Raw genomic sequence first — 56,085 nt, 5'->3', positions numbered from 1 at the left:
CGCCACGCGTTAGTGACTTTGCCATTACTCAAAGGAAATCACATGCAGACAAACACAAAATGGGCTTCTCTACTCGGTGGCTTGGCCATGCTAGGCGGTGCCATCTCACCGGTCATGGCCGACGAGTCATTCAACCTGTGGCAGGAGTGCGCCACCCGCTGCACTCTGGATCTGGCCCAAGGGGTACGCGCCAGCCAGCTCGATGTCGCCGGCCTGCTGGGTGAACAGGCCGGAGCAGGGGTGCTGCACTACTCCATGGTATTGGAAGAAGGGGGAGACAGCCTCAAGCTGGCCATCGGCAATGCGCTGACCTTGCGCACGGATGGCACCACCATCACCCTGACCAGCGCCACCGCGGGCAAGGGCCCGCGCACCTACAGCTATACCCGCCAGGGACACGGCAACTGGTCGCTGCACTGGCTGGTTCCCGTCGGCGACGATGCGCCCGCCAGCATCAAGGTCTTCTTCCACGAGCTGGATGCTGGAGCCGAGGTGAGCCATATCTCCCCCATCTACAGCATCGAAGTGAGCGACGACCTGCTGCGCAGCATGGCCAGCAACTCGACACTCTTCGTCAGGCACGTGGAAAACAATCAGATCAATCGCAGCCTCACCCTCAGTGCGGCCGGTGTCGGCTTCGTGGCGGCGCCCACCCAGCACAGCCGTCAGAAGCGCTGGAGCGAGTGGCACACCGGCAAGGTGTTGTGCCTGCTGGATCCGCTGGATGCGGTCTACAACTACCTGTCGCAGCGCACCTGCAACCTGGGTGATACCTGGGAAGGCAAGGTCTACCGGGTATTGGCCGGCGCACCCGCCTCTCACGATACCCATATCGTGCCGACCGCCATCAGTCATCGTCTGCACTTTGCCAAGGGAGACGGTCTGGCGGCCCTCACCACTCATCAGGTTTGCGCCATACCGCTTGAATCCCTGGCCAGAAGCCGTCAACCCAGAGGCTGGGAAGAGCTCAGCCAGTGCGGTTATCCGGTCCACAATCTCATCACCCTCTATCTGCTGACCCGCCTGCCATGGTCCCAGCTTGATACCGTGATCACCCAGGCGCTGGCCAACACCACGCCAGAGGATGGCTCAACGCCACGAGGGCAGCTGGCACAAGCCATTCGGGAGAACCCGGCCCAGGCACGGCTGGCCCTGAGCATGGCGGCCGCCCAGAGCGACGCCTTCAGCCACCAGCAGGCGGGCAATAGCCAAGAACAGGCCGCCAGCGCCGACGTGGTCAATCTCACCTGCCCTGCCGCCGATCTCAACTGCCTGGCGCCAGCCGACAGTGCCGATGCCCTGCAGGAGCGGGACTATCCGAACGGTGCCAGCTTCCTGGGTGACGGGGACGAAGTCAGCTTCAGCACGGCCGGTACTCGCAACTGGCCGGTGACCCGCCTGGAGCAAGCCCATCGCCAACTGCTGGCGCGCGGTTATCTCTTCGTCGGTTATCACGGCACCTTCCTCGAAGCCGCCCACAGCATAGTGTTTGAAGGGGTGCATGAACGGGATCAATCCTCCATCGCCCCTTGGCAAGGCTTCTATGTCGCTGGCGATCCGGCCCTCGCCTACGGTTACGCCCAGGATCAGGAAGCGGATGCCCGTGGCCGCATCCGCAATGGCGTGCTGCTGCGGGTGTATGTGCCGCGCGCCGCACTGCCCCACCTCTACGCGACCCAGCAGACCCTGGCCGATCCCGGCGCCGTCGATGAGGTCGGCCGCCTGATTGGTCACCCCCTGCCGCTGCAGCTGGAGGCCATCACAGGACCGGAAGAGGAAGGTGGACGCCTGGAAACCATTCTGGGTTGGCGGCTGGCGGAGCAGGCGGTGGTGATCCCCTCCACCATACCGACGGATCCGCGCAACGTCGGCGGCGATCTTGACCTTGCCAGCGTGCCGCAGGAAGAGAGCGCCATCAGCGCCTTGCCTGATTACACCACCCAGCCCCGCGAAGACCTCTGAATCGCGGTTCATCGATACAAAAACACCGGCCTGTGGCCGGTGTTTTTCATTGTCAACGCGGGGAGTGAGAGGGGGTTTAGCGCCCCTTCTTCTGCCGCCCACCCTGACCGGCGCGCGGTTTGCCGGCGGCCGGTTTAGCCCCCTTGTTCGGGGCGCCTTTGCCTGCGCTACCTTTGGCCGCGCCGCCTTTGCCGGCAGCACCCTTGCCGACCGAGCTCTTGCTTTCGAATGCCGACGGCCCCGGCACGTTGGGACGCCCGCCAATCTCGTGGTCATCATCCCGGCGCGGTTTTTTGCCCGGTGCCGGCTTGCCGGCTTGTGCGGCGGGCGCCTTGGGTTTACCGCCCTGCCCGGCGGCAGCTTGCCCGCCTTTGGCCGGTTTCACCTCGGAGGAGGAGTCCTCAATCAGCTTGAACAGCTCGATCAGCTCGTCGTCGGTGAGATCGCGCCACTCGCCCACCGGCAGCCCCTTGAGGCTGACGTTCATGATGCGGATGCGCTCGAGCTTGGTCACCTCGAAGCCGAAGTGCTCGCACATGCGGCGGATCTGGCGGTTCAGCCCCTGCACCAGGGTGATGCGAAACACGAACGGCGCCTCTTTCTTCACCTTGCACTTCTTGGTGACGGCACCGAGGATCGGCACGCCGGCGCCCATGCCCCGGATAAACTCGTCGGTGACCGGCTTGTCCACGGTCACCAGATACTCTTTCTCGTGATCGTTGCCCGCCCGCAGGATCTTGTTGACCAGATCACCGTGATTGGTCAGGAAGATGAGTCCCTGGGAGTCTTTGTCCAGTCGGCCGATGGGGAAGATGCGGGTACTGTGGTTGACGAAGTCGACGATGTTGTCCTTCTCGCCCGCCTCGGTGGTGGAGACGATACCCACCGGCTTGTTCAACACGATGAACACCAGGCTGTCCGCCTCGCGCGGCTCGATCACCTGACCGTTGACCTTGACCAGATCCCCGGCAAACACCTGATCCCCCACCCCGGCCCGCTTGCCGTTGATGAAGACGTTGCCCTGCTCGATAAAGCGGTCGGCCTCGCGGCGCGAGCAGATGCCGCTCTCGCTGATGTATTTGTTCAGGCGCATGGATTCATCAGCCAGCATGGGTCACCTGCCACTGGCCTGCGGCCTGGATCCGGGTCATCAGGGCGGCACGCTGCCGGTTCACTAACTCAAAATTGTGCATATCATTCCATCTTCAAAAAAGGCCGCTACCGACCTGTCCGGCAAAAAGCGCCGACACATTAACATATTGCCCCCTGACACACGCCGGATAGTTGCACTCGGCCCGCCCCCTTCTCGCAAAATGCGCCCCCTGTCACGCGGCCATCCCCCAAAATTGCATGACCATTCGATTGCCGCCAGCACCGCCGAAGTCAGCATGGCAATGGCCACTTCCGCCGTTGTGCGGGGTTCTCTCGCTACGCTATAAAGATGCATGAAATATGCAATAAACAATAACCCAAGCCAAATTACAGCAACATTTTCTTGCTATTTATTAATCAAAAATGCATAAAAAGATTTTGATTCGCGCGAATTATCTGCCCCTTCCGGCGCTCTTTTCTGCTGTTTTCGGCGATTCGCACAACAATTTTCGCCCAATTGCGAAAAACACCAAATATTCACCTGCATCCAGGCCTGACAAAAACCATAAATTTGGCTGCAGGGTGTGCACTTTTCTCTGGCAAGAGGCCACTTTTACCCTTCACTACAGGAGTTACAGATGAGTCATTCCCTCTCCCAGGCGGATTTTCTGGCCCAGGTCGCCAGCCGCAATCCCCACCAACCGGAGTTCATTCAGGCCGTGAGCGAGGTGATCGCCTCCATCTGGCCTTATGTGACGCGCCACCCCCGCTACCTGCAGCACGGCCTGCTGGAGCGGCTGGTGGAGCCGGAGCGGCTGATCCAGTTTCGGGTGAGCTGGGTGGATGATCGAGGCCAGGTGCAGGTGAACCGGGGCTACCGGGTGCAGCACAGCTCTGCCATCGGTCCCTTCAAGGGGGGGATGCGCTTTCACCCCTCGGTGGATACCTCGGTGCTCAAGTTCCTCGCCTTCGAGCAGACCTTCAAGAATGCCCTCACCACCTTGCCCATGGGCGGTGGCAAGGGGGGCAGCGATTTTGATCCCAAGGGCAAGAGCGAGGGAGAGGTGATGCGCTTTTGCCAGGCGCTGATGCTGGAGCTGCATCGCCACCTTGGTGCCGACACCGACGTACCGGCCGGTGACATCGGGGTGGGCGGGCGCGAGGTGAGCTACATGGCGGGCATGATGAAGAAGCTCACCAACAGCGCCGAGTGCGTCTTTACCGGCAAGGGGCTCTCCTTTGGCGGCAGCCTGATCCGCCCGGAAGCCACCGGTTACGGCCTGCTCTATTTCGTTGAGGCCATGCTGGCCAACCGGGGGCAATCCCTGGACGGCATGACAGTCTCTGTGTCGGGTTCAGGCAACGTGGCCCAGTACGCCATCGAGAAGGCGATGGCCCTCGGCGCCCGGGTCATCACCGCCTCCGACTCCGGCGGCACCGTCTACGATCCGGCAGGCTTTACCCCCGAGAAACTGGCGCGGCTGATGGCGCTCAAAAACGAGCAGCGCAAGCGCATCGCCGATTATGCCCACGAAGAGGGGCTGGAATTTTTCAGCGGCCGCACTCCCTGGCACCTGCCGACGGACGTCGCGCTGCCCTGCGCCACCCAGAACGAGCTGGATGAGTCGGACGCCGCCACCTTGATTGCCAATGGCGTGCAACTGGTGGCCGAGGGGGCCAACATGCCGAGCAGCGCCGCCGCCATCCGCCGCCTGCACGAGGCCAAGGTGCTGTTTGCCCCGGGCAAGGCCGCCAACGCCGGCGGGGTCGCCACCTCGGGCCTCGAGATGAGCCAGAATGCCCAGCGTCTCTGCTGGAGCCGGGAGGAGGTGGATGCCCGCCTCAAGGGGATCATGACCAGCATCCACGCCACCTGCGTGCACTATGGCCAGGATGAGACGGGTCACGTGAACTACGAAAGCGGCGCCAACATCGCCGGCTTCGTCAAGGTGGCCGACGCCATGCTGGCCCAGGGGGTCTGCTGACGCCGCCAGCGACCGCACAGACGGATCCCCGTACCACAGAGGGCAGCCCCGGGGCTGCCCTCTGTTTGAGTGGATGAGCCGCTCACTGTCTGTACTTATCACCTTGTTTCCCTTAGGCTTTAAGCCAGCTTTCGACCCTTAGTACGGCCGCCGTGGACGCGGGGCCGCCCCTCTTTTATCAGTGCCAAGGACTCTCCCATGCTGGCTCGCACCCGCCGCCTCGTTCGCCGCCTTCTTCTCAGCCTGCTGGGCTTGCTGCTGCTCGGCTGGGCCCTGGTAGCCTACTTCGCCTGGCAGGCAGCGCCGCTGCAGCCCTGGCACACCCTGGTGCCGCCCGAGCTCAGCGCCGAGCAGCTCGATAACAGCGACTGGCCGGCCTATCTGGCCCACGAGCAGCAGCTGTTCGAGCTGGTGACCAAGGAGGTGATCGCCAGAACGCCGCCGGAGCAGCAGCTCGACAGCAATCGCTACTATCAGGATGCCCCCATCAATCCGGCTCATTTTGCAACCGACTGGAACCGCTCCTATCTGCTGCGGCCAAGCGGCGAGGTGAAAGGGGTGGCGGTGTTCCTGCATGGTTTGACCGACTCCCCCTACAGCCTGCGCCACCTGGCCCAGCGCTACCGCGAGCAGGGCTTCATCGCCCTGGGGCTGCGCATTCCGGGCCACGGTACCGTGCCGGCCGGGCTGGTCGACATCGACTGGGAGACCTGGCTGGCCGCCACCCGGCTGGCGGTGCGCGAGGCCAGGGTACTGGCGCCAAGCCCGCTGCCGCTGCATCTGGTGGGGTTTTCCAACGGCGGCGCGCTGGCGGTGAAATATGCGCTCGATGCGGAAGGTGACAAGACGGGCACGCTGGCAAGGCCGGATCGGCTGGTGCTTATCTCCCCCATGATCGGGGTGACCCGCTTTGCCCGCTTCGCTGGCCTCAAGGCGGTGCCCGCCCTGCTGCCCGCCTTTGCCAGCGCCGCCTGGCTCGATACCATGCCGGAGTTCAACCCCTTCAAGTACAACTCGTTTCCGGTCAACGGCGCGCGCCAGTCCTACCGGCTGACCCACGCCATCCAGCAGCAGGTGCGTGAGCAGGCCGCCAGCGGCGAGTTGGCGGCCTTCCCGCCCACCCTCACCTTCCAGTCGGTGATGGACTACACCGTCAGTACCCGCTCCATCATCGCCGATCTCTACCACTTCCTCCCTGCCAACGGCAGCGAGCTGGTGTTGTTCGACATCAACCGCGGCACCCTGTTCGGCCCGCTGCTGAGCAGCGCCTCCGAACTGGCGCTGAGCCACCTGCTGCCGCGCCCGCCGCTCTCCTACCGGCTGACGGTGGTGGGCAACCAGGCCCCCGCCAGCACCCGTACCCAGGCCAGCAGTTTGCCGGCCGGCGGCGGGCCTGAGCAGATCCAGCCCCTCGACATCGACTACCCCAGGGAGATCTACTCCCTCTCCCACGTGGCCCTGCCCTTCCCGATGGATGACCCCCTCTACGGCATGGCGCCACGGCCCGAGCAGCGCGAGCAATACGGCATCAACCTGGGGGGTCTGGCCCTGCGCGGTGAGCGCGGGGTGCTGATCGTCAACCCCGGCGCCCTCACCCGCACCTCCTCCAACCCCTTCTTCCCCTATCTGCAGCAGAAGGTGATAGAGACGCTGACGGCGCCAGCCCAACCGCTGGCCGGCAAGCAGCCAACCCCGGTCTGGGACAGCGAAGACGAGGCCGCCTATCAGGCGGAGCGGGAACAGTTTCTACAAGATGCGCAGGAGAGCGAGGCTCCCTTCTAGAGCCCTTATCAGGACCCGTTGCGGCTGTGTGTCAGGATGGGGCCAGCACGGAGCCTCTCACCACTTGCCCCGATCGTCCCGGCAGAGCGGCATCCACCGACCGTCACCCGATGCCAAGCGCCATCAGGGATAACGGCTGATCTCAATCAGGTTCTGGTCCGGATCCAGGCAGTAGACCGACTCGATGGGGCCGCAGGCTCCGCTCTTGGTCACCGGCCCCTCGACTATCTCCACCCCGTGGCAATGGAGCTGGGCGATGACCTGTTCCAGCGGCCAGCGGGTGATGAGGCAGAGATCCCCCGAGCCCACCTGCGCCCGGTTGCGCGGCTCCTGCCCCAGCAGTTGCAGATTGATCTTCTGGTTGCCAAAGCGCAGGGCCCGGCGCCCAGCCCCGAAGGTGATGGCTTCCATGTTGAGCACTGAGCTGTAAAACGCGACGGCCCGCTCGATATCGCTGACCGTCAATACCAGATGGTCGATATGGCTGATCATGTCCCCTCCTGGCTGATGTGTGTCGATAGTGCTGGCCCGACAAACGGGTCTGTGGGCACCCTCATCATACCCAATTGCCCACCTGGCAACTGTGCCGAATGGCGCAAAGATGGCCGAGCAAAGCCGCGAGCTGAGTGAAGGTGGCGTTGACCTTCACTGTTGGTTACCACACGCCTGATCACGCTGGGCCAGCAGGGTTTCATCATCACTGTCCATCGCGGCCAGAATGGCTTGATTGCAAGCGCGTTCGGCCTGCCGGGCAGCATCCGGTTTACTCTCGCGAATGTCGGCGATCATGGGGCGGTAGTTAACTGAAGCTGCGCAATACATGGCGCGATACTGAGGCTGCTGCGAGTGGCTGTCATCCTGGCGCGACAACTGATCGCACAGCTTGCTAAATAGCGCTGCCGCCTTGACGGTGCATTGGCTGAAGCGCCTTGCATCCTGCTCGTAGCTGCGGCAGACGCTTTTCGGCTGCAGCTGCCAAAACTGGAAGGCAAAGGGGATTTGTTCCCCCTCATACTCCACCACCAGCGACTTGAGCTCAGTGCCATAAATATCCGCTACCTGCTGCTGTACCAGATTGAGATAAGCCGAGAAAAGATAAGAAACCGGATCCATCACCACCTCCTTGTGGTTGACCTGGGTGAACTGACGTTTGTGACTCCCCTGCGCTAAGCCCCTAATGAAAGGGCCCACTCTAGCCTACCGCTTACTATCAGCTAATTGCTTGATGATGCACACATTATTGTACCGATACAGCTGAAATAAGGTGTCGATTGGATTAAGATGCACGCCATATCAGGTAACTCGAATGGGGCCACCCCGATCAAGTCGGGGCTCTAGGCGACCGAGAAACAGTGCTGAGGAGCCAGTTTTGCGCGGGACATGGACAGAAGAGGAACTAAGGGCGACGGTCAGCGTCTACCTGGCGATGCGCACCATGGAACAAAATGGCATCCCCTTCGTCAAAAAGCGCTATTACACCGAACTCGCTAACCAGTTTGGCCGCACCGAGAAGGCATTCGAGTATCGAATGCAGAACATCTCCTATATCTGCGCCCTGCTAGGACGAACCTGGGTATCTGGGCTCAAGCCGGCTAAAAACGTGGGCCCCCACAATGCCCCCATCATAGAGCGCCTGCTCTGTGAGCTCGATGGCCAACCCTATACCGGCCAGGCTGCCTTTGAGCATCAAGTGAGCCGCTACAAGATCAAGCCAACACTCCCCATGCCCACAGGCATCCAAGAACCACAGCAGCGTTATGGAGCCAACCCTAGTTATGGGCGAGATCCAAAGGTGAAGGCTTGGGTATTGATGACGGCGGCAGGCCACTGCGAAAGCTGCGCACAACCGGCCCCTTTTCATGCCACCACCGGAGACGCCTTCTTAGAGGTGCATCATCTGCGCACACTCGCCGAAGGGGGTTCGGATACCATCAGCAACACAGTGGCGCTCTGCCCTAATTGCCACCGTGAGCTGCACTATGGCGTCAACCAGGCACAAAAACGTGAGGCCCTTTACCAGACGCTGCCCAGGCTGGTGCGAGAATAACGCGCCCTCTTCGCTCATAAAAAAACGGCTCGCCAATGGCGAGCCGTTTTGGTCTGGGTCAGCAGGGGATCCGCTCGATGCGGCCACCGCTCAGTTTGAAGAAGGCATCTTGCGGCAACTCCTGCAGCCAGGTGGTGGTGTAGTCCAGATCCGCATAGGCACCGCGCAACATGGCGCCAAACAGGCCGTGAGAGACTACGATGGCGCACTCAGCGATACGCTCATCCTGCAGCCAGCTCAGGGCCCGGCCTTGAATGCTCTGAAAACTCTCCCCCGCGGGGGCTTGCAGATACCAGTCTGGCTGTTCCAGATCGAGCTCGGGGTGGGCCGCCAGCAACTCGGGCACCCGGCGACTCTCCCACTCCCCCATCCCCAGCTCCACCAGCCGCTCGTCCCAGACGATACGCGCTTGGTCCAGGCCAAGTTGCTGGCATACCCGCTCCGCGGTCTGGCGCGCCCGGCCGAGGGGGCTGGCGTAAAGGGTCCAGTCGGCAGGCTCGGCCAGTAGCTTGGCCAGACGGGCCCCCATGGCGAGGGCCTGGGCTTCACCCTTGGCGGTCAGTTCGGAGTTGCAGCGCCCCTGCAGCCGCAGTTCGGCGTTGTAACGGGTCTGGCCGTGGCGCAGCAGATAGAGGGTACGGGACATGGTTTCTCCAGCAGGTTCAATGAGATAACAAAAACTGAAGAGGCATGATAACAGATGTGTCGGGGCAGCCAAGGCGCAGGCGGGGGCGTAAAAAAACAAAACGGGTCAATGCTGACCCGTTAATGCTGGCTGGCGCCGTGCTCAGCCCTTCTTGATCTCCCGCAGATAGCGGTAGATGGAGTGAACCGAGATGCCGAGCTGGCGGGCCGCTATCTGGGCGCTGTCTTTGAGCTCGAAGATGCCGAGCTCGTGCAGCTGGTTGACCATGACCCGGGTCTTCTGGGACGGGGGCACCGCCTCGTTGCCGCGCACCTCGGCACTGACGGTGTCGATGGTGCTGTTGAGGGCCTCGTCGATGTTGCGGGCAAACACCTCAGGGGTGGCATGACCATCGTGGCCGTGCAGGCACTCCGGCATCATGGTGCGCAGCACGGATTGCAGCGGGGCATCCATGTCGGTGTTGATGCAGAGCAAGCCGATGGCCTGTCCTTCACCATTGCGAATAACGGTGGTGAGCGAGCGCAGCGTCTTGCCGGTGGCACACTTGGTCATGTAGGGGCTGGAGATATCCTGCCCGCTCTTGAGTTTCATCATCGCCAGGTTGGTGATGGGAGCACCGACGCTGCGCCCCGTGATGTGGCCGTTGGCAATCTTGATGATCGACGGATTGCGCGCATCCAGGCTGTGCAACAGCACCTCGGTGTGCTGACCATACATGGCGGCGATGCCGTCCACGATGATCTCCATCGCCTTGAGGATCTCGAAATCGGTCTGACTCAGCTCTTGCAGCTTCACATTGAAACCTTATAAAAGGGCCGCCGACCCGGGCAAGGGCGGCAGCCGACAGGGACACTCAGGCGGACATGATATCAATAATGGTGCTGTCTGTGGCAGACATGCCGTCTTTGACCATCTGGCCCACGTTGCGAATGGTCTGCTCCACGTTGCCCGCCACGATCCCCTGCCCCGACACTGCATGGCTGTTGAGCGCCATCAGAAAGCCGCGTACCGCCGCCCCGGAGGAGGTGCTCACCTTCATGGCGCAGGAGGCCTTGGCGCCATCGCACACCATGCCGGCGCTGTCGCTCAGCACGTTCTGAATGGCGTGGCAGGATTGCTCGAAACTGCCGCCCGCCAGATAGACCATGGCCATGGCGGCCGCCGCGCTGGTGACCGTGTTGCCGCAGAAGGCCGACAACGGCGGATAGTGGGACTTGATGTAGATGGCCCCCAGGTGGCTCATGATGAGGGCGCGGGCCAGTTGTTCTTCGCTGGCACCGAAGCGCTCGGCGATCACCACCACCGGGATGGTGGCGGCGATGCCCTGGTTGCCGCTGCCAAAGTTGCTCATGGCCGGCAGGCTGGCCCCCCCCATGCGGGCATCGGAGGCCGCCGCGGTGCGCATCACGATGCGGTTCATCACGTCCTCGCCGATGAGGCCGGCCTGGATGTTCTGCTGCATGGTGCGGCCAATTTCGAGGCCGTAGGGGTTGTTCATCCCCTCGTCGGAGAGTTTGCCGTTGAGCTCGGAGGCCTGCAGGATAAAGCGGATCTGCTCGAACTCCACCTGGGTGGCGAACTCATAAATGGCGGCGATGCTGATGTCGACCCCATCGCAAATGGCACCGGTGGCGCCACCCTGGCCCTGCTCGGCCGTGAAGGTCACTTCATCATTGCGGCGCTGCTCGACGATGCGGGTATGGCCACCGCACAGGGTCACCTCGGCGCTGTGCTCGGTGCCCTCTGCATCAAGGCCCAGCAGCCGGACCCGACAATAGATGAACTCGGGGGCCGAGGTGCGGCTCACCTGCACCTGGCCTGCATCGATCAGCACCTGCGCCTCTGCGACCTGGGCCGGCGTGATAGCGGCCAGCACCTCCAGCCCGGCCTCGGCGTTACCGCCGATGGCGCCGGCGGCAGCGGCAATGGCGAGCCCAATCTTGCCGGTGCCCGGCACATAAACCCCCATGGAGTTCTTGTAGAGGTTGTCCGACACCACCACCTCCAGCCGGACGGGCTTGCAGCCCAGTTGCCGAGCGGCGACGGCGGCGGCATAAGCGGCGGCGATGGGCTCGGTACAACCCAGCGCCGGTTTGACAACCTGTTGAATAATCTGCAGATACTGCTGCCACGCTTGCTTCATCAGAACACCCTTTCTATCAACATTAACCAGCGATGTGAGCGATCGCTTCCACTTCCACCCTGACACCCATCGGCAGATCCTTCACCGCAAAGCAGCTGCGGGCCGGACAATCTTTCAGGAAATAGCGTTTATAAACCTCGTTGAACGCGGCAAAATCACTGATCTCGGCGAGATAGCAGGTGGTCTTGAGCACGGTATCCAGGTTGCCGCCGGCGGCTTCCAAGACATGCTTGAGGTTCTCCAGCGCCTGACGGCTCTGGGCTTCGATGCCCCCTTCCACCACGCCACCCTGCTGTTTGCACACCGGCAGCTGGCCGGAGGTAAAGATGAGGTCGCCATAGGCTGTGCCATGGCTGTAGGGACCGATGGCATCGGGTGCGGCATCCGCCACGATGATCTTTTTCATATCGCCACTCCTTAAAATGCAATTATTTTTGCAATCAACAGTCTCGTCTTGTTCAACATTATTTGCTTATTAGGCATTCCATTCAACTAAAACCTGCAAAAGCAGCGATAAATTCGGTAACTGGCGCAAATTGAAAGCGTGATCTGTCTCCCTCTTTAGGTAGAAGAGCGATAAAAAGCATTGTTTTGCCGCTTTTTATTCAACTATATTTGCGCCTGATTTTTACCCCTACAAAAACAAGGTATTTTATGGACGCGCACAGTACGACACTCACCCGGCCCGTGATGGGTACGCTGGAATGGAAAGAAGCGGTTCGTTTTGACAGCACCGACTGGGGCTGGGTCATCATGAGCATCGGCATGGCCATCGGGGCGGGGATCGTCTTCCTGCCGGTGCAGGTGGGACTGATGGGGCTGTGGGTGTTTCTGTTGTCGGCGGTGATCGGCTACCCGGCCATGTACATGTTCCAACGCCTCTTCATCAATACCCTGGCCACCTCGCCCGAGTGCAAGGACTACCCCAGCGTCATCAGCGGCTACCTCGGCAAGAACTGGGGCGTGCTGCTCGGCGCCCTCTACTTCGTGATGCTGGTGATCTGGGTATTCGTCTACTCCACCGCCATCACCAATGACAGCGCCTCCTTCCTGCAAAGCTTCGGGGTCACCCAGCAACTGCTCTCCGAGAATCCCTTCTACGGGCTGGTGCTGATCTGCGCCCTGGTGGCGCTGGCCTCGCGCGGCGAGAACCTGCTGTTCAAGATCTCCACCTTCATGGTGCTGACCAAGATCAGCGTGGTGGCGGTGCTCGGTCTGATGATGGTGAGCAAGTGGGATGCCACCAACATCACCGCCATGCCGGCCACCGGTGACTGGCTGAAGGATGCCATCGTCATGCTCCCCTTCACCCTCACCTCCATTCTCTTCATCCAGAGTCTGAGCCCCATGGTGATCTCCTACCGCTCGCGGGAAAAGTCCCTGGAAGTGGCCCGCTTCAAGGCGATGCGCGCCATGAACATCGCCTTCGGCATCCTGTTCGTGGTGGTGTTCTTCTACGCCGTCTCCTTCACCCTGGCCATGGGCCACGAGCAGGCGGTCAAGGCCTCCGAGGAGAACATCTCGGCGCTGGCCATGGTGGCCCAGGGCATGCCGGGCCAGACCCTCAAGCTGCTCAGCCTCACCCTCAACATCTTCGCGGTGATGACCGCCTACTTCGGCGTCTATCTGGGCTTTCGCGAGGCCTGTCAGGGGCTGGCGATGAACCTGCTGCGCCGGGTGATGCCGGAAGATCGCATCAACAAGGGGCTGGTGGGCAAGGGCATCATGCTGTTCACCGTGCTGCTCTCCTGGGGGGCCATCGTGCTCAACGCCCCGGTGCTGAGCTTCACCTCCATCTGCAGCCCCATCTTCGGCATGGTGGGGTGCCTCATCCCGGCCTACCTGGTCTATCAGGTGCCGGCGCTGCACAAGTACAAGGGAGTCTCCCTCTACATCATCATCGTCACCGGCCTGCTGCTCTGCGTCTCGCCCTTCCTGGCGTTCAACTGAGCCGCGACCTTCTCCCATCGGCAACGGGCCACCCTGAGGGTGGCCCGTTTTTCTGACCCATTCAGCCCCCCTCGCCACGGGAAAAAGCCAAGGGGATCACAACTTCCACCCCGCCCTCAGCCGAGCCCCCCGGCGAGGAGTAATATCCAGCCATCCCGCTACACGCCCCGTCGGGGCCCGAGGCTTCATATGAAATGGATATTCACGCCCGCCATCCGGCTCGGCAATCAGCTCTCCTTCAAGTACAAGTTTTTGCTCTGGTCCTGCCTGATGCTGCTGCCGCTCGCCTACAGCATGACCAACCTGCTGGGTCGGCTGCAGGATGACAACGCCCAGGCCCGCAAGGAGCTGGCCGGTGTGGTCAAGCTGACACCGCTGCCCGCCATCGAGCAGGCCCTGCTGACCCATCGCAACCTGGTCACCCGGCACGGCTATGAGCAGAACCCGGTCGGCGAAGAGGAGGTCAAGGCCGCGGCCCGGGCCGTCGATGCAAGCCTGGCTGCATTTGCCGCCACCAAACAGCAAAACCCCGTGTTCGATACCCTTGCCCAGGAGTGGTCAAGCCTGCAAAACGAGGCGCTGGGGCTCGAGGTGGATCAGAGCAACCTGCGCCACGACAAGCTGCTGACCGAGGTACGCCACCTCTACAAGAGCATCACCGCCGCCAGCAGTCTGGTGCAGGATCCCGCGCTCGGCACCTACTACATGGTGGTGCTCGCCAGCGAGCGGCTGCCGCAGCTGCGCGATCTGCTGGCCCAGGTGCGGGACAGAGCCGCCACCATCGCCGACTTCGGCCTGTTTCAGGCCCAGGGCTATAGCGCCCTGCGCTTTCGCCTCGACCTCATCAACGCCACCCTGCAGGAGCTGGAGGCCGACCTGACCCTGCTCTATGAGATGGCGCCCGCCTATCGCAACGAACTGGGCCAGCAGACCGACGCCCTGCTGCAGCAGGCCCATCAGGGGGTCGACACCCTGGAGAACAAGATGATGAAGGACCAGCAGGTGCAGCTCTCCAGCAAGGAGGTGCTGGCGCTGGGGGATGGGCTGGATGCCGCCATCACGGCGCTGGCCGGTCAGGTGCGCCAGCGGCTGGAGGCGGATCTGCACCAGCGCATGACCGCCAACCAGCGCCACTTCTGGTGGGTGACCGGGCCGCTGACCGCCATCCTGCTGGTCTATCTCTACCTGATGATCGGCGCCTATCTCTCCTTGCGCGGCACCGTGGGCCGGGTGCGGGAGATCGCCGCCCGGGTCAACGCCCAGGATCTCAGCCAGCAGATCGAGATCGTCGGCCAGGATGAGCTGGCCGCCATCAGCCGGGATTACAACGTGACCCTGCAGACCCTGCGCACCCTGATGCTGCGGGTGCGGGAGAACGGCGTCAGCGTGGTAGATAGTGCCACCGAAATCGAAGCGCGGACCTGCCGCTCCCAGGAAGTGATCGCCGATCAGCAAGGGGAGACCCATCAGGTGGCCACCGCCATCAAGGAGCTGGCCGCCACCTCCCACGACATGGCAGGCAACGCCCAGCAGGCAGCCCGCATGACCCAGGAGGCGCAAGCCGTGGTGGGTCAGGGCGAGGCGGTGGTCGAGCGTACCATCAAGGCCATCGACCACATCAACCGCGAGGTGCTGCGCACCGCCGAGACCATCGGCCAGCTGGAGCAGCAGTGCAGCCAGATTGGTGGCGTCATCGGGGTGATCCGCGGCATCGCCGAGCAGACCAACCTGCTGGCGCTCAACGCCGCCATCGAGGCGGCCCGCGCCGGCGAGCAGGGGCGCGGCTTCGCGGTGGTGGCCGACGAGGTGCGCTCGCTGGCCAACCGCACCCAGGGGGCCACGATCGAGATCCAGCAGATGATCGAGCAGTTGCAAACCGGCGCCCGCGCCTCGGTCAACGCCATGTCCGCCGCCAGCCGCGAGGCGCAAGAGGGGGTCGGCCTCGCCCAGGAGGCCCAGCAGGCCTTTGGCGCCATCACCGAGCGGGTGGGCAGCATGGTCGACACCAACTCGGTGATCGCCAGCGCCATCGAGCAGCAGGGGGCCGTGGTCAACGAAATAGAGCGCAACGTAGTACGCATCTCCGATGGCAGCGACGAGGCGCTGCAGGTGGCCAACGCAGCCCGCGACGCCGCCCGCCAGATCCACCAGCTCACCGAGCAGCTGCGAGCCATGGTGCAAAGCTTCGTGCTCTGAGCCGGCGCCAATTACCCACGCCAGCCCCTTGCCGGGGCTGGTTTTTTTGCCAATTCAGACCGTCAGGCAGCATTGTTTTTCTTGGCGAAAAAAGTATCAACTGCCCATTGTGCGATGAGGATAAAGCGGGGTAATCTTCAGCCACAACAAGATTCGAACGTTACCTTTATTGCCTGCCACAGGCCCGGGGAGCAGTTCGACGCCCGAGAGGCAGTTCGACAAGAGTTCGGCGAGAGGAAGCTCGCATCACGACACACAAGTTCAGGCGAGGTATCGCAAATGGCGAAGTACCAGTTTTTCTCTATCCCGGCCTCCAACCGGCAGCAGTACACCTTTATCGACATGGCCTCCCCCACCTTCCTGCCCGAGAAAGAGGCGCTGCTGGCGCAGGGGTTCGAGCTGGAAGAGGATTTCATCGACGCGGCCAACCCGCGCGAGGCGGTGGAGAAGTATCGCTCCAACTTCCTCTACGTGGCCGATGAGATAGGCAAGTCGGACGCCGGTTATGCCGCGGCCATCGCCGTGCAGGCGCTCGGCAAGACACTGCTGGGGCAAAACCGAGACAATTGAGCAGATAAATGAAGCGCGGCCAGCGGCAGGCTGCCGATGGCCGCAGGCAATGCTGGCAATGTAGTTCAGCAGCGGGCGAGCTGGCGGAGCATCTCGATAAGCTCCTCTTCGCTGCTGGGCTCATAGGCCAGCTGCAGGCTCGGCGCAGCGCCCCCCATCAACATGTAGACGTGGGTGCTGCAGTGATCGTAGTGATACCACTTACCGTCGATACAGACGTCGGTATAGCATCTCGGGTCCCTTTCAAGTTCCATACGCACATCCTTTTGTTACATCCCTTCAACATCACTCTGACCGTAAGATAACCCGGCCGCTGTAAACTTGATGCAGATCAAGGGAAGCGACGGCCGACCCGGATATCTGCCGGATCTGCGGCCCATGGGGCCCAACACCGACATCTATCAACCGCACTCAACCCAAGATTCACCCCGCCGGCGCATACTGCTGCGGATCGTGCGCAACAAAAACGGCGCTCGCAGGCGCCGTTTTTTTATGCCCGCGCCACGTGGTCTCGCGGTGCGGGTGAACAAGCCTTGGGCTTATTCGTCTTCCAGGTAGGCGTAGCCTTGCAGACCCAGCTCCAGCTCGTCGAGCAGGGCCTTGCGGGTCGCGTCGTCCAGCGCCGGGTGGGAGACGATGCGCTGGTAGTTCTCGCGGATGACGGACGGGTCGATGTTGACGTAACGCAGCAGCTGGTCGACGGTGTCGCCGCGCACCACGTTGCGAATGTCCATCTTGCCTTCGTCATCGAGCCACACTTCCGCGCAGTGGGTGTCACCGAACAAGTTGTGCAGATCCCCCAGGATCTCCTGGTAGGCACCAACCAGGAAGAAGCCGACGTGGCACTCTTCGTTCTCGCCGTAGACCGGCATCGGCAGGGTGCTCTCGACCCCCAGACCGTCGACGTAGTGCTCGACCTGGCCGTCGGAGTCACAGGTGATGTCCATCAGGATGCCGCGGCGGGTGAGCGGACGCTCGAGGCCGGCCAGCGGCATCACCGGGAACACCTGACCGATACCCCAGGCATCCGGCAGGGACTGGAACAGGGAGAAGTTGGCAAAGCACTTGTCAGCCAGTTTCTCGGAGAGCTCGTCAGCCAGCGCGCGGTGGTTGCGGTTGACCGGGTTGAGCAGCTCTTTGAGCGCCAGACAGGTGTTCTGGTGCAGCATCTCGGCCCAGGCGCGTTGCTCCAGGTTCAACAGACCCATGGTGTACTGGGTATTGACGTCGCCCAAGTCAGCCACCGAGTCGTGGAAGATCTCCAGCAGGGAGGGATCTTCGCTGCGCAGGTCCAGCCAGCCTTTCCACATGTTCTGCAGAATGGTGGGCGCATCGTCGTCCGGTGCGCTGATGTCGTTCATCTCCACCCCTTCGGCACCAATGATGTTGGTAACCAGCACGGCGTGGTGAGCGGTCAGGGCACGGCCGGACTCGCTGATGATGGTCGGGTGCGGCAGGTCGAACTCGCGGCAGACATCGCCGATGCCCCACACCACGTTGTTGGCGTACTCGGAGAGGCTGTAGTTGGCGGAGCAGTGGCTCTGGGAACGGGTTCCCTCGTAGTCCACACCCAGGCCGCCACCGACGTCAACGACTTCGATGTTGGCACCGAGGCGACGCAGTTCGGCGTAGAAACGGCCGCACTCGCGGATGCCGCCCTGGATGTCGCGGATGTTGGCGATCTGGGAACCCAGGTGGAAGTGCAGCAGTTGCAGGCAGTCCAGCTTGCCCAGCCCACGCAGACGCTCGATCAGCGCCAGGATCTGGGAGGCGGACAGACCGAATTTGGACATGGAGCCGCCGCTCGATTCCCACATGCCGGAGCCGGTGGAAGCGAGCTTGGCACGCACCCCGATGTTGGGCTTGATGTTGAGACGAGCTGACTCGTCCAGCACCATTTCCAGCTCGGAGGGCTTCTCCACCACGATGTAGACCTTGTGGCCCATCAGGTTGCCCAAGAGGGCGTGGCGGATATATTCGCGGTCTTTGTAACCGTTGCAGACGATCACCGAGCCTTGCTCATGGTGATGGGACAGCACGGCCAGCAGTTCCGGTTTGGAACCAGCTTCCAGGCCAAGCCGGGGCTTGTCGCTGTAGGACTGGCTGATGGTCTCGATGACGCGACGCTGCTGGTTTACCTTGATCGGGTAAACGCACAGGTAGTCCCCTTCATAGCCTGACTTCTCGATGGCCTGACCGAAGGCGTTGAACAACGCATCGACCCGACTCTTGAGGATGTCAGGGAAACGCAGCAGTACCGGAGTGGTCAGCCCGGATTGACGCAACTGTTCGATGGCGTCGGAGAGCACGATCTGTGCATCAGGGCGTGATTTGTCGGGAGCGACGGTCACATGACCGGCGTCATTGATGTTGAAAAAACCCGCACCCCAGTAGGGAACGTTGTAGACCTTCAAGGAGTCCTTGCTGGACCAGTTAGTCATGGGCTATGCCTCGCAAATGAGCGGCCGGTGGCCGCCTTCGTTACCCTCAATCACATCCAGACCATCGATGACAAGGTGCGGCGCGCCGAGGCGGCCTGCCGGCTCTGGAAGGGCGACTCCTGCAACCTGCGCGCACTACGCGGCGGGTTGACCCGGGCCCTTCCGTCACATCCCTTGCACATCGCGGCAAGCCTAGGCTGCCTGGTGGATCTTGGGGAAGTAACGAGTCTTGATGTGGGGCTGGTGGCTTTACATCAAGCTCAACGGTATGCGGTGCTGCGCTAACAGCGCCGCGGTACTTTGATGACGGACAGCATCAGCCACGCGGTCCGTTCATCATTCGGCAGCCATCACGACAGCAAGGGAAGGTTTCAAGGAAGAGAAGCGAAGGCGTCAGCACGCGTGCGTGTTGATAGACGACAACAACCACAGCCAGCTCAGCACCAGTGACCGCCCATGACAAGGGAAGATGATGAGCCGTTGGCTCACTCGGTCAGCTGGACATTGAGTGTCCGTTGTTCTCCCTGATACCGGAGCCTAACCGGTATTAAAGAAACCATACCCTAGCAGTGTCTGTCGTTGCTGCGTGCCTCGCCCTATAGGCGTCTGATCTTCCGGGAGTCTGGCGGCCTCTGCCTGCTCAGGGTTACCCTTGGATCGGCGCGGAGTGTACACACTTACCGCCAGCGGTGACAATAAAAAATAGTGTTCAAAAACTGCTTTTAATAAGGCGATCAAATCTTGCTGCCAGCAGGCCTGGCACGCGGGGGAAGAAGTCCGTCCACCCCCTCTTTTCCACCCTGAAAATAACGCCGGTTTGCGCCATCCGTTGTCGCCCCCGACACCATAAGTAATGAGCTCCTGCCGAGCTACATCACAAGCCGCTTAAAAATGTCAGCAATTGGATATTTTATGCTGCGCTTGATATCAACAACCACAGCCTGAACCACCTTACACGTTTACAGCCAGATCTTCGCCAAAAAATGCGGCAAAAACTGCGCTGACGCAAAAAGCCGCGCCGCCAGATTGGCCACAATGGCCCTTCCCCACCGGTACGAGGCTTGCCAATGGATACCTTGCTTGAGCGTTTTCTGCGTTACGTGACTTTTCATACCCGCTCCGATGCGACCAATCCCGCCTGTCCCAGCAGCGAAGGGCAGCTCGTCTTCGCCCGCGCCCTGTGCGACGAGATGCAGCAGATGGGGCTGAGCCGGGTCACCCTGGACCAATACGGCTACCTCACCGCCTGCCTGCCGGGCAACCAGCCGGACGCGCCGGCCATCGGCCTCATCGCCCACATGGATACCGCCGACTACGAGGCGGCGCACGTGGTGCCCCAGATCATCGAAAACTATCAGGGCGGCGACATCTGTCTGGGCAAGGGGGACGAGGTGCTGGCCATTCGCGATTACCGCTTCCTGAAAAACTACCTGGGGCAGGATCTCATCACCACCGACGGCAGCACCCTGCTGGGGGCCGATGACAAGGCGGGCATCGCCGAGATCCTCACCGCCATCGACCACCTGCTGGCCCACCCCGAGATCCCCCGCGGCGATGTCTGGATCGGTTTTACCCCGGACGAGGAGATAGGCCGCGGCGCCGACCGCTTCCCGCTGGACCGCTTCCCGGCCAAATGGGCCTATACGGTAGACGGTGGCGAGCTGGGCGAGCTCGAATACGAGAACTTCAACGCGGCCAGCGCCACCGTGCGTTTTATCGGCAACAACGTGCACCCCGGCACCGCCAAGGGCAGCATGATCAACAGCCAGACCCTGGCCGCCCGCTTCCACGCCGCCATGCCCGCCGAGCAGACCCCGGAGGCGACCGACGGCTATCAGGGCTTCTTCCACCTGGCCCAGATGAACGGCACAGTGGAAGAGACCAGCCTGCACTACATCATCCGCGACTTCGACGACGAGGGCTTCGCCGCCCGCAAAGCCCAGCTCAAGGAGCGGGTCGCCTCGCTGCAGCTGGAGGCGCCCAGGGCACGCATCGAGCTCACCCTGACCGACAGCTATCGCAACATGCGCAGCCAGATCGAGCCGCACATGCACATCGTCGAGCTGGCCAAGGCAGCCATGCTGGCCGCCGACGTCACCCCGAGGATCAAGCCCATTCGTGGCGGTACCGACGGGGCGCGGCTCTCCTTTATGGGGCTGCCCTGCCCCAACCTGTTTACCGGCGGCCACAACTTCCACGGCAAGCACGAGTTCATCCCGCTGCAATCCATGGAGAAAGCGGTCACTACCCTGGTGGAGCTGGTGCGCCTGACTTCGGCCTGGCGCGGCTAGACCGGCCATCGTCACCGCCATGACCAAAGAGGGGAGCCGGTTAACCGGCGCCCCTCTTTGCCATCAAACTGTCACCCCGCTGCCATGGGGCGGGAACAGAAGAGCGTCACGCTAGGGCAACGACTCATCGGAGCCCTGCCCATGTTCAGTGTCGATGCCCTGCTACAACAACACCTGCCCCGCCTCTCGGCCCACGGCCTGCTGCGCCTCCTGCTCCGGCAGGGGCTGCGCTGGCTGCTGCACGAAGAGGCGTTTCAACGCTTCGCCACGAGCCATCCCCACCTGCGCGGACTCGACTTCGTCGAGCAGGCGCTGACCGAGCTCGACTTCGACTACCGGGTGAGCGAGGCCCAGCTCGAGCACATTCCGGCCAGCGGCCGGGTCATCATCGTCGCCAACCACCCCATCGGCTCCCTCGACGGGCTGGCCCTGCTGCGCCTGCTCGGCCGCATCCGGCCGGACGTCAAGATAGTGGCCAATCAGCTGCTGGCTCAGCTGATGCCGCTGCGCCCCCTGCTGCTGCCGGTGGACAACCTGGGCGGCAAGACCGACCGGCGTGCCATTCTGGCGATGGGGGAGCACCTGGCGAGCGAAGGGGCGCTGGTGATCTTTCCCGCCGGCGAGGTGTCGCGCCTCGGCCCCAAGGGGGTCAAGGATGGCCCCTGGCAGGCGGGCTTCATCAAGCTGGCCCAGCGCACCCGCACCCCGCTGGTGCCCATCCACCTGGACGGGCGCAACGGTCTCTCCTTCTATCTCGCCGCCTGGCTCCACAACGACTGGGCGGGGCTGTTGCTGGTCAAGCAGCTATTTCGCCAGCAAGGGAAACGCATCGGCGTCACCATCGGTGCCCGCATTCCGGTGAGCGGGGTGCAGGAGCTGCCCGCCAAGAGCGCGGCCCGGCTGGTGCGCAGCCACCTCTACCGGATCGGACGCGGCAAGCGGGGTTTGCTGGCCACCGAGGCCCCCATCGCCCTGCCGGAGGAGCGCCGTCAGCTCAAACAGGCCATCGACGCCTGCGAGGCGCTCGGCCATACCCCGGATGGCCAGGGGATCTACCTCTACCGGCGCCACGAGCTGAGCCATTCGGTGATCCTGCGCGAACTGGGGCGCCTGCGGGAAATCGCCTTTCGAGCGGTGGGGGAAGGCTCCGGCAGGCGGCGGGATCTCGACGCCTTCGACGATGACTACCACCACCTCATTCTCTGGGATCCGGCCCGGCTCGAGATCATCGGCGCCTACCGTTTCGCGCCGGTGGCCGAACTGCTGACCAGCAAGGGGCTTGGCGGCCTCTACAGCCACACCCTGTTCGGCTTTGAAGAGAAATTGCTGCCCAGGCTGGAACTTGCCATCGAGCTTGGCCGCAGCTTCATCCAGCCCGCCTACTGGGGCAAGCGGGGGCTCGATTACCTCTGGTTCGGCATCGGCGCCTATCTGGCGCGCTATCCCCGCTACCGCTACCTGTTCGGCCCGGTGTCGCTCTCCGGCAGCCTGCCGGCGGCGGCCAAGGATCTGCTGGTGAGCTTCTATCGCCAGCACTTTGCCCCCGAGCTCGCGCTCGCCCCGTCGCGCCGCCCCTACCCCGCCACGCCGCCGCTGTTTGCCGGGCTGGATTACGGCGCCGATCTGCGGGAGCTCAAGGCCCGCCTCGACAACCTGGGTTGTGCCATTCCCACCCTCTACAAGCAATACTCCGAGCTGTGCGAGCCGGGCGGCGTGCAGTTCATGGATTTTGGCATCGACCCCGACTTCAACCACTGCATCGACGGCCTGGTGTGGGTGGATGTGAGCCGCCTCAAGCCCCACAAGCGGGCTCGCTATATCGGCCTTCCCGCAGAGGAGGAGTCGGGCACAACTGCCGACCGTTGAACGGGCGCCACAACGAGAGAGGGAGGCCTGCGCCTCCCTCTCTTTGTCATTGATGCTGTGGCCTACTCGGCGGCCGGCTTGCGATCGGCGTGGCCGAGGTCACGCTCGGGGGCGATGACATCGCGTACCCGCTGCTTGATCTCCTTGGCCTCGGGGAAGCCATCGTCGGCCACCCGATCCCACACCAGCACCCCGTCCACCAGGATGCGAAACTCCCCCTTGCTGGCCGGCACCAGCGCCACCTCGCCGAGATCGCTGTCGAAGGTGGAGAGCAGCTCCTGGGCCAGCCAGGCGGCGCGCAACATCCAGCGACAGAGGGTGCAGTAGCGGATCTCGATGCGGGGTTTGGGGGTGGGCAGCGTCGTGTCGCTCATGTCGTCACTCCATCAATGGCGGCTAAGAAAAAGGCACTCACTGGGCGACCCCGTGGAAGTCGGCCAGCCAGTGGCGGGCAATGGTGCGCATGGTCGACTGCGGCAGGTCGAACAGACCGGGGGCCAGCGGCTGCAACGCCAGCTGACGCACCCCTTCGATGATCTCCGCCAGCACCAGATAGACATATTCGCCGATGACGGCACCGTGGACGAAGTTGACCGCCTCGCCCCGGTTGAGCAGGAAGATGGTGCTGCCGTCGGGGCGGGTCAGTGCCAGCACGTGGGGGCACACCTCCTCGCTCGGCCAGGGCAGCTGGGCGAGGCAGAACGCAAACTCGTCGTCCGCCGAGGTGACCGAGGCGACCATGGTGCCGGGGCGCAACTGCTGCAGATCCGCCAAATCCAGCGCGCCGTTGCCGGTGGAGCAGATCACCAGCTCGGCCCGACCGAGGGCTTCGGCCTTGCCCACCAGCTTGAAGCCGTGGGAGAGCGCCTCCACCTGGCGCAGTACGTCGGTCTCCACCAGCTCCAGGTGCAGGTTGCGGCACCTGAGTTCACGGGCGATGCTGCGGCCCACCTTGCCGTAGCCGAACAGGGCGGCCTGGCAGACATTGAAGGTGCGGTTGAGGGTGCGGGCCAGGGATTCGGCGGAGTAGACCACGCTCAGACCAATCTGGATATCCTCGGCCTGCTTGAGGGGGCTGCGCGCCACCGAGATGACCGGGGTGGCCAGCACCTCCTGCTCGTAGCGCTGATGGCCGTTTTCGGTCATCTCCACCACCCCGAGGAAGCGGGGGCCGAAATACTCGCTGAGGGTGACCTGGGTTCTGGCGAAATAGCCCCCGATATCGAGGATGATCAGCCGCTCATGGGGAGCTACCAGCGGGGCTATGTGCTCGATCACCCCCTGCGGGGTGTTGGTCCACTGGCGATTGAGGGGCAGTACCGGATAGTGTTGCTGGGCCCAGGTCAGGGTCGGTCCATGCACTGACTTGGGTTTGGGCAGGATGGCGCCGATCCGCCCGATCTGATCGAGGGCCTGGATAAACTGGGGGCGATCGGGAAGCAGATGGGTAACCAGCAGGATGCAGAGCCCGTCGAGACGTCCCTGCTCGGTGAAATGGCGAAAAAACAGATGCTCAGATCCTTGACTGCGCAACTGTGGCCTCCTTAGCGCGCCGCAAACAAGCAGGCAAACAGAACCCGGTCAGACCGGGTTCTGTGTGTATCCAGATAATTGAAAAACCTTTTTATCTGAAACCACTATGGGGCTCAATCTTTATCTGTGCAGACTATGACATAGCCGTCAACTTTCGGGTTAATTGACTGTTTTTTATGCTAAAAATCAGTACAACGAGGCTTCCGGCCACACCTTCCAGAGGCTGAGTCCGGCTCCTGCGCCCGCCAGCAGGATCAGCAGGGCCCAGCGCTGGATCCAGGGCTTGCTGCGCAAGGTCCACTCCAGCAGCGGCAACAGCCAGACCGGCAGCAGCACCAGCAGCGGCACTTCCACGTATTGCCAGGCGAGCATCTGCACAAAGGCCAGCGCCAATCCGAGCGCCGCGGGCGCCACCTGGCAGCCGGCAAAGGCTCCGAGCAGGGCACGGAAACCGGCGAACGCCGCCAGCGCGCCGGCCAGCTGGGCAATCAGCAGGCTGCCGTCGATGCCGATCACCAGCGCCAGCCAGATGAAGCCGAGGGCAAAGCCGAGCCCCTCACGGCTGTCACCGCGCAGCCCGGTCCATCCCAGCCAGGCGATGGCAGGCAGCAACGCCAGCCAGATAGAGGGTTCGCTTGCCAGTACCGAGGCCAGCCCCTGCCACCACACCAGCGCCCCCAGGGCGGCAAACAGCGCAAGCGCGGCCCGCTGGTCGGCCAGTTGCGCCGCCAGGGCGGGCACCAGCAGAGTCAGCGGCAGCCACTGCCACGCCTTGACCGGCAGCCCGTAGGCACCGCCCAGCAGACAGCCCACCAACCAGAGCGCCAATGCGCCCCACAGATACCCCAGCCGCGGCCAGCGCCACGACAGCAAAGCGGCTCCCAAAGGAGCCGCCAGGGTTTGCAGCAGGAGTGCCGCGCCCATTACTTGCGCACGCCTTCGACGAACAGATTGATGCTCATCTCGTCAGGGATGTTCGGCACCATGTAGTTCACGCCAAAGTCGCTGCGCTTGATGGTGGTGGTGGCGTTGAAGCCGCTGCGGTAGCCACCCCAGGGATCCTTGCCTTCACCGATGTGGACCAGATCGAAGGCCACTTCCTTGGAGACACCGTGCAGGGTCAGGGTGCCTTTCAGTACGCCCTTATCCTTGGTGCCCTCATAGCCGGAGCTGACGAAGGTCATCTTGGGGAACTGCTTCACGTCGAGAAAATCGGGGCTGCGCAGGTGTTTGTCGCGCGGCTCGTGGTTGGAGTCCACGCTGGCGGCATCGATCTCGAAGCTCGCCTTGGCCGCCGCCGGGTTGGCGTCGTCCATGCTGAAGGTGCCGCTGAAGGTATTGAAACGGCCCACCAGTTCGGAGAAGCCGAGGTGACCCACCTTGAACTGCACCGTGGTGTGCGCCGCATCGACGTCGTAATCGGCTGCCATCAGGGGAGCCGCCATAAACAGGCAGGAGGCCAGCAGGGCCTTGGTCATTTTCATCCGTTCGTTCCTTCATATTGGGGGTTCACAACAACAGCCAAGATGCTAACCTCCATATCGGAATAGATAATCAGCGATTTATTAAAATAATTATCAACTGAGAGTGAAAGATGGACCAGATAGCCGCCATGCGCACCTTCATCAAGGTGGTGGAGTGTCAAAGTTTTACCAAGGCCGCCAACCAGCTCGGCATCTCGGTCGCCATGACCTCCAAGCTGATGCAGCAGCTGGAGGAGTCGCTCTCCACCCGGTTGCTGTCGCGCACCACCCGCCAGGTCAACCCCACCGAGGCCGGCCAGTTCTACTACCAGCGCTCCCAGGCGCTGCTGGCGGAGCTCGAAGAGACCCACAGCCAGCTGACCCGCAACAACCAGCAGCCCCAGGGCACCCTCAAGCTGTCGGTGCCGATGGATTTCGGCTACCTGCACCTCTCCCCCGCCCTGCCGCTGTTTCGTGAACGCTACCCGGATCTGAAGCTGGAAATAGAGTACAGCGACCGACGGGTGGCGCTGGTGGAAGAGGGGTTCGATCTGGCGCTGCGCATCGGCAACCTGCCAGACTCCTCCCTGGTGGCCAAACCGCTGGCCATGATGCGGCTGGAGGTGTGCGCCAGCCCGGCCTATCTGGCCCGTCGAGGCACACCGAACACCCCGGAGGATCTCAAGCAGCACGACTGCCTGCTCTACACCCTGACCCAGCCGGACTGGGTGTTCAAACGGGATGGCGAGCAGCTGAGCGTGCGCCCGCAGGGGCCGCTGCGGGCCAACAACGGGGTAGCCCTGACCCGGGCGGCCTGCGACCATCAGGGCATCATACTGCAGCCCACCTTCATCGTCGGCGATGCGCTGCGCTCCGGCGCCCTGGTGTCACTGCTGCCGGAGTGGGAGAAGGGGCAGGTGGGGCTCTATGCCCTCTATCCGCACCGCCGTTTCGTTTCGGCCAAGGTGCGCTGCTTCATCGAATTCGTGCAGGAGCGCTATCTCGCCCCCCACTACTGGGATCGCAAGGCTTAAGTCTTGCCGCGGCCGAGGTGACGGGATGGCTATGAGGCGACGCTATCGGCAGGCAGCGGCAGCTCGGCCACCAGCAGCAAGTCGCGCAGGCTCAGCTGCCAGCGCGGCAGGCGCTGGCGCAGGGTCGCCAGCTGCGCCTCGTCAAAGGCATAGGGCAAGGTGATGTGCAGGCAGTGGCAGTCGAGCATGCCGGCCAGCTGCAGGGTCAGGATGAGATTGGCCTCGTCGGTCTTGTGCTTGTTGATGCGCTTGCCCAGTTCGTGGCGAAAGTGGGTCTCGGGATCCTGGGTCATCGCCTGCCAGCCATAACCAAACAGCGGAATGAAGGCGCTGACGACCCCCAGCGCGGTCAACGGCTGTTTGGGCGGGTGATAGAGGGCGTTGAGATCCAGCTCGATGGGCGTTAGATGCAGCTCACGATTGCCGAACAAAATATTATTACTCATTGGATAATCCTGTTGATTCCACTAGACTGCGCCGCATATTTGACCTGACATGCCAACGAGGTGCTGATGCTAAGCGATATCGAGATCTCCCGCCAGTCCCCCCGTCTTCCCATTCACGCGCTGGCCGAACGCCTCGCCATCCCTTCGCACCAGCTCCATCCTTACGGTCACTACAAGGGCAAACTCAGCCTCGAGCTGCTCAAGTCTCTCCCCAAACTGGCGGGCAAGCTGGTGCTGGTGAGCGCCATCACCCCCACCCCACTTGGCGAGGGCAAGACGGTGACCACCCTCGGCCTCTCCATGGGGCTCAACCATATCGGCCAGCCCAGCATCGCTACCATCCGCCAGCCGAGCCTGGGCCCGGTGTTCGGGGTCAAGGGGGGCGCCGCCGGTGGCGGTCACGCCCAGGTGGTACCGATGGAGGAGATGAACCTCCACCTCACCGGTGACTTTCACGCCCTCACCGCTGCCCACAACCTGGCGGCGGCGGCCCTCGATGCCCGCCTGTTCCACGAGCGCAAACTCGGTGACCAGTTCAGCGCCAGAACCGGTTTGCAGCGCCTCGATATCGATGCAGACAACATTCTCTGGCCGCGCACCCTCGACATGAACGACCGCGCCCTGCGCCACCTCACGATTGGACAGGGGGGCGCCGCCGATGGCATCGAGCGGCAGGATCGCTTCGTCATCACCGCCGCCTCCGAGCTGATGGCCATTCTGGCGCTGGCGAGCGATCTGAAAGACCTGCGCCAGCGCATCGGCCGCATCCAGCTGGCCCGCGACCTGCGCGGCCAGCCCATCACCGCCGAGCAGCTGGAAGTGGCGGGTGCCATGACAGTGCTGCTCAAAGAGGCCCTGCAGCCGACCCTGATGCAGACCACCGAGCAGACCCCGGTGCTGGTGCACGCCGGCCCCTTTGCCAACATCGCCCACGGCAACTCCTCGGTGATCGCCGATCGCATGGCCCTCGGCCTCACCGATTACGTGGTGACCGAGGCGGGCTTTGGCTCCGACATGGGGCTGGAGAAGTTCTTCAACATCAAGCACCGCCAGTCAGGCATCGCACCGGCCTGCGTGGTGCTGGTGGCCACGGTGCGCGGCCTCAAGGCCAACAGCGGCCTGCTCGACATTCGACCGGGTCAGCCGCTGCCGGAAAGCCTGCTGCGCGAGGATCTGCCGACTCTCGAGCAGGGCTGCGCCAACCTCGGCTGGCACATCGCCAATGCCCGCCGCTACGGGGTGCCGGTGGTGGTCGCCATCAACCGCTTCCCCACCGACAGCGAGGCCGAGCTGGCCTTGCTGGCCCGTGAGGCGATGCAGGCCGGCGCTTGTGGCAGCGCCATCTCCAGCGCCTTTGCCCAGGGCGGGGCCGGTGCCAGCGAGCTGGCCCAGGCGGTGGTGGCCGCCTGTGAGCAACCGGGCATGGTCAAACTGCTCTACCCCGACGAAATGAGCCTGGACGCCAAGCTGGCGACGCTGGTGGAGTGCGGTTATGGCGGGCGCGGCGTGCAGCTTTCCGATAAAGCGCGCCGGCAGCTGGCACAACTCTCTGCCGAGGGGTGGGATCACTTGCCAGTCTGCGTGGCCAAGACGCCGCTCTCCATCAGCCATGACCCCGCCCTCAAGGGGGTGCCGACCGATTTCGAGGTGCCCATCGAGGAGGTGAAGCTGTGCGCCGGTGCTGGCTTCGTCTATGCCCTCGCGGGCCCCATCATGACTATGCCGGGCCTTGGCAGCCTGCCGGCCTACCGTCATATCGATATCGATGAAGATGGCGATATCGTCGGCCTGAGCTGATGGTTGATGGTGAGTGGCAGTTGCAGGCCAAGCCACCGCCTCGACAGCCTGCCACCGGTTACCGTCATATCGATATCGACGATAACGGCGATATCGTCGGGCTGAGCTAAATGGCCGGATAAAGGGTCTGGCGCCGGCCGATGGCGCTGCGCTCATCGACCCTGCGATCAGCAAGCCTGCCAGAAACAACAAGGCCCCGCCGATTGGCGGGGCCTTCTGTTATATGTAACCAAGGATCAGCCTTAGAGGGTGAAGCGCTGGGTCATATGGTGCAGGGTATTGGCCAGCTTGCTCAGCTCCACGCAGGCCTGGGCGGTCTGCTGGGCCCCCAGGGCGTTCTCGTCGGCCGCATTGTGGATGTTGACGATGCTGCGGTTGAGCTCCTCGGTCACCGCGTTCTGCTCCTCGGTGGCGGTGGCGATCAGGGTGTTCATGTCGGTGATCTGGGTGACGGCACCGTTGATGGTATCGATGCTGCTACCCGCTTCCCGGGCCAGCCCCACGCTCTCCTGCATCTGCTGGCGACTCAGCTGCATGGCGCTGCCCGCCTCGGCGGTACGCTCCTGCAACACCTCGATCATCTTGCTGATCTCGGCGGTGGAGTTCTGGGTGCGCTGGGCCAGGGAGCGCACCTCGTCGGCAACGACCGCGAAGCCGCGACCCTGCTCGCCGGCACGGGCCGCCTCGATGGCCGCGTTGAGCGCCAGCAGGTTGGTCTGCTCGGCGATACCGCGAATGACGTCCAGCACCATGCTGATGTTGTTGCTGTCCTGCTCCAGCTGCTGTACCACGGCGCCCGCCTGCTCAATCTTGACCGACACCTCCTCGATGCTGCTGATGGCGCTGCGCACCACCTGATTGCCCTGGGTCGAGGTGCGGGAGGCATCCTTGGCGGCGCTCATGGCATCCGTGGTGTTGCGGGCCACCTCGTTGACGGTGGACTGCATTTCGTTCATGGCGGTGGCGACCTGGGAAACCTCGCTCTGCTGGCGAGCCATGCCGGTGGCGGATTGCTCGGAGATGGCGCTCACCTCCTCCACCGCGCTGCTGAGCTGGCTCACCGAGCCGGCGATCTCGCTCACCAGATCCGCAAGCGAACCCTGCATGCGATCGATGGCGGCGCCGAGCTGACCCAGCTCGTCACGCTTGAAGCGACTGCCGCGGATCCACTCCTGCAGTTCGCCCTTGCCCAGATCACCGCTCGCGATGCGCTGCGCCTGACGGGCCAGCATCACCAGGGGATCGCGGATCTGGCGGGTCAGCACGGTGGAGAGCACGGCCGCCAGCCCCAGACCCAGCAGCAGGGCGATGATGATGCTCAGCTTGGCGCTGTCAAACGCCTCCACCACCTGGGCACGGGAGCCCACGGAGTAGCCGTGGTTGATGCGGATCAGGTCCGCCACCGACTTGGCCAGGTTGGTATAGAGGGTGATCCCCTCGCTCATGAACAACTGCTGGGCCTCGGCCAGCTGGCCGCCATCCTGCATCAGCCGCACCCGCTGGTGCAGGGCGACGTACTTGTCCCAATCCTGCTTGACGATATCGAAGGTGCGACGCTCCTCCACATCCTCTGCCCAGATGGTGGCGTCGTGGGCTTTGACCTGCCGGGCAACCTCTTGCAGGCTCTGCTCGCTGAGATCCCGATAGTGGGCTCTTTGCTGCGGGTCGGCTGCCACCAGAAACACATCCAGTTCATAGCGGCGCAGGGTGTTGATGGTCTCACCCAGGGTGCTGGTGCGCACCACGGCGGGCAATATGCTGTCGGTAAAGCCGATGGCCGCCCGGTTCATGTTGCCGAACTGCAGCAACGAGAAGCCGCCGATGAAGGCCATCATCAGGCCGAGCACGGCAAAGCCGGCGGTGAGTTTCTTGCCAATGGTCATGGTACTGGTATTCATGGCATGTCCTGGATATGAGTGAACAGATAACGCTCGTCTGGACCGTAGCGATACGATCCGCAGTCACCGCCTCCATGGCGGCTCATCCAGCCTTGATGAATCTATGTCCTTGCATGAACGAGGCGAACAGTGTTGCCAAAGTGCCGATCTGCCCAAGCACCGAGCCCAAGCCGCGATGGCGCATGGCAGGGAAACGGCAGCAAGACCCCGGTCGAGAGAGCCGCCGGAACAGGCACCTTGCCGGCTTGTCTGCGCTCCCAAAGAGCGCACCCAAGCCATGAAAAGATATATCGACCGGGCCTGCCAATCCCTTGAGAAAAATTGTCGGGGCAATCGGCGGGCAGACAGGAGAAGGAAAAAGGAGGGGAAAGCGAGGAGACATGCCGCAGCAGCGGCACGTCTCCGGGCAGATCAGCGCTTCAGGCCGGCCAGAAATTCGGCACGGGTATCGGGCTGGGTCTTGAACACCCCACCGAGGGAGGTGGTGGTGGTGTAGGAGGTGGAGTCCATCACGCCGCGGGCCTTCACGCAGAAGTGGGTCGCCTTGATGCTGATGGCCACATCCTTGGTGCCGAGCAGGGTCTGCAACGCCAGCAGGATCTGCTGGGTCAGCCGCTCCTGCACCTGGGGGCGGCGGGCAAAGAACTGCACGATGCGGTTGATCTTGGAGAGCCCGATCACCTTGCCACGGGGGATGTAAGCCACATGGGCCAGCCCGTCGATGGTGACGAAGTGGTGCTCGCAGGTGCTGGTGAGGCTGATGTCCCGCACCATGATCATCTCGTCCACCTTCATCTTGTTCTCGATCACCGTCACCTTGGGGAAGGTGGCGTAATCGAGGCCGGAGAAGATCTCGTTGACGTACATCTTGGCGATGCGATGCGGCGTCTCCGCCAGACTGTCATCGGCCAGATCCAGCCCCAGCGTCTCCATGATGGCGCGCATGTGGCCTTCGATCTTCTCCCGCTTCTGCTGACCGTCCAGTGCATTGGCCACCAGAGGTGTTTCGAGGCCCTCGGCCTCGAGGGCGGCCCTGACCAACAGGGCTTCCCGACTTAAGCTCGTCATCTTGTTCCTCTCCCACGCTCAGGGACTGTGATGGCCGCCTTGTCTATGACGGCATTCTGTTTTGGCGCAATAGTAAACGGCGATTATTGTCATAATTCAAGCTAACTCAAGCCCGTTCCCTGACTTTATGCCAATCCGGTGAATTTTACCCCGTCGGCGCTCCCCATACGGGGTACCCTTTCGCTCCGGTCGCAGCCTATCTGTGCAGCCAGTCGGTTTTATCCCGCGGCAACCTGCCCATCCAGCTGGATTTTTGGGATAATCCGCCTTCTACTCCCCCTCCATCACACAATGAGGTCATGACATGGGATTTGATACCAGCGGACTACTCCCCCTGAGCGACGCCCTGCAGGGCATGCTGGCACAGCTTGATGGCTGCTGCGACAGCGAACAACTGCCCCTGCCAGAGGCCCTTGGCCGGGTACTCGCCATGGATATCGCCTCCCCTCTCTCCGTGCCCCCGTTCGACAACTCCGCCATGGATGGTTATGCGGTGCGGCTGGCCGATCTCGCCGGCGGCGCCCCCCTCATCATGGCGGGCAAAGCTTTTGCCGGTCAGCCCTATCAGGGTGAGTGGCCCGCCGGCCACTGCGTGCGCATCATGACCGGCGCCCCGGTGCCGGCCGGGACGGATGCGGTGGTGATGCAGGAAGAAACGCAAGCCGACGGCGACAGGATCACCTTTTTGACCACGCCGGTGCCCGGCCAGAACATTCGCCGCCGCGGCGAAGACATCCGCGAGGGCGCCAGCGTGCTCGCTGCCGGTACTCGCCTCACCGCCCGGGAGATGCCGCTGCTGGCCTCCCTCGGCATTGCCAGCGTGTCGGTACGTCGGCAGCTCAAAGTGGCCATCTTCAGTACCGGTGACGAGCTCCAGCCAATCGGCACCCCCCTCGCCCACGGCGACATCTACGATTCCAACCGCTACGGCGTGCGGGCCATGCTGGATCGCATGGGCTGCGATTGCCTCGATCTTGGCATCATCCCGGACGATCCGGCCCAGCTGCGCGACGCCTTTCTGAAGGCCGACCGCGAAGCTGACGCCCTCATCACCACCGGTGGTGTCTCGGTGGGGGAAGCGGACTTCACCAAACAGCTGCTGGAGGAGCTAGGCGAAATCGGCTTCTGGAAGCTCGCCATCAAGCCGGGCAAGCCGTTTGCCTTCGGTCGTCTGCCCCACGCCTGGTTCTTCGGCCTGCCGGGCAACCCGGTCTCCGCCATGGTCACCTTCGATCAGCTGGTGCAACCGGCGCTGGCCAAGCTGGCCGGCCAACGCTTCGAGCGCCCGCTCCAACTGCCAGCCATTGCCGCCGAGCCGCTCAAGAAGGCACCGGGCCGGCTCGACTTCCAGCGCGGCATCCTGATTCAAGGGCAAAACGGTCTGGAAGTACGCAGCACCGGCTCGCAGGACTCCGCCGTGTTCAGCTCCCTGTCGCGGGCCAACTGTTACATCGTCCTTGAGCGCGAGCGGGGCCGCGTTGCGGCAGGCGAGACGGTCACCGTCGAACCGTTCGGGGGATTGCTGCTGTGAGGGAGATCCTGAGCGATGCCGAGCTCTTGCGCTACAACCGTCAGATCATCCTCAAGTCCTTCGACTTCGAGGGGCAGGAGGCGCTCAAGCAGGCTCATGTGCTGGTGATAGGTGCGGGCGGCCTGGGCTGCGCCGCCAGCCAGTATCTGGCGGTGGCCGGGGTCGGCCAGCTCACCCTGGTCGATTTCGATCGGGTGGAGCTCTCCAACCTGCAGCGCCAGGTGCTGCACACCGATGAGCGCATCGGCCACTACAAGGTGGACTCCGCCGCCCAGTCCCTGCGCGCCCTGAACCCCTGGCTCAACGTGGAGACCCACGCCGCCGTGGCCGACGAGGCGCTGCTCGATGCCCTGTTGCCACAGCACCAGCTGGTATTGGATTGCACCGACAACCTGGCCATTCGCAACCTGCTCAACCAAAAGGCCCGCCAGCACGGCGTGCCACTGGTCAGCGGCGCCGCCATCCGGCTGGAGGGACAAGTCTGCAGCTTCACCTGGCAGGAGGGGGAACCCTGCTACGCCTGCCTCAGCGCCCTGTTTGGCGAGCAGGCGCTCACCTGCGTCGAAGCGGGGGTGCTGGCACCTGTGGTGGGACTGGTGGGCAGCCTGCAGGCGCTCGAAGCCATCAAGCTCTTGGCGGGAATGGGCCGCAGTTACAGCGGCCGTCTGCTGATGATCGACGGCCTTGGCGGCACCTTTCGCGAAATGAAGCTGCCCAAGCGTCCAGACTGTCCGGTCTGCTCGCACGGGTGAATCACCCCAGCGAGTCTTTGCACCAACAAAAAAGCCGACCCATGAGGTCGGCTTTTTTTATCTGTCACTGTTCTCCACCACTTCATCAATGGGTAGAGAGGATCCGCTGCAACAGATGATTGAAACCGGAGGGATCTTCCGCCGGCCAGGCGTGGTGGCCGTTGGGGGTGTGGATGGTGGCGTTGGGCAGGGAGGCGAACTGCTCCACCCGTTTGGCGAGCGGCAGATAGTCGTAACTGGTAGAGATGATGGCCACCGGCTGCCAGATGTTGCCGAGCCGGGCACGCACCGACCAGCCGGGCAGCGCCTCCAGCAGCGCCTTGTAGGTTTTCTTCTTGTTGCGCACGAAACGCAGCCGGAAGGTGTGACGCACCTGAGCAAGGTCGGGGCCGGGAAAGAGCTCGCGGCCAAGCCACCAGGCGAGCGGCCGCAGGCCGAACCAGCGCAGCAACTTGAGGCGCTGGGCAAAGCGCTCCTGCTCTTTTGGCGTCTCCAGCAGAAATTCGCTGAAGCCGTTGACCAGCACCAGCCCCTGCACCTTGTGCGGCAATTGCAGCGCCAGCTCCAGCGCCACCATGGCCCCGAGCGACAACCCCACCACCCAGGCGGGCTCAGGCTGTTCATCGAGCCAGTTCACCACGTCCGCCGCCAGGGTCGTCACGTCGAACGGCCCCTCCTGCATGCTCTGGCCGTGGCCGCGCAGATCCAGCGCCACTACCCGGTAGTGCTCGGAAAAGCGTTCGATCTGCGCCTGCCAGTCGAGGCTGGAGGAGCCCAGCCCGTGCAACAACAACAACAAGGGGCCCTCCCCCGCGCTGCGCAGGGCAAGACCGTTGGATTTCATCACCTGATTGCGGCGCATCAGTTCATTGCCTCTCGACTCATCCGCTGAACCATCCTGATTTTCTGCCTCTTCTGCAACCCGCTCAACCCTCGCTGACCAGACTCACCGCCTTGATGTAGGCGTAGATCTGCTGGTTCGGGGCGAGTGCCAGCCGTCTGGCGGAGCGGCTGGTGATCCGGGCCAGCAGTATCTGCTGACCCAGCGCCAACTGCAACAGGGTCTGACCGGGGCGCACTTCACGTTCGGCCAGCAATCGGGTGGTGAGGCAGTTGGAGAGGCTGGAGTGTTCGATGGGGGCGGTGGCGATCACCACGTCCCGCCCGGCCACCTTGATCTGCAAGGGGCCGCCATCGTCCGGCACCTGGGTCATGGTGACCCGCAACTGCTGCTCGCCGAGCTGCAGGGTTGCCATCTGCTCGTCGTCATCGTAGTGAGAGAGGGTCGCCGCCAGCATCACCCCGGCATCGTCGCGACTGGCAAGCGACAAGTCGGTGCGGGCGAAGATCTCGCTCGGCCGGCCTTGCGCCTCCACCCGGCCATCCGCCAGCAGCACCAGCTGATCGCACAGCAGGCTCACCTCCTCCATGGCGTGGCTGACGAAGATCATCGGGATGCCGCTCTCCTGCTGCAAGCCCTTGAGCACGTGGGCCTGATGGATGCGGCTGCGCCTGTCCAGTGCAGAAAAAGGTTCATCCAGCAGCAGCAGATCGGGCTCGGCCAACAGGGCCCGGGCCAGTGCCACCCGCTGACGCTGGCCGCCGGAGAGGCCGTGGGCCGGCTGGGGCAGCAGTTCGGCAAAGCCGAGCCGCGCCGCCAGCGCCTCGGGCTGCCAGCGCCCTCGCCCCTTGCGGGCCGCCAGTTGCAGGTTGCCGAGCACGCTCAGATGGGGGAAGAGGCGCGAATCCTGAAACACCAGCCCGATGCGGCGCGCCTCGGGCAGCAGCTCGCTCAGCACCCGGCCCTGCCAGTTCAATTTGTCACCCGGCGCCCTGTCCAGCCCGGCGATGATGCGCAGCAGGCTGCTCTTGCCGCAGCCGGAGGGGCCGAACAGACCGAGAATGCCCCCCAGCTCCAGCGCCAGTTCACAGTCGAGGGTAAAGGCGCCAAACGCCCGCTTCGCCTTAAGCAGCAACGGTTGCGCCTTGCGGGTGTCGCTCATCCGAACAGCCTCCGTTGCCGGCGCTGCAGCACCCCGTACACCAGCACCAGCATCACCAGCGAGAAGCCCATCAGGCCGCCCGCCAGCAGGTGGGCATTTTGATAGTCCATCGTCTCAACGTGATCAAACAGGGCGATGGAGAGCACCTGGGTTTCGCCGGGGATGTTGCCGCCAATCATCAGCACCACCCCGAACTCCCCCAGGGTGTGGGCAAAACCGAGCGCCGCCGCCATCACGAAGCTGGGCAACGTCATCGGCAAGATGATGTGAAAGAAGCGCTCCACCGGCCCGAGCCCCAGAGTGGCGGCGGCCTCCAGCTCCTTATTGCCCATGTTGACGAAGGCGGAGGTGAGCGGCTGCACCACGAAAGGAAGCGAGTAGAGGATGGAAGCGAGCAGCAGGCCGGTAAAGCTGAACGCGAGCGGCGCCCCGAAGGTGTCGCGCCACCAGGCGCCCAATCCGTAGGAGGGAGAGAAGGCCAGCAGCAGATAGAAACCGAGCACCGTTGGCGGCAGCACCAGCGGCAGCGCCACCAGGGCCTCCACCACGGGTCTGAGCCTGTGCTGGCTACGCGACAGCCACCAAGCCAACGGGGGCGAGAGCAGCAGCAGGATGGCGGTGGTGCTGGCTGCCAGTCTCAGGGTGAGCCAGACCGCCAGCAGATCCCCTTCACTCATCGGACTCACTCCCAACGCCAGCTCCAGCACCAGACACGGCGAATGAGCCGCACTCCCGGTAGCGCTGATCCCGAGTTAGACGAGTCATTGCCAGCAGATCTCTTTCAATACTCATCGCCCACCTCCCGGGTGAATTCAGGCAACGGCATGGTGCGCATCCTTATCGCAAAAGTGGGCCGACCCGAGGGTCGGCCACTCAACAGGCAGGTGTGTGGTTGCGCCATCAGTGGGGCAGCGCATAACCCGCCGCCTTGATCTGTGCCTGACCCGGCCCCTTGAGCCAGGCCACCAGCGCCTCGACCGCCGCCCCTTTCTTCAATACCAGCCCCTGCTGTTCGATGGGCGGATAGAAGTCGGCCGGCACGGCCCAGGCTTCGCCGGTCTTGCCCGCTTCCACCAGGTTGGCCCAGGCGACGAAGCCCAGCTCGGCGTTGCCGGTGTCGACGAACTGCCAGGTCTGGCCGATGTTGGTGCCGGTCAGCAGGCGGTACTGCTTGGGATCGATCTTGAGATGGTCGAGGGTCGCCATGGCGGCGGTGCCGTAGGGAGCGGTTTTCGGGTTGGCGATGGCGAGGTTGCCCTTCCAGCTGCGCAGGGTTGCCTCGTCAGGAGCCGGCCCGCCCTTCTGCCACAGGCCCAGCTGGCCGATGGCGTAGGTGAAACGCTCGCTGCCCTTGCCTTCCTGCTCCAGCTTCTGCGGGGTTTTCACGTCGGCGGAGAGGAAGAGATCGAACGGAGCGCCGTGGCTGATCTGGGTGTAGAGCACCCCGGTCGCGGCGGAGGAGATGGCCAGAGTGTGGCCGGTCTTGGCGGTGAACTCCTTGCCGATGCGCTCTATGGTGCCCTTGAAGTTGGCAGCCACGGCCACCTTGACCTCGTCGGCCTGCACGGCACCTGCCTGCAGCGCACTGGCGCAGACCCCGGCGATGACAACGGATAACAGCGGTTTCATTCCTTTACCTCCTGACTGGGGCCACTTTTATCGGTCCCCAGCCAAGGGGGCGGCCCCGAAAACAGGGGCCGCGGCTCCCGATGAGCCAGCCCCCTTGAACAGGTCAAGCTTGCCAGCGGGCGGCGGCAGTGTTGTCGCTCTCCTTGGCCTCGACCCAGCGTTGTACCCCTTCGGCGGTCAGCTCTTTTTTCCAGAACGGCGCCCGGGTTTTCAAGAAATCCATGATGAAGTGACAAGCTTCGAAGGCCGCCTCGCGGTGGGCACTGCTCACCACCACCAGCACGATCTGATCGCCGAGCAGCAGCTCGCCGATGCGGTGGATCAGGGTGCACTCCTGCAGGGGCCAGCGGCTGCGGGCCTCGGCCACTATGTCCGTCAGCGCCTTCTCGGTCATGCCGGGGTAGTGCTCGAGGGCCAGCCCTTTCACCTGCGCCCCCTGATTGAAGTCGCGTACCTTGCCGACAAAGCTGACCACGGCGCCGGTATCCTGCCGGGCGGCGAGGCGGGCATATTCGTCGGCCAGCGAGAAGTCATCCCGCTGCACCAGAATGCGATCGGTCATGGTTGCCTCGCTCATCCTTAACCTCCGGTCACCGGCGGGAAGAAGGCGACCTCATCGCCATCATGAAGGGGCGTATCCAGCGGCACCAGGGTCTGGTTGACCGCCACCAGCAGCTTGCCCGCTTCCAGCGCCAGCGCCCACTTGTCGCCGCGCTCGCTCAAGGCGCTGCGCAGCTGCTCGGCACTCGCGTAGTCGCACGGCAGGCTCAGCTCGTCGCAGGCCACCAGCTCTCTTACTTGCGCAAAAAAGAGTACCTTGATCATGCTTGCTCTCCATCAGTCACACCCAGCTGAAAATGGCCAGACTTGCCGCCCTTTTTCTCCACCAGCCGCACCTGTTCGATAACCATGTCCTTTTGTACCGCCTTGCACATGTCGTAGATGGTCAGCGCCGCCACCGAGGCGGCGGTCAGTGCCTCCATCTCGACCCCGGTCTTGCCGGCAAGCTTGCAGAGGGTGCGAATGTGGACCCTATTTTGCTCCGCCTGAGGTTCTATCTCTACCTCCACCCGGGTAAGGGCCAGTGGATGGCAGAGGGGAATGAGATCCGAGGTCTTCTTGGCCGCCATGATGCCAGCAATGCGGGCGGTAGCGAACACGTCCCCCTTGTGGTGCTGACCGTTCAGGATCAGGGCCAGGGTCGCAGGGGCCATGGTGACAAACGCCTCGGCGCGAGCCTCACGCTCGGTCACCTGCTTGTCGGTCACATCCACCATGTGGGCTTCGCCGCTCTGGTTGAGATGGGTCAGGTTGGGCTGAGTCTGCTTGGGTTCAGTCGGGTTCATCACAGGCCCTCAAAGATGGGAGACAAAGTTGCACGGCTTGGTGCGGGCATCGAGCTGGTCCTGGACAAGCTTCTCCCAACCCAGCTGGCAAGCGCCGGGGGAGCCAGGCAGGCAGCAAATCAGGGTGCGATTGGCGAGCCCCGCCAGCGCGCGGCTCTGCATGGCGGAGCCCTTGATTTCGGCAAAGGAGAGCTGGCGGAACAGTTCGCCAAAGCCCTGTACGGTGCGCTCGAACAGCACGCCGACCGCCTCCGGCACCCGGTTTTGTTCGTTGAAGCCGGTGCCGCCGTTGATGAGCACCACCTGCACCCCTTCATCGGCGATCCAGTCGCTCACCTGAGCGCGAATACGAAACAGATTGTCGGGGCAGAGCGCCCGGTCGGCCAGCACGTGGCCGGCATCGGTCAGGGCAGAAACCAGATAGTCGCCCGCACTGTCATCGGCGGCGGTACGGCTGTCGGAGACCGTCAGCACGGCGATCTTGAGGGGAATGAATGCGTTGTTTTTCTGTCCCATGGGCAGCTCCTGATGGCAAAGGACCGTGAGCAAAGAGAAGAAAAGTGGCCAGGATCCCGGCTGGCAGCGCTCGATTGCGAGGAGAGGCTCGTGTCCGTCAGGACCAAACCTTGACCAGTCGGTCACGCGCTGCGACTCACGGCGGGCCGATTCTACCAAAACTCGCGCCAGAGGGGGGATTAAAAGGGCGCACGGCGGCGCTTTTGCCCTGACCGGGCGGAATATAAACAGGCCGGGCGAACCCGGCCTGCATCAGGTGGGCTTAGAAGCCCTTCACGCCCGTCATATCGGGCAGCTGGTGAGCGATACCCTTGTGACAGTCGATACAGGTGCTCTCGCCGCTGGCCAGACTGGTGGAGTGCATCTGGGCACCCCGTTTGCCTTGCAGGGAGAAGTCCATGTATTCGAAGTTATGGCAGTTGCGACACTCCCTCGAATCCGTGTCCTTCATCCGCTTCCACTCCCGCTCGGCCATCTCGCGCCGGTGCGATTCGAACTTCTCGCGGGTATCCACCTTGCCGGTCAGCATGCCCCACAGCTCCTTGGACGCCTGCACCTTGCGAATGATCTTGTAGGTCCATTCATGCGGCACGTGGCAATCCGGGCAGCTGGCGCGCACGCCGGAACGGTTGGCGTAGTGGATGGTGTCGCGGTACTCCACGAACACGTTGTCCTTCATCTCGTGGCAACCGGTACAGAACTTCTCGGTGTTGGAGGCTTCCATGGCGGTGTTGAAACCGCCCCAGAAGATGACCCCGCCGAAGAATCCCATCAACAGCAGCACCCAGAGGGCGGCCTTCGAGGGAGACTTGAAGGTGGTCCACAGACGCTGCACAAAACCGGGTAATTTCATCTATGGGCTCCTCAGTTCAGCGCTTCAACTGGTTTAAACGTGTTTTCCACCAGCGGCTTGGCATCCGCTTGCGGCACGTGGCACTGCAGGCAGAAGTAGCGACGCGGCGAGACCTCGCCCAGGGTCATGCCGTCACGGGTCTCGAAGTGAGTCGGGCTGATCTTGGGGGCCTTCATGGCGCTGGCGTTCTTGAAGCTGTGACAGGCCAGGCACTTGTTGACCTTGTTGTCCACTTCATAGTTGCGGGTGTCGTGGGGGATCAGCGGGGGCTGATGCATGTACTGGCGATCGTAGAGGTCACCATCCTTGCGAAAGTTCTTCATGGGGGCCGCATCGGCATCCGTCACCAGATCCGTGCTCCCCCGCTCCGATTTGATGCCCCCCGTGCTGTTGGTGATCTCGGGGACTGCCGCCATCAAGGAACCTGCCATCAGACAGGCCAGCATTGCTCCAATCAGCTTCTTCATTATGTGTTCTCCGACGTTTTCTCTGCCTTGACGGCAAAACCTACAGTGATTTCAAAAACTTGCTCCGCGCAGACATCGATGCAACGGCCGCAGTTGGTACACTCCTGAGCCACAATCAAGGGCCCGTGACCACGCTTGGCACCATGAACGGGGCCGCGCAGGATGGGACGTTCCGGGCAGACCGCATAACAATCCATGCAGTTGCTGCACCGCTCGCGCCCCTTGGCAGAAATCTTGATGAACCCGACCCGGTTGACCAGGGCATAGAAAGCCCCCACCGGACAGAGGTGACCGCACCAGCCCCGCTCCACCACAAAAAGGTCGAACAGGAACAGCACCGCCAGCAAGGCCCAGCCCGCCCCCATGCCAAACAGCAGGCCGCGCAGGGTGAGTGACACCGGATTGACCAGCTCCCACACCAGCACCCCAGCGATGGCCGGTGCCACCAGCACCATGGCCAGCAGCCAGTAGCGGGTGGTGCGACTGAACTGACCGTTGCCCTTGAGGCCAAGACGACCCCTGAGCCAGGCCGCAGCATCGGTGACCAGGTTGACCGGACAGATCCAGGAGCAGAACACCCGTCCCCCGACCAGCCAGTAACCCAGCAGCACGATGACGGCCCCCAGCCAGAGGGTGGGGATGGGCCAATGGCCCGCCGCCAACGACTGCAGCAGGGTCAGCGGATCCGTGAGTGGCACCGTCTCCAGCAGCAGCGAGCTGGAGAGATTGCCCTTGAGGATCCAGATGCCCGCCAGCGGCCCCAGCAGGAACAGCGTGAGCACACCGAACTGGCAGAGCCGGCGCAACAGCAGGAAGCGGTGTGACCGCCACCAGCCCAGCCTGGCCGTGGCCTCGGCTCCCGGATAACGACTCATAGCCCCTCCGGTTTGCGGGTCGGCAGGGTGAGCCTGTCGCCGATGAGCGATTTGCCCGCCTTCGCCTTCTCTTCCCAGCCGAGCCGGTAGTGGTGGCCAATCTCCCCCTTGGCGAGCTGGCGAGGCACCACCTTGATGGCCGCCTCCTCCAGCACGCAGGCATGCTCGCACTTGCCGCAACCGGTGCAGACATCGCTGTGCACCGTGGGCAGGAACATGGCGTGCTTGCCGGTACGCTGGTTGTGCTGCAGCTCTAGGGTGATCGCCTTGTCGATGAGCGGGCAGACCCGGTAGCAGACGTCGCAGCGCAGCCCCAGGTAGTTGAGGCAGGTCTCGTGATCGATGAGCACTGCCACTCCCATCCGCGCCTGATCGATGTCGGTCATGGTCTGATCCAGCGCCCCGCTCGGGCAGGCCACCACGCAGGGGATGTCTTCACACATCTCGCACGGGACGGCGCGCGCCTTGAAGTAGGGGGTACCGGTGGTCACGGGTTCAAACAGCCGGGCGAGCTTGAGGGTGTCGTAGGGGCAGGCCTCGACGCAGAGCCCGCAGCGCACGCAGGCGCTGAGAAACTCAGCCTCGTCGAGGGCGGCCGGCGGGCGCAGCGCCTGGGCAGGTACGGCCTGCACCTGCTGGCGCGCCATGCCGCCGAGCCCCACGCCAAGCAGGCCCACACCGCAGGCCCCCTTGGCCATGTCGGCCAGAAACTGGCGCCGACTACGACTCATCTCGCGCTCCCCCGCCTTATGCCTTGACGACCTTGACGGCGCACTTCTTGTAATCCGTCTCTTTGGAGAGCGGATCGGTGGCGTCCAGGGTCAGCTTGTTGACCAGCTGGCTCGCGTCGAAGAAGGGCATGAACACCAGCCCCTTGGGCGGACGGTTGCGGCCGCGGGTCTCGACCCGGGTCTTCACCTCGCCCCGGCGGGAGGAGACGATCACCTCTTCACCACGGCGCACGCCACGGGCCTTGGCATCTTCCGGGTGCATGAACAGCACCGCATCCGGGAAGGCGCGATAGAGCTCGGGGACCCGGCGGGTCATGGTGCCGGTGTGCCAGTGCTCCAGCACGCGACCGGTGGAGAGCCACATGTCGTACTCTTTGTCCGGTGCTTCGGCGGCCGGCTCATAGGGCAGCGCGAAGATCACCGCCTTTCCGTCGGGCTTGCCGTAGAAGCGCACCCCTTCGCCCGCTTTCACGTAAGGGTCGAACCCTTCGCGATAGCGCCACAGGGTCTCCTTGCCGTCCACCACCGGCCAGCGCAGGCCGCGGGCTTCGTGATACTGATCGAACGGCGCCAGATCGTGGCCATGGCCGCGACCGAAGGTGGCGTACTCTTCGAACAGCCCCTTCTGGACGTAGAAACCAAAGTGCTCGGCCTCGTCGTTCAGCGCTCCCTTGCTCTGTTCTTTCGGGAACTGGTTGACCTGGCCGTTGGCATAGAGCACGTCGAACAGGGTCTTGCCCTTCACTTCCGGCATCTTGGCGATGAGTTCCGCCGGCCACACCTCTTCCACCTTGAAGCGCTTGGAGAATTCCATCAGCTGCCACAGGTCGGACTTGGCTCCTTCCGGCGGCTTGACCTGCTGGTGCCAGAACTGGGTACGGCGCTCGGCGTTGCCGTAGGCCCCCTCTTTCTCCACCCACATGGCGGTCGGCAGGATGAGGTCGGCCGCTTGGGCGGTCACGGTCGGATAAGGGTCGGACACCACGATGAAGTTGGCCGGGTTGCGATAACCGGGCAGCCCCTCTTCGTTCATGTTCGGGCCGGCTTGCATGTTGTTGTTGCACATCACCCAGTAGGCGTTGAGCTTGCCGTCCTTGAGCATGCGGTTTTGCAGCACGGCGTGGTAGCCCACCTGCTCCGGGATGGTGCCTTCCGGCAGCTTCCAGATCTTCTCGGCGATGGCGCGATGCTTGGGTTCGGTCACCACCATGTCGGCCGGCAGACGGTGGGCGAAGGTACCCACCTCACGGGCAGTGCCGCAGGCGGAGGGCTGACCGGTCAGGGAGAACGGACCCGAGCCCGGGGTAGAGATCTTGCCGGTCAGCAGGTGGATGTTGTAGCAGAGGTTGTTGGCCCAGACACCGCGGGTATGCTGGTTGAAGCCCATGGTCCAGTAGGAGACCACCTTCTTGCTCGGATCGGCATAGAGCTGGGCCAGCTTCTCGAGCTTGTCCTTCGGCACGCCGGAGAGCTTGGAAACGGACTCCAGGTCGTAATCCGCCACGAACTTGGCGAAGTCGTCGAAGCTCATCGGGGTGGAGTCGCCGCTGTCCGGGTTCTTGGCCTTCTGCTGCAACGGGTTGGTGGGACGCAGGCCGTAGCCGATGTCGGTCACCCCTTTGCGGAACTGGGTGTGCTTGTTGACGAACTCCCAGTTCACCTTGTCGTTCTGGATGATGTAGTTGGCGATGTAGTTGAGGATCGCCAAGTCGGTCTGCGGGGTGAACACCATGCCGTTGTCCGCCAGCTCGAAGCTGCGGTGCTCGAAGGTGGAGAGCACGTGCACCTGCACATCCTGGTGGGACAGACGGCGATCGGAGATGCGTGACCAGAGGATGGGGTGCATCTCGGCCATGTTGGAGCCCCACAGCACGAAGGCGTCGGCCTGCTCGATGTCGTCGTAGCAGCCCATGGGTTCATCCATGCCGAAGGTACGCATGAAGCCCACCACCGCGGAAGCCATGCAGTGACGGGCATTGGGATCCAGGTTGTTGGTACGCAGACCCGCCTTCATCAGCTTGGCGGCGGCATAGCCTTCCCACACAGTCCACTGGCCGGAGCCGAACATGCCGACGGCGGTCGGGCCCTTCTCTTTCAGGGTGGCCTTGAACTTCTCGGCCATGATGTCGAAGGCCTGATCCCAGCTGATGGGAGCGAAGTTGCCGTTCTTGTCGAACTTGCCGTCCGTCATGCGCAGCATGGGCTGGGTCAAGCGATCCTGGCCATACATGATCTTGGACAGGAAGTAACCCTTGATGCAGTTAAGACCGCGGTTGACCGGTGCATCGGGATCGCCCTGGGTCGCCACGACGCGCCCATCCTGGGAACCCACCAGCACGGAACAGCCGGTACCGCAGAAACGGCACGGTGCCTTGTCCCAGGTGATGGCGGTCTTGTCGGTACTGGTGATCAGATTGGCCGCCAGCGTGGGGGCACTGACACCAGCAACGGCAGCGGCTGCCGCCACCGCGTTGGCCTTCATAAAGTCGCGTCGACTCAGCTTCATGGCATATCCTCACATTGCTTATCGCGTAAGTTGTCGAGTGTATCGAACTGGTTTTGGCTCAGGGCGGCGAACTCGTACCCCGGCATCGCTTTATCTTTGCATCCATGGCGGCCATTACGATGAGTCACGCAGGCTCGGCCTCATGGCGCTACTCCTTGCACTGGGCCTCGAGCTCATCAAACTGGTGGTAAATCAGGGCGGCGGACAATACGCCCGGCATCGCATTGATGGCGTCGATGGCCGCCATGATGGGACGCTGGCTCGGACCTTCCAGGGTCACCACCAGCTTGCCCTCATCACTGACGGCATGGATCTCGGCTCCCTCGAGGGTCGCGATCTCGTCTGCGAGCTGGTGACGCAAGGAGGGCTGGGTCAGCACCACCAGGCTCGATACATGGAACTCTTGTTTCATTGTGACTCCTGCTTCACACAGATCCTGCTTCATCTGGACTCCTCGCCAGCGGGTGCCCCCACCCGGATGCTGCCCACCGGACAATCCATCACGCAGGCACCGCAACCGGTGCAGGCTGCCGCATCGATGCTGGGGGTCGGCACCCGGCCCAGCACGGGGGAGAAACGGATCGCCCGGGGCTCGCAACTGTCCTGGCAGCGCTGGCAGAATACCTGGCCATGGGCCAGACAGTTGGCTTCAATATGGGCGATGTATTGCCAAGGTGCCTCCGTGGTCGGGCGAAATATCGGCACTTTGCAAGCGGCGACACATTCCCCGCAAAAAGTGCACTCGCCGCGCAGAAAATCCACGCTAGGAAAACCACCATCGCCCTTGACCAGGATCTGCTCCGGGCAAGCCGTGAGGCAGTCACCGCAGCGGGTGCAGTCGGCGGCAAAATCGGACCAGGCGACGGACCAGGGCAGTTGCACCCGAGGCTCATTCGATGTCAGACGACCCCGAAACAGACTGCGACGCGACAGGTTGACCCCATCCGGCATAACGGCTCCTTGCTGCTGGTAATGGCGCACGAGTGAGTCCCATGACAGGTATTTTCAATACCTATTATAAGAGTGGGTGTATATTGCGGCCCTGACAAGTTCAGGGATATACCACCAGGGAGATAATCAGGGGGGATTCTTGCGCTGGATCAAACCCTTGGCGCAATAAAGAACAATGGGGGCAAGGTAAAATACCCCCATTTGAGGATTGCTTATTAATCGATGGCTATTTTTGTCGGCTGCCGTAGATCAGCCGCCGATGGAGGCCAGATGCGGGGTCATGCCGGCATTGCCTTCGTGCAGTCGATGGGTCGCCGCCTTGCCGGCAAGGGCGCTGCGGATCCGCTGCTGCAATTCATCCTGCTGGCCGTCGGCCGTCAACAGATCCCGCAGCTCCATCCCGTGGTCGCCGAACAGACAAAGGTGCAGCTTGCCGAGGGAAGAGACCCGCAGCCGGTTGCAACCGGCACAGAAATCCTTGCTGTAGGGCATGATGAGCCCTACCCCGCCCATCGACTCCGGGTGCATGAACACCTGGGCGGGGCCATCGTCGACGCCACGCAGCTGTTGCAGCCAACCGGCATCAAGCAGACGCTGCTTGATGAGCGCCCCGCTGGCGTGATGATCGCGAAACAGGGTGTCCATCTCGCCGGTCTGCATCAGCTCGATGAAACGCAGCTCGATGGGCTTGTGCCGGATCCAGGCCAGAAACGCATCCAGCTGATGATCGTTGAGTCCCTTGAGCAGCACGGCATTGATCTTGACCGACTTGAAGCCGGCGGCCAGCGCCGCTTCGATGCCATCCATCACCTCCACCAGCTTGTTCTCACCGGTGATCTGGTGAAACTGGCGCGGATCCAGGCTGTCGACACTGACGTTGAGGGCGGTCAGGCCCGCATCAAACCACTCCTGGGCCCGTTCTTTCAAACGATAACCATTGGTGGTCATGGCCACCTTCTCGATGCCGGGGGTATTGGCCACCGTCTCTATGATGGCGGTGAAGTCCCGGCGCAGGGAGGGCTCCCCGCCGGTCAGACGCACCTTGCGGGTGCCCATGGCGGCAAATCCGGACACGACACGGCGGATCTCTTCCAGAGAGAGAAAGGGCTGACGCCCCGCCTTGTCACCGGCCGGTGGACGGTAACCATCGGGCAGGCAGTAGGTACAGCGAAAATTGCACACGTCGGTGATCGACAGGCGCAAATAGTAGAAACGACGGGAAAAACCATCTTGCAGTGGCGACATAAACACCTTTCCAAATACGGGAGGCCAGGGCATTTCTTTCCTGACCCTTACAGCTCGAACATCGGCTGACGGCGGTTTCCCCCTATCATGAGGACTTAGGCAAAACCGCTCGGAGTTCATCTAGTTTTTCGATGCTAGCACAAGTTGGAGTACACTCCCATGCTACTTTGTGGGGTTATTGTCTGAAGTGAAGGAAGAGAGCAGGCATGGGAAAGTGGTTCAAGGTACATTCGGTCAGCAGTGCCATCGGGCGCTCCATGGTGCTCATCCTGTTCATGGCAAGCCTGATCGCCGTGGTGGCCATGGTGACCCTGTTCTATTCGGTACCTGACGCCAAGGCGATCAACCTCTCCGGCTCCCTGCGGATGCAGGCCTACCGGATGGCCTACGAGATTGAACAGGGCCAGCAGGTGCTGAGCCGGCTCGATCAGTTCGAGCAGACCCTGCACGCCGCCGAACTGCAGGAGACCCAGCGCTGGATCACTCCCGCCTCCCTGCGTCGCACCTATGGCGAGGTGCTGCAGCAGTGGCAGGTGATGCGCGAGCACATCGAGAACGCCACCCCGCGGCGCTACACCGACAACACCGAGCAGTTCGTCGCGGCCATCGACGACTTCGTCAACCAGATGCAGTACCACGTGGAGTTCAAGGTGCGCATGCTGGCGCTGGCCGAGGGGCTGGGGCTACTCTCCATCATCACCATCGCCTGGTTCACGGTGCGCTTTACCCGCCAGCAGGTGGTGGCTCCGCTCAACCAGCTGGTCTATTGCGCCCGCCAGATCCAGCGCCAGGAGTTCGACCTGACCCTGCCCCCCCACTGTGAAAACGAGCTGGGGGAGCTGTCGGGGGCTTTCGTCACCATGGCCGACGAACTCGGCAAGCTCTACCGGGAGCTGGAGAGCAAGGTCGAAGAGAAGACCGCCAAGCTGCAGCAGGCCAACGACACCCTCTCCTTCCTCTACAGTACCGCCCAGAAGCTGCACGCGGCACCGCTGAGCCGGCGTACCCTGCTCAAGTTGCTGGAGCGGGCGGCGGCCCACCAGCACATCGACTACATCCGGCTAACCCGCTTCGAGCACAATGCCATGCCGGACTACATCACCGGCCGCAAGGGATGGCCCGGCGATCTGGATGCCGTGGTCAGCTTCTATCTGCAGATGGACGAGCAGGAGTATGGCCGGCTCGACGTCATCAGCAGCCACCCCATCGACGAGCGGCTGATGAAGAACTTCTCCATGCTGCTGGCCCAGGTGCTGCACAAGGATCAGACCCTGCTGCAACACCAGCGCCTGCTGCTGATGGAAGAGCGGGCCGTCATCGCCCGCGAGCTGCACGACTCGCTGGCCCAGGCCCTCTCCTATCTCAAAATCCAGTCTACCCTGCTCAAGCGCTCCTTCGCCAAGGGAGATACGGTCAAAGCCGAAGCCGCCATGCAGCAGATCGACGAGGGGCTTGGCAGCGCCTATACCCAGTTGCGCGAGCTGCTCGGCACCTTCCGTCTCAGCATTGGCGACGCCAACCTCGGTGAAGCCATCAAGGTGATGCTGGAGCAGCTCAAGCCGCAAACGCAGGCCGACATCAGGCTCCATTACGGTCTGGCCGATACCGATCTCGAAGCCGGTCAGCACATTCACATCTTGCAGCTGATCCGTGAGGCAGTGCTCAATGCCATCAAACATGCCAGTGCGCAAGTGATTGATGTTAGCTGTGAGACCCTCGCCGATGGTAACATCCAGGTTCAGATTTCAGATGATGGTGTCGGAATAGGGATCGCAAGCTCGGCGGTCAACCACTATGGCCTGAGCATCATGAACGAGCGTGCCAGCAAGCTGCATGGTCTGCTGACCATCAGCGAAAGGCCGCCCAGAGGCACCTGCGTACATCTGACCTTTCCCACCAGCCTAACAAGAGATGCCTGATGGACGAGATGAAATATAGTGTTCTGGTCGTGGATGACCATCCCCTCATGCGCAAAGGGATTGTGCAGCTGCTGGCCCTGGAGGAGAACATCGAAGTCGTCGGTGAAGCTTCCAACGGTACCGATGCCGTCGCCATGGCCAAGGAGTCCGAACCGGATCTGATCCTGCTCGACCTCAACATGAAAGGCCTCTCCGGTCTGGATACCCTCAAGGCGCTGCGCACCGAGGAAGTGACCTCCCGGGTGGTGATCCTGACCGTTTCCGACGCCCGTCAGGACGTGGTGGCGCTACTCAAGGCCGGCGCCGATGGCTACCTGCTCAAGGATACCGAGCCAGAGATGCTGCTGGCCCAGCTGGCGGACGTAATGACCGGCAAGCAGATCCTGAGCGAGCCGCTGCGCCCCTACCTCGAGAACATCTACGAGCTGGATCACCTGCAGCAGAAGCTGGAGAGCTTAACGCGTCGCGAAATGCAAATCCTGCGCGAAATTGCAAAGGGCCTCTCCAACAAACAGGTCGCCTCCGTGCTCCATATTTCCGAAGGCACGGTCAAGGTACACGTCAAGAGCCTGCTCAAGAAGCTCGAGGCGCAAAGCCGCGTGGAAGCTGCTGTCATGTACCTGGAGCAGCGCAACTAAACGCCCTCCAATCCAGCCAAAAGCCACCTTCCGGTGGCTTTTTTCATTCTCTGGCACAGTCGCTGCATTGTCCTATTCAGCAACTACTCAATGGAGGATGGAACATGAAACTTCAACCCTTGGCACTGTTCCCCTTGCCTTCCCACATACTGCCTGGTGGCAAGCTTCCTCTGCGTTTGTTTGAACCGCGCCACCTGCAGATGCTCAAAGAGTCATTCATCGATGACCAGGGCTTCGGCATCGTGATGGAAGAGGCGACGACGACTGGCAAGTCCGGGCGGATCCTGCCAGTCGGCACCCGGGTCAAAGTCACCGACTTTTACACCCTGAATGACGGCCTGCTCGGCGTCACCGTACTCGGCATGGAACGTTTCTGCATCCACGAGATGGAAACGGACGAGCTGGGTCTGCGCCGGGCCAGAGTGGAAGCACTGCCCAACTGGCCGAGCACCCATTCAGACTTCAGCGACAAGCCGCTGGTTACCCGGCTGCGGGAAGTGTTTGAACAGTATCCGGAACTGGATGAACTTTACCCGGACAAGCAGTTTGACGATGCGGCCTGGCTCTGCCAACGCTGGCTCGAAATCCTGCCGATGCCGATCTATGAAAAGCAGATGTTGATTGCCAAACAAAATAGCGAAGCGGCCCGTCAATTCTTGCGCCGACTGATCGCACAGTGAGTCAGAAGTGTATTGCAAAATGCGAATATTCCGATAATGAAAACAATAATTTCGCATTTTGCAAATGAAGCGCCCAATAGAAATCAATAACCGCGCTGCAAGCCGCATAAACTGGTTCTGAAAAGTTGGCACGACTTTTTCATATAGAATCGTACAACCCGATTTATCCCGTGCTCTCTTCAGTATTTGCTGAAGAATTGGTCAACCACCCAGGTTGACCATTTTTTTTAGCTGCGATCCGGCGCTGCGGGTTGAAAATGGCGTTGCAGACACTCCCGCAGCCGCATCAGGCTTATCGGTTTGGCCAGAAAGTCATCCATTCCCTGGGCCAGGCAACGAGCCCTGTCTTCCGCCATGGCGTTGGCCGTCAGCGCCACGATGGGCACGCTACAACCCAGTTCTCGCAGACGCCGGGTCGCCTCCAGTCCATCCATCTGCGGCATCCGCATGTCCATCAGGATGAGATCCGGCCGTTGCTCCGCCACCTGAGCCAGCGCCTCCAGCCCGTTGGCCGCGACTCTGACCCGGCTCACCAGCTTTTGCAGCATGAGCGATACCACCAGCTGATTGACCGGACTGTCTTCCACCACCAGCACATCCAGATCCTGAATGGGCTGCTGATCCGGCTCGGGCCGGCTGCTGCATTCACATGGCAGCGCCATGCCCGGCAAATCGAACCAGAAGCAGCTCCCCTCACCGGGGGCACTGCGCAGCTGAATGCTGCCGCCCATCAACTCCACCAGCCGCTTGCTGATGGCCAGCCCCAGCCCGGTGCCCGAGAAGCGGCGGGTGGCCGAACTGTCGACCTGAGAGAAGGGTTCGAACAGCAGCGCCTGATCCTCGGCCGAGATACCGATCCCGCTGTCGGTCACCGAGACCCTCAACTGCTGTTCATGCCAGCTCAGTTGCAGCAATACGCTGCCCTGACTGGTGAATTTCACCGCGTTGCCGAGCAGGTTGCTGATCACCTGGGAGAGACGCACCGGATCCCCCTGCAGCTGGGCGGGTACGGCGTCGTCTACCCGCCAACGCAGGTCAATGCCCTTGCTGCCCGCCTGCGCCAGCAGCGGCTCGATGAGGGACTGGCAGAGCAGGGCCGGTTGCAGCGTCTCGCAGTGAAACTCAAGGGTATGGGATTCAATCTTCGAGAAATCGAGTACGTCGTCGATGATGGTCTGCAACAGGCGCGCGGCATGGGTGGCGTGGCCCAGCAGCGTCTGTTGCTGGGGTTCGAGCTGGGCGTGTTGCAGCAGATCCAGCATCCCCAGCACCGCGTTCATGGGAGAGCGGATCTCGTGGGTCATCATGGCCAGAAACTGCGACTTGGCGCGGTTGGCCGCTTCCGCTTCGTCCCGCGCCCTGGCCAGCTCCTGCTCACGGCGGATCTGGTTGCCCACATCCCGCGCCGTGCCGCGATAACCGATAAAGACACCGGCCGCATCGAAACAGGGCTCGGCGTTGATCTCCATCCAGCGTGGCCCCTTGGCTAGGCTGACCTGGGCCCGCACCGCCCGCACCGGCAGGAGCAGACCGATGAGCCGGCGATACTTGCCCCATTCCGGGTCGCGCCTGTCATGGGCGTAATCATAGAGGCTCTGGCCGGGTTGATGCATCAGCATGTCCCCCTGCTGGCCGGGGGCCGATACATAGCTCAGCCGGTGCTCGGTATCTGTCTCCCAGAACCAGTCGGACGCCATGCCGGCAAAGCTGCGAAAACGCTGTTCGCCCGCTTGCAGCGCCAGCGTTTTCAGCTCGACCTGTTCCTGCAGGCGGGCTCGATAGGCGATGTTGACCAGCGCCTGGGAGATGAGCGGACGACAGCGCTGCATGGCCGCCTTGCTCTTGAGATCGAAGGTCCCCATCACGGCGTGACGGCAGATGAGCACGCCGGAAAAACCGGGAGCGCGCAAGCCCGTCATCATCACGCTGGCCCAGCCCTCAACATCGGCCAACGGTGCCAGTTCGGGCAACTGGGTCGGATCATAGATGACCAGGGTCTCTCCCTCGATGGCGCGGGAGAAGAGCGGGGTCAGCTGCCAGCTGCGCCCCACTTCGCCATCCTGGGTGCTGAGGTGGGTGATGCCACCCTCTCCCTCCCAGGCCACCACATCCGCGTGTTCGAAGCCGATGAAGGGTTTGAGCACCTGAATGAGGCTGTCCAGCACCTGTTCCAGCGTCTGGGCATCGGCCAGCGTCGCCACCCCGCACAACAGGGTTTGCGACTCCTGGCGGTATTTGGCCTCCCGTTCCCGGCAACGCACCAGCTCAACCAAGGTGGTCTGCAGTTTGTCGCCGAGGGCTTCCAGTTCCGTGTTACCTATCATCTTGTTTCCAGCGCAATATCAGCTGTCGAGGAAGATCACGCTCGAGACCATCAGGTTGCCGTGCGCCAGCTCACCATGGGGCAGGCGGCCCTGCTCGCCGAAGGTGAACGGGGTGATGAAGGGGATATCCCCCAGCCGGGTATGAAATTGATCGACAAATTGGCATAAGCTATCACCAAGAGCCAAGCGACAACCAGCACAAAAAATCACAAGGGCGCCAAACGGCTGCATCTCGGTGGCCATGCCGTACTCGGGTTCGATGCGGGTTGCATTCAGACTGCGTTGCAGCAAGCCCTCCTGGCTGCTGTACATCAGCAGCAACCGCTCCCCGACCTGAGTATCGGTAAAGAGGCGCAATCCGCCACCTTCTGTCACTGCCTCCGGGTGGGAGAGCTTGTAATAGGGCATGTCATCCAGGGTGCCAACCTGTCTCGCCAGCGGCGACAGGGTGGTCTCCCGCAGGATGGGACCCACCGGCCAGGGGGTTGTCCGTCCGCTCCAGCGAGCATAGACCTCGGCCGCGGGCTCATGATCGATGGTGAGGATCTCCCGTCCCGATAGGGCCGTGATGGTGCCGCGATATTCGGTGGGGACATAGCCGGAGTGAAACTGGAACGCCAGCTGGCAATCGGGATAGAGCACGGCCAGCGCGATGCCTTCGCGGGTACTGCCCTCATCCCAGCACAGCTGCCAGTCACCGCTGACGCTGTTGTCGGCAGCGGAGCCCCCGACGACCGGGACCGTCGTGCCCAGCTCGGCTTCGATGCTCTCCAGCATCGCCTCCTCCTGGCCCGGGCTTGCATGCAGCAAGATGAGTTGTGGCAGCTCGCCGGGGCGCCCCCCATCGGCGATGGCACTGCGCAGCAGCTGGCGCACATCCACTGCATCCCCCGCCTGGCCCGCCACGCCGTAGGCCCCCTTCTCATCGTAGATGGCCGCCACTGCCAGACCGATCCCCTGGCAGGCATGATGGCCGGTCTGGGTCATAACCCCGCCACAGGAGCTGCAACCGATCATCCGAGACGACGGGAACTGCTGTTTGAAGTGATGGCGCAGTTCCTCGGCATCGTGAGCCTGAGTAAAATAGACCAGTAACAGCGAAGGGGAATGAGGTGATTGAGCGAGCAGCCGCTCACTGACCTGCCGGGCAGCCAGCAGGGAGGTCTCTTCAAGAGAGTGAGCCGTCAGGAAGTTCAACACCATCTCCTAGTTGTTCATGATGCTGGGGGTAAGCAAAAATCATACCTTAATCAAAGAATTATCCCGTCTTATCGATTAGAATCACATTCAATTGAGCCCAACCACAGGAAAACGGCATGTGGCAGAAGAACATCAATGATTTTGACCGGGTCGTCGCCATCGGTGGCGGCCACGGCATGGGCCGTGTGCTCTCTTCACTCTCGTTTCTGGGATCGCGCCTGACCGGCATCGTCACCACCACCGACGATGGCGGCTCTACCGGACGACTGCGCAAGAGCCAGGAGTGTATCGCCTGGGGGGATCTGCGCAACTGCCTTAATCAACTGGTGACCGATCCCAGTATCGGCAGCCTGCTGTTCGAATATCGGTTCGCCGGTCGCGGTGAACTGGCGGGCCACAACCTCGGCAATCTGATGCTGCTGGCGCTCGACAACCTCTGCGTACGCCCTCTTGATGCTATCAAGCTCATCAGCGACATGCTGAAAATAGAGTCACAATTGCTACCCATGTCTGAATTTCCCACCGACCTGTGCGCCCACACGGCCTGTGGCAACCAGATCCTGGGGGAAGTCTCCATCGATCAGCTCGACACCCCGCCGCTCTCCCTCAGCCTGAGTCCGGAGGTACCGGCCACCCGCGAGGCGGTGCAGGCATTGGCACAGGCCGACATGATCATCCTCGGCCCCGGCAGCTTTCTTACTTCCATCATGCCGCCCCTGCTGCTGGCTGAGGTGGCCCAGGCCATCAACGAGAGCGATGCCATGCTGGTGTTCATCTGCAATCTGGTCGCTGAAAATGGCCCTGCCAGCCAGCTCAGCCTGCACAATCAGTGGCGCTGGCTGGAATCACGGGTCGGCGCGGGTCGGGTCGATGCCATTCTGGCCCCGGCGGGGGAATATCCGGCAGAGCTGGCTGGCCGATTGATCCTGGCCGAGCTGGGTGAGGCCGCCCTCCCCCATCGGCACGATCGCCTGAAATTGAAGCTGGCACTGGACAGGGTTATCCAGCAACTGGTCAATCAACGCTAATCGGCGGGTAGAGGATGGCAAGTCCGGCGCCAATGCGCCGGCTGCAGGGGCTCAGTGATAGTTGGCGAGGTGGGAGAGCACCTGGGGCAGGGATTGCTCCAGCTCGGTCAGCAAACGGGCGACTTGCTCGCCGTCTTCATGTTTGCAGGCTTGTTCCAGCGCCACCACCTGCTGGTAACTCAGCTGGGCGCCATAGCTGCCGCAGGAGGACTTCATGCTGTGGGCAAGCCGGGCCAATGCGGGCCAGTCCTGTTGTTCATAGAGCGGGCGCAGCTGGGCAAGCTGTTCCCCCACCTCTTCGATGAAGACCGAGATCACCACCGGCATCATCTCCTGGCCGATATCTTCCGCCAGCTGTCGCAACACCTTCTGATCCAGCCACTCCATTCCGTCATCCTCCTGATGGTATTCAAACAGACCATACTATAGATGCCTGGCACGACTCAGTCACGTTTCATTGCCGTCAGAAAATCGAACTCAAACGGGACGTGCATGAGAAAAGCGTGATCAGGATCGCCTAACCAGACAATAGATGGCCGAGTTGCAACATAAATGTTGCCATGAAATTAACAATTAAATAACAATGGCAACCGTGAGAATGATGCGACTCAGCAACACCTCTCTCATCCCTTTTGCCTGTATGGCTGCTGCGAAGAACCAGGGTAGGATTCTACCCTGGTA

Annotated in this window: 53 protein-coding genes and 1 riboswitch; of the genes, 18 read left to right on the top strand and 35 right to left on the bottom strand. The window is 62.6% G+C overall.

What is annotated here, in order from left to right:
- Positions 1-81: 81 nt before the first annotated feature.
- A complete protein-coding gene (locus tag OKC29_RS07285) occupies positions 82-1,962 on the top strand; it encodes an exotoxin A binding domain-containing protein (RefSeq protein ID WP_073349659.1) in 1,881 nt (626 codons plus the stop codon).
- A 76-nt stretch (positions 1,963-2,038) separates the two neighbouring features.
- Here OKC29_RS07285 and rluF read toward each other — a convergent pair whose 3' ends face one another.
- Positions 2,039-3,073 (bottom strand): 23S rRNA pseudouridine(2604) synthase RluF, encoded by a 1,035-nt coding sequence (gene rluF, locus OKC29_RS07280; protein ID WP_073349657.1) that lies wholly within the window; start codon positions 3,071-3,073, stop codon positions 2,039-2,041.
- A gap of 619 nt (positions 3,074-3,692) precedes the next feature.
- Here rluF and gdhA point away from each other — a divergent pair.
- Positions 3,693-5,039 (top strand): NADP-specific glutamate dehydrogenase, encoded by a 1,347-nt coding sequence (gene gdhA / locus OKC29_RS07275; protein ID WP_073349655.1) that lies wholly within the window; start codon positions 3,693-3,695, stop codon positions 5,037-5,039.
- A gap of 198 nt (positions 5,040-5,237) precedes the next feature.
- Positions 5,238-6,821, top strand: coding sequence for an alpha/beta hydrolase (locus OKC29_RS07270; protein ID WP_073349653.1), 1,584 nt, complete (start codon positions 5,238-5,240; stop codon positions 6,819-6,821).
- 123 nt (positions 6,822-6,944) lie between these two features.
- On the opposite strand, the gene OKC29_RS07265 is transcribed toward OKC29_RS07270, so the two are convergent.
- The gene (locus OKC29_RS07265) at positions 6,945-7,313 is read right to left on the bottom strand and encodes a VOC family protein (protein WP_010634411.1); all 369 of its coding nucleotides are present in this window, start codon (positions 7,311-7,313) and stop codon (positions 6,945-6,947) included.
- A gap of 153 nt (positions 7,314-7,466) precedes the next feature.
- Complete coding sequence (locus tag OKC29_RS07260) at positions 7,467-7,934, bottom strand: hypothetical protein (RefSeq protein WP_073349651.1); 468 nt, start codon at positions 7,932-7,934, stop codon at positions 7,467-7,469.
- A 256-nt stretch (positions 7,935-8,190) separates the two neighbouring features.
- Between OKC29_RS07260 and OKC29_RS07255 the strand changes: the two genes are divergently transcribed.
- Positions 8,191-8,868, top strand: a complete 678-nt coding sequence (locus tag OKC29_RS07255) for an HNH endonuclease (protein WP_232090952.1) — start codon at positions 8,191-8,193, stop codon at positions 8,866-8,868.
- Positions 8,869-8,926: 58 nt separating this feature from the next.
- Here the strand turns inward: OKC29_RS07255 and OKC29_RS07250 are convergent, their stop codons facing one another.
- The 4 genes from OKC29_RS07250 to OKC29_RS07235 form a co-directional block, all read right to left on the bottom strand.
- A complete protein-coding gene (locus tag OKC29_RS07250; protein ID WP_073349647.1) occupies positions 8,927-9,514 on the bottom strand; it encodes a histidine phosphatase family protein in 588 nt (195 codons plus the stop codon).
- Between the two features lie 141 nt (positions 9,515-9,655).
- Positions 9,656-10,309 carry a helix-turn-helix transcriptional regulator gene (locus tag OKC29_RS07245; RefSeq protein ID WP_005299461.1) on the bottom strand — a complete coding sequence of 218 codons (654 nt, stop codon included), beginning with the start codon at positions 10,307-10,309 and terminating at the stop codon, positions 9,656-9,658.
- A 58-nt stretch (positions 10,310-10,367) separates the two neighbouring features.
- Positions 10,368-11,657 carry an L-cysteine desulfidase family protein gene (locus OKC29_RS07240; RefSeq protein ID WP_073349645.1) on the bottom strand — a complete coding sequence of 430 codons (1,290 nt, stop codon included), beginning with the start codon at positions 11,655-11,657 and terminating at the stop codon, positions 10,368-10,370.
- A 22-nt stretch (positions 11,658-11,679) separates the two neighbouring features.
- Positions 11,680-12,063: a Rid family detoxifying hydrolase gene (locus tag OKC29_RS07235; RefSeq protein ID WP_005299455.1), complete on the bottom strand. Its 384-nt coding sequence runs from the start codon at positions 12,061-12,063 to the stop codon at positions 11,680-11,682.
- A gap of 248 nt (positions 12,064-12,311) precedes the next feature.
- On the opposite strand from OKC29_RS07235, the gene OKC29_RS07230 reads away from it, so the two are divergent.
- The 3 genes from OKC29_RS07230 (at position 12,312) to OKC29_RS07220 (ending at position 16,373) form a co-directional block, all read left to right on the top strand.
- Positions 12,312-13,607, top strand: coding sequence for an amino acid permease (locus OKC29_RS07230; protein WP_196780188.1), 1,296 nt, complete (start codon positions 12,312-12,314; stop codon positions 13,605-13,607).
- A gap of 189 nt (positions 13,608-13,796) precedes the next feature.
- Positions 13,797-15,803 (top strand): methyl-accepting chemotaxis protein, encoded by a 2,007-nt coding sequence (locus OKC29_RS07225; protein ID WP_162275654.1) that lies wholly within the window; start codon positions 13,797-13,799, stop codon positions 15,801-15,803.
- A gap of 279 nt (positions 15,804-16,082) precedes the next feature.
- Positions 16,083-16,373, top strand: a complete 291-nt coding sequence (locus OKC29_RS07220; protein ID WP_073349640.1) for a hypothetical protein — start codon at positions 16,083-16,085, stop codon at positions 16,371-16,373.
- A 65-nt stretch (positions 16,374-16,438) separates the two neighbouring features.
- On the opposite strand, the gene OKC29_RS07215 is transcribed toward OKC29_RS07220, so the two are convergent.
- Positions 16,439-16,627 (bottom strand): hypothetical protein, encoded by a 189-nt coding sequence (locus OKC29_RS07215; RefSeq protein WP_011705509.1) that lies wholly within the window; start codon positions 16,625-16,627, stop codon positions 16,439-16,441.
- A gap of 285 nt (positions 16,628-16,912) precedes the next feature.
- Positions 16,913-18,814, bottom strand: coding sequence for a biosynthetic arginine decarboxylase (gene speA / locus OKC29_RS07210; RefSeq protein WP_024943754.1), 1,902 nt, complete (start codon positions 18,812-18,814; stop codon positions 16,913-16,915).
- 27 nt (positions 18,815-18,841) lie between these two features.
- Between speA and OKC29_RS07205 the strand changes: the two genes are divergently transcribed.
- From OKC29_RS07205 to OKC29_RS07195, 3 genes are all read left to right on the top strand, one after another.
- Complete coding sequence (locus tag OKC29_RS07205; RefSeq protein WP_123785011.1) at positions 18,842-19,099, top strand: hypothetical protein; 258 nt, start codon at positions 18,842-18,844, stop codon at positions 19,097-19,099.
- Positions 19,100-19,881: 782 nt separating this feature from the next.
- Positions 19,882-21,105, top strand: coding sequence for a peptidase T (pepT, locus tag OKC29_RS07200; protein ID WP_073349638.1), 1,224 nt, complete (start codon positions 19,882-19,884; stop codon positions 21,103-21,105).
- Positions 21,106-21,246: 141 nt separating this feature from the next.
- Positions 21,247-22,971, top strand: coding sequence for a lysophospholipid acyltransferase family protein (locus OKC29_RS07195; protein ID WP_073349636.1), 1,725 nt, complete (start codon positions 21,247-21,249; stop codon positions 22,969-22,971).
- A 62-nt stretch (positions 22,972-23,033) separates the two neighbouring features.
- Here OKC29_RS07195 and OKC29_RS07190 read toward each other — a convergent pair whose 3' ends face one another.
- The 4 genes from OKC29_RS07190 to OKC29_RS07175 form a co-directional block, all read right to left on the bottom strand.
- Positions 23,034-23,345 (bottom strand): SelT/SelW/SelH family protein, encoded by a 312-nt coding sequence (locus OKC29_RS07190; RefSeq protein ID WP_029303416.1) that lies wholly within the window; start codon positions 23,343-23,345, stop codon positions 23,034-23,036.
- 37 nt (positions 23,346-23,382) lie between these two features.
- Positions 23,383-24,504, bottom strand: a complete 1,122-nt coding sequence (locus tag OKC29_RS07185; RefSeq protein WP_016350268.1) for an adenosylhomocysteinase — start codon at positions 24,502-24,504, stop codon at positions 23,383-23,385.
- Positions 24,505-24,690: 186 nt separating this feature from the next.
- Complete coding sequence (locus OKC29_RS07180; RefSeq protein WP_073349634.1) at positions 24,691-25,428, bottom strand: hypothetical protein; 738 nt, start codon at positions 25,426-25,428, stop codon at positions 24,691-24,693.
- Positions 25,428-25,988 (bottom strand): YceI family protein, encoded by a 561-nt coding sequence (locus tag OKC29_RS07175; RefSeq protein WP_011705502.1) that lies wholly within the window; start codon positions 25,986-25,988, stop codon positions 25,428-25,430. Before OKC29_RS07175 ends, OKC29_RS07180 begins: the two co-directional genes overlap by 1 nt.
- A gap of 110 nt (positions 25,989-26,098) precedes the next feature.
- Here OKC29_RS07175 and OKC29_RS07170 point away from each other — a divergent pair, with 110 nt between their 5' ends.
- Complete coding sequence (locus OKC29_RS07170) at positions 26,099-27,001, top strand: LysR family transcriptional regulator (RefSeq protein WP_011705501.1); 903 nt, start codon at positions 26,099-26,101, stop codon at positions 26,999-27,001.
- Positions 27,002-27,030: 29 nt separating this feature from the next.
- Here the strand turns inward: OKC29_RS07170 and OKC29_RS07165 are convergent, their stop codons facing one another.
- Positions 27,031-27,447 carry a hypothetical protein gene (locus OKC29_RS07165; RefSeq protein ID WP_073349633.1) on the bottom strand — a complete coding sequence of 139 codons (417 nt, stop codon included), beginning with the start codon at positions 27,445-27,447 and terminating at the stop codon, positions 27,031-27,033.
- Between the two features lie 66 nt (positions 27,448-27,513).
- Between OKC29_RS07165 and OKC29_RS07160 the strand changes: the two genes are divergently transcribed.
- On the top strand, positions 27,514-29,244 hold the full coding sequence (locus tag OKC29_RS07160; protein WP_073349632.1) for a formate--tetrahydrofolate ligase: 1,731 nt from the start codon (positions 27,514-27,516) through the stop codon (positions 29,242-29,244).
- A gap of 242 nt (positions 29,245-29,486) precedes the next feature.
- Here OKC29_RS07160 and OKC29_RS07155 read toward each other — a convergent pair whose 3' ends face one another.
- A complete protein-coding gene (locus OKC29_RS07155; protein WP_029301350.1) occupies positions 29,487-31,142 on the bottom strand; it encodes a methyl-accepting chemotaxis protein in 1,656 nt (551 codons plus the stop codon).
- A 411-nt stretch (positions 31,143-31,553) separates the two neighbouring features.
- Positions 31,554-32,210: a GTP cyclohydrolase I FolE gene (gene folE / locus OKC29_RS07150; RefSeq protein ID WP_011705496.1), complete on the bottom strand. Its 657-nt coding sequence runs from the start codon at positions 32,208-32,210 to the stop codon at positions 31,554-31,556.
- A 304-nt stretch (positions 32,211-32,514) separates the two neighbouring features.
- Between folE and moeA the strand changes: the two genes are divergently transcribed.
- On the top strand, positions 32,515-33,741 hold the full coding sequence (gene moeA / locus OKC29_RS07145) for a molybdopterin molybdotransferase MoeA (protein ID WP_073349631.1): 1,227 nt from the start codon (positions 32,515-32,517) through the stop codon (positions 33,739-33,741).
- Positions 33,738-34,493: a molybdopterin-synthase adenylyltransferase MoeB gene (gene moeB, locus OKC29_RS07140; RefSeq protein ID WP_073349630.1), complete on the top strand. Its 756-nt coding sequence runs from the start codon at positions 33,738-33,740 to the stop codon at positions 34,491-34,493. The genes moeA and moeB overlap by 4 nt, the downstream gene beginning before the upstream one ends.
- An 85-nt stretch (positions 34,494-34,578) precedes the next feature.
- Here the strand turns inward: moeB and OKC29_RS07135 are convergent, their stop codons facing one another.
- From OKC29_RS07135 to moaA, 16 genes are all read right to left on the bottom strand, one after another.
- Complete coding sequence (locus tag OKC29_RS07135; RefSeq protein WP_162275653.1) at positions 34,579-35,355, bottom strand: alpha/beta fold hydrolase; 777 nt, start codon at positions 35,353-35,355, stop codon at positions 34,579-34,581.
- A 64-nt stretch (positions 35,356-35,419) separates the two neighbouring features.
- Positions 35,420-36,496: a molybdenum ABC transporter ATP-binding protein gene (gene modC, locus OKC29_RS07130; protein ID WP_073349629.1), complete on the bottom strand. Its 1,077-nt coding sequence runs from the start codon at positions 36,494-36,496 to the stop codon at positions 35,420-35,422.
- Positions 36,493-37,173, bottom strand: coding sequence for a molybdate ABC transporter permease subunit (gene modB / locus OKC29_RS07125; protein ID WP_016350259.1), 681 nt, complete (start codon positions 37,171-37,173; stop codon positions 36,493-36,495). The genes modC and modB overlap by 4 nt, the downstream gene beginning before the upstream one ends.
- A 223-nt stretch (positions 37,174-37,396) precedes the next feature.
- Entirely contained in the window at positions 37,397-38,125 is a 729-nt protein-coding gene (gene modA / locus OKC29_RS07120) for a molybdate ABC transporter substrate-binding protein (RefSeq protein ID WP_024943770.1), read from the bottom strand.
- 103 nt (positions 38,126-38,228) lie between these two features.
- Positions 38,229-38,702 (bottom strand): molybdopterin synthase catalytic subunit MoaE, encoded by a 474-nt coding sequence (gene moaE, locus OKC29_RS07115; protein WP_073349628.1) that lies wholly within the window; start codon positions 38,700-38,702, stop codon positions 38,229-38,231.
- 2 nt (positions 38,703-38,704) lie between these two features.
- A complete protein-coding gene (moaD, locus tag OKC29_RS07110; RefSeq protein ID WP_024943771.1) occupies positions 38,705-38,950 on the bottom strand; it encodes a molybdopterin synthase sulfur carrier subunit in 246 nt (81 codons plus the stop codon).
- Positions 38,947-39,471: a cyclic pyranopterin monophosphate synthase MoaC gene (gene moaC / locus OKC29_RS07105; protein ID WP_073349627.1), complete on the bottom strand. Its 525-nt coding sequence runs from the start codon at positions 39,469-39,471 to the stop codon at positions 38,947-38,949. Before moaC ends, moaD begins: the two co-directional genes overlap by 4 nt.
- 9 nt (positions 39,472-39,480) lie before the next feature.
- Entirely contained in the window at positions 39,481-39,987 is a 507-nt protein-coding gene (gene moaB, locus OKC29_RS07100; protein ID WP_011705486.1) for a molybdenum cofactor biosynthesis protein B, read from the bottom strand.
- Positions 39,988-40,249: 262 nt separating this feature from the next.
- Positions 40,250-40,840, bottom strand: a complete 591-nt coding sequence (locus OKC29_RS07095) for a cytochrome c3 family protein (RefSeq protein WP_011705485.1) — start codon at positions 40,838-40,840, stop codon at positions 40,250-40,252.
- Positions 40,841-40,851: 11 nt separating this feature from the next.
- Positions 40,852-41,307, bottom strand: a complete 456-nt coding sequence (locus OKC29_RS07090; RefSeq protein ID WP_005299342.1) for a nitrate reductase cytochrome c-type subunit — start codon at positions 41,305-41,307, stop codon at positions 40,852-40,854.
- Entirely contained in the window at positions 41,307-42,182 is an 876-nt protein-coding gene (gene napH / locus OKC29_RS07085) for a quinol dehydrogenase ferredoxin subunit NapH (RefSeq protein ID WP_073349626.1), read from the bottom strand. Before napH ends, OKC29_RS07090 begins: the two co-directional genes overlap by 1 nt.
- A complete protein-coding gene (gene napG / locus OKC29_RS07080; protein WP_017410437.1) occupies positions 42,179-42,913 on the bottom strand; it encodes a ferredoxin-type protein NapG in 735 nt (244 codons plus the stop codon). The genes napH and napG overlap by 4 nt, the downstream gene beginning before the upstream one ends.
- Positions 42,914-42,929: 16 nt before the next feature.
- The gene (napA, locus tag OKC29_RS07075) at positions 42,930-45,419 is read right to left on the bottom strand and encodes a nitrate reductase catalytic subunit NapA (RefSeq protein WP_016350252.1); all 2,490 of its coding nucleotides are present in this window, start codon (positions 45,417-45,419) and stop codon (positions 42,930-42,932) included.
- A 148-nt stretch (positions 45,420-45,567) separates the two neighbouring features.
- Positions 45,568-45,831, bottom strand: coding sequence for a chaperone NapD (locus tag OKC29_RS07070; RefSeq protein ID WP_024943776.1), 264 nt, complete (start codon positions 45,829-45,831; stop codon positions 45,568-45,570).
- Positions 45,832-45,860: 29 nt separating this feature from the next.
- Entirely contained in the window at positions 45,861-46,370 is a 510-nt protein-coding gene (gene napF / locus OKC29_RS07065) for a ferredoxin-type protein NapF (RefSeq protein WP_011705479.1), read from the bottom strand.
- Positions 46,371-46,619: 249 nt separating this feature from the next.
- Positions 46,620-47,615 (bottom strand): GTP 3',8-cyclase MoaA, encoded by a 996-nt coding sequence (moaA, locus tag OKC29_RS07060; RefSeq protein ID WP_073349625.1) that lies wholly within the window; start codon positions 47,613-47,615, stop codon positions 46,620-46,622.
- A riboswitch (molybdenum cofactor riboswitch) is annotated at positions 47,603-47,742 on the bottom strand. It overlaps the preceding gene by 13 nt.
- Before the next feature lie 79 nt (positions 47,743-47,821).
- On the opposite strand from moaA, the gene narQ reads away from it, so the two are divergent.
- The 3 genes from narQ to OKC29_RS07045 all read left to right on the top strand — a co-directional run bounded on the left by narQ (position 47,822) and on the right by OKC29_RS07045 (position 50,852).
- On the top strand, positions 47,822-49,534 hold the full coding sequence (gene narQ, locus OKC29_RS07055) for a nitrate/nitrite two-component system sensor histidine kinase NarQ (protein WP_016350249.1): 1,713 nt from the start codon (positions 47,822-47,824) through the stop codon (positions 49,532-49,534).
- Positions 49,534-50,172, top strand: a complete 639-nt coding sequence (gene narL / locus OKC29_RS07050; protein ID WP_011705476.1) for a two-component system response regulator NarL — start codon at positions 49,534-49,536, stop codon at positions 50,170-50,172. Before narQ ends, narL begins: the two co-directional genes overlap by 1 nt.
- 104 nt (positions 50,173-50,276) lie before the next feature.
- Positions 50,277-50,852, top strand: a complete 576-nt coding sequence (locus OKC29_RS07045) for an LON peptidase substrate-binding domain-containing protein (RefSeq protein WP_011705475.1) — start codon at positions 50,277-50,279, stop codon at positions 50,850-50,852.
- A gap of 227 nt (positions 50,853-51,079) precedes the next feature.
- On the opposite strand, the gene OKC29_RS07040 is transcribed toward OKC29_RS07045, so the two are convergent.
- Positions 51,080-53,176 carry an ATP-binding protein gene (locus OKC29_RS07040; RefSeq protein WP_162275652.1) on the bottom strand — a complete coding sequence of 699 codons (2,097 nt, stop codon included), beginning with the start codon at positions 53,174-53,176 and terminating at the stop codon, positions 51,080-51,082.
- An 18-nt stretch (positions 53,177-53,194) separates the two neighbouring features.
- Positions 53,195-54,379 carry an FIST signal transduction protein gene (locus OKC29_RS07035; protein ID WP_073349624.1) on the bottom strand — a complete coding sequence of 395 codons (1,185 nt, stop codon included), beginning with the start codon at positions 54,377-54,379 and terminating at the stop codon, positions 53,195-53,197.
- Between the two features lie 113 nt (positions 54,380-54,492).
- On the opposite strand from OKC29_RS07035, the gene OKC29_RS07030 reads away from it, so the two are divergent.
- Positions 54,493-55,404, top strand: coding sequence for a gluconeogenesis factor YvcK family protein (locus OKC29_RS07030; RefSeq protein WP_039213739.1), 912 nt, complete (start codon positions 54,493-54,495; stop codon positions 55,402-55,404).
- 51 nt (positions 55,405-55,455) lie between these two features.
- Here the strand turns inward: OKC29_RS07030 and OKC29_RS07025 are convergent, their stop codons facing one another.
- On the bottom strand, positions 55,456-55,791 hold the full coding sequence (locus OKC29_RS07025) for an Hpt domain-containing protein (RefSeq protein WP_011705471.1): 336 nt from the start codon (positions 55,789-55,791) through the stop codon (positions 55,456-55,458).
- Between the last annotated feature and the right edge of the window lie 294 nt (positions 55,792-56,085).

Source organism: Aeromonas sp. QDB34, assembly GCF_027705405.1.
In the GTDB taxonomy this organism is placed as follows: Bacteria; Pseudomonadota; Gammaproteobacteria; order Enterobacterales; family Aeromonadaceae; genus Aeromonas; species Aeromonas hydrophila.
Note: the sequence above shows the minus strand (reverse complement) of the source record. Positions and strands in the feature narration are given on the sequence as shown.

What these genes read in the sequence shown, in the direction of transcription:
- rluF (WP_073349657.1), bottom strand. Translation starts at nt 3,073, where the DNA reads ATGCTGGCTGATGAATCCATGCGCCTGAACAAATACATCAGCGAGAGC.
- gdhA (WP_073349655.1), top strand. Translation starts at nt 3,693, where the DNA reads ATGAGTCATTCCCTCTCCCAGGCGGATTTTCTGGCCCAGGTCGCCAGC.
- OKC29_RS07270 (WP_073349653.1), top strand. Translation starts at nt 5,238, where the DNA reads ATGCTGGCTCGCACCCGCCGCCTCGTTCGCCGCCTTCTTCTCAGCCTG.
- OKC29_RS07265 (WP_010634411.1), bottom strand. Translation starts at nt 7,313, where the DNA reads ATGATCAGCCATATCGACCATCTGGTATTGACGGTCAGCGATATCGAG.
- OKC29_RS07260 (WP_073349651.1), bottom strand. Translation starts at nt 7,934, where the DNA reads ATGGATCCGGTTTCTTATCTTTTCTCGGCTTATCTCAATCTGGTACAG.
- OKC29_RS07250 (WP_073349647.1), bottom strand. Translation starts at nt 9,514, where the DNA reads ATGTCCCGTACCCTCTATCTGCTGCGCCACGGCCAGACCCGTTACAAC.
- OKC29_RS07240 (WP_073349645.1), bottom strand. Translation starts at nt 11,657, where the DNA reads ATGAAGCAAGCGTGGCAGCAGTATCTGCAGATTATTCAACAGGTTGTC.
- OKC29_RS07235 (WP_005299455.1), bottom strand. Translation starts at nt 12,063, where the DNA reads ATGAAAAAGATCATCGTGGCGGATGCCGCACCCGATGCCATCGGTCCC.
- OKC29_RS07230 (WP_196780188.1), top strand. Translation starts at nt 12,312, where the DNA reads ATGGACGCGCACAGTACGACACTCACCCGGCCCGTGATGGGTACGCTG.
- OKC29_RS07225 (WP_162275654.1), top strand. Translation starts at nt 13,797, where the DNA reads ATGAAATGGATATTCACGCCCGCCATCCGGCTCGGCAATCAGCTCTCC.
- OKC29_RS07220 (WP_073349640.1), top strand. Translation starts at nt 16,083, where the DNA reads ATGGCGAAGTACCAGTTTTTCTCTATCCCGGCCTCCAACCGGCAGCAG.
- OKC29_RS07215 (WP_011705509.1), bottom strand. Translation starts at nt 16,627, where the DNA reads ATGGAACTTGAAAGGGACCCGAGATGCTATACCGACGTCTGTATCGAC.
- speA (WP_024943754.1), bottom strand. Translation starts at nt 18,814, where the DNA reads ATGACTAACTGGTCCAGCAAGGACTCCTTGAAGGTCTACAACGTTCCC.
- pepT (WP_073349638.1), top strand. Translation starts at nt 19,882, where the DNA reads ATGGATACCTTGCTTGAGCGTTTTCTGCGTTACGTGACTTTTCATACC.
- OKC29_RS07195 (WP_073349636.1), top strand. Translation starts at nt 21,247, where the DNA reads ATGTTCAGTGTCGATGCCCTGCTACAACAACACCTGCCCCGCCTCTCG.
- OKC29_RS07190 (WP_029303416.1), bottom strand. Translation starts at nt 23,345, where the DNA reads ATGAGCGACACGACGCTGCCCACCCCCAAACCCCGCATCGAGATCCGC.
- OKC29_RS07180 (WP_073349634.1), bottom strand. Translation starts at nt 25,428, where the DNA reads ATGGGCGCGGCACTCCTGCTGCAAACCCTGGCGGCTCCTTTGGGAGCC.
- OKC29_RS07175 (WP_011705502.1), bottom strand. Translation starts at nt 25,988, where the DNA reads ATGAAAATGACCAAGGCCCTGCTGGCCTCCTGCCTGTTTATGGCGGCT.
- OKC29_RS07170 (WP_011705501.1), top strand. Translation starts at nt 26,099, where the DNA reads ATGGACCAGATAGCCGCCATGCGCACCTTCATCAAGGTGGTGGAGTGT.
- OKC29_RS07165 (WP_073349633.1), bottom strand. Translation starts at nt 27,447, where the DNA reads ATGAGTAATAATATTTTGTTCGGCAATCGTGAGCTGCATCTAACGCCC.
- OKC29_RS07160 (WP_073349632.1), top strand. Translation starts at nt 27,514, where the DNA reads ATGCTAAGCGATATCGAGATCTCCCGCCAGTCCCCCCGTCTTCCCATT.
- OKC29_RS07155 (WP_029301350.1), bottom strand. Translation starts at nt 31,142, where the DNA reads ATGAATACCAGTACCATGACCATTGGCAAGAAACTCACCGCCGGCTTT.
- folE (WP_011705496.1), bottom strand. Translation starts at nt 32,210, where the DNA reads ATGACGAGCTTAAGTCGGGAAGCCCTGTTGGTCAGGGCCGCCCTCGAG.
- moeA (WP_073349631.1), top strand. Translation starts at nt 32,515, where the DNA reads ATGGGATTTGATACCAGCGGACTACTCCCCCTGAGCGACGCCCTGCAG.
- OKC29_RS07135 (WP_162275653.1), bottom strand. Translation starts at nt 35,355, where the DNA reads ATGCGCCGCAATCAGGTGATGAAATCCAACGGTCTTGCCCTGCGCAGC.
- modC (WP_073349629.1), bottom strand. Translation starts at nt 36,496, where the DNA reads ATGAGCGACACCCGCAAGGCGCAACCGTTGCTGCTTAAGGCGAAGCGG.
- modB (WP_016350259.1), bottom strand. Translation starts at nt 37,173, where the DNA reads ATGAGTGAAGGGGATCTGCTGGCGGTCTGGCTCACCCTGAGACTGGCA.
- modA (WP_024943770.1), bottom strand. Translation starts at nt 38,125, where the DNA reads ATGAAACCGCTGTTATCCGTTGTCATCGCCGGGGTCTGCGCCAGTGCG.
- moaE (WP_073349628.1), bottom strand. Translation starts at nt 38,702, where the DNA reads ATGAGCGAGGCAACCATGACCGATCGCATTCTGGTGCAGCGGGATGAC.
- moaD (WP_024943771.1), bottom strand. Translation starts at nt 38,950, where the DNA reads ATGATCAAGGTACTCTTTTTTGCGCAAGTAAGAGAGCTGGTGGCCTGC.
- moaC (WP_073349627.1), bottom strand. Translation starts at nt 39,471, where the DNA reads ATGAACCCGACTGAACCCAAGCAGACTCAGCCCAACCTGACCCATCTC.
- moaB (WP_011705486.1), bottom strand. Translation starts at nt 39,987, where the DNA reads ATGGGACAGAAAAACAACGCATTCATTCCCCTCAAGATCGCCGTGCTG.
- OKC29_RS07095 (WP_011705485.1), bottom strand. Translation starts at nt 40,840, where the DNA reads ATGAAATTACCCGGTTTTGTGCAGCGTCTGTGGACCACCTTCAAGTCT.
- OKC29_RS07090 (WP_005299342.1), bottom strand. Translation starts at nt 41,307, where the DNA reads ATGAAGAAGCTGATTGGAGCAATGCTGGCCTGTCTGATGGCAGGTTCC.
- napH (WP_073349626.1), bottom strand. Translation starts at nt 42,182, where the DNA reads ATGAGTCGTTATCCGGGAGCCGAGGCCACGGCCAGGCTGGGCTGGTGG.
- napG (WP_017410437.1), bottom strand. Translation starts at nt 42,913, where the DNA reads ATGAGTCGTAGTCGGCGCCAGTTTCTGGCCGACATGGCCAAGGGGGCC.
- napA (WP_016350252.1), bottom strand. Translation starts at nt 45,419, where the DNA reads ATGAAGCTGAGTCGACGCGACTTTATGAAGGCCAACGCGGTGGCGGCA.
- OKC29_RS07070 (WP_024943776.1), bottom strand. Translation starts at nt 45,831, where the DNA reads ATGAAACAAGAGTTCCATGTATCGAGCCTGGTGGTGCTGACCCAGCCC.
- napF (WP_011705479.1), bottom strand. Translation starts at nt 46,370, where the DNA reads ATGCCGGATGGGGTCAACCTGTCGCGTCGCAGTCTGTTTCGGGGTCGT.
- moaA (WP_073349625.1), bottom strand. Translation starts at nt 47,615, where the DNA reads ATGTCGCCACTGCAAGATGGTTTTTCCCGTCGTTTCTACTATTTGCGC.
- narQ (WP_016350249.1), top strand. Translation starts at nt 47,822, where the DNA reads ATGGGAAAGTGGTTCAAGGTACATTCGGTCAGCAGTGCCATCGGGCGC.
- narL (WP_011705476.1), top strand. Translation starts at nt 49,534, where the DNA reads ATGGACGAGATGAAATATAGTGTTCTGGTCGTGGATGACCATCCCCTC.
- OKC29_RS07045 (WP_011705475.1), top strand. Translation starts at nt 50,277, where the DNA reads ATGAAACTTCAACCCTTGGCACTGTTCCCCTTGCCTTCCCACATACTG.
- OKC29_RS07040 (WP_162275652.1), bottom strand. Translation starts at nt 53,176, where the DNA reads ATGATAGGTAACACGGAACTGGAAGCCCTCGGCGACAAACTGCAGACC.
- OKC29_RS07035 (WP_073349624.1), bottom strand. Translation starts at nt 54,379, where the DNA reads ATGGTGTTGAACTTCCTGACGGCTCACTCTCTTGAAGAGACCTCCCTG.
- OKC29_RS07030 (WP_039213739.1), top strand. Translation starts at nt 54,493, where the DNA reads ATGTGGCAGAAGAACATCAATGATTTTGACCGGGTCGTCGCCATCGGT.
- OKC29_RS07025 (WP_011705471.1), bottom strand. Translation starts at nt 55,791, where the DNA reads ATGGAGTGGCTGGATCAGAAGGTGTTGCGACAGCTGGCGGAAGATATC.